48 protein-coding genes and 2 pseudogenes are annotated in these 57,671 nt (G+C 53.1%); 36 read left to right on the top strand and 14 right to left on the bottom strand.

Translation table 11 applies throughout. The features are described 5' to 3' along the window. A pseudogene (locus CJP72_RS12915) lies at positions 1–325 on the bottom strand (hypothetical protein); the annotation flags it as partial. 505 nt (positions 326–830) lie between these two features. On the opposite strand from CJP72_RS12915, the gene yjbE reads away from it, so the two are divergent. The 4 genes from yjbE (at position 831) to CJP72_RS12935 (ending at position 4,605) form a co-directional block, all read left to right on the top strand. Further along, a complete protein-coding gene (yjbE, locus tag CJP72_RS12920; protein ID WP_162381703.1) occupies positions 831–1,073 on the top strand; it encodes an exopolysaccharide production protein YjbE in 243 nt (80 codons plus the stop codon). A 63-nt stretch (positions 1,074–1,136) separates the two neighbouring features. Further along, positions 1,137–1,775, top strand: coding sequence for a YjbF family lipoprotein (locus CJP72_RS12925; RefSeq protein WP_342212306.1), 639 nt, complete (start codon positions 1,137–1,139; stop codon positions 1,773–1,775). Next, positions 1,772–2,509, top strand: a complete 738-nt coding sequence (locus tag CJP72_RS12930; protein ID WP_162381707.1) for a capsule biosynthesis GfcC family protein — start codon at positions 1,772–1,774, stop codon at positions 2,507–2,509. The genes CJP72_RS12925 and CJP72_RS12930 overlap by 4 nt, the downstream gene beginning before the upstream one ends. Next, a complete protein-coding gene (locus CJP72_RS12935; RefSeq protein ID WP_162381709.1) occupies positions 2,509–4,605 on the top strand; it encodes a YjbH domain-containing protein in 2,097 nt (698 codons plus the stop codon). Before CJP72_RS12930 ends, CJP72_RS12935 begins: the two co-directional genes overlap by 1 nt. A gap of 82 nt (positions 4,606–4,687) precedes the next feature. Here the strand turns inward: CJP72_RS12935 and CJP72_RS12940 are convergent, their stop codons facing one another. Further along, the gene (locus CJP72_RS12940) at positions 4,688–5,140 is read right to left on the bottom strand and encodes an acyltransferase (RefSeq protein WP_162381711.1); all 453 of its coding nucleotides are present in this window, start codon (positions 5,138–5,140) and stop codon (positions 4,688–4,690) included. A gap of 141 nt (positions 5,141–5,281) precedes the next feature. On the opposite strand from CJP72_RS12940, the gene psiE reads away from it, so the two are divergent. Further along, positions 5,282–5,692, top strand: coding sequence for a phosphate-starvation-inducible protein PsiE (psiE, locus tag CJP72_RS12945; protein ID WP_162381713.1), 411 nt, complete (start codon positions 5,282–5,284; stop codon positions 5,690–5,692). Between the two features lie 116 nt (positions 5,693–5,808). Here psiE and malG read toward each other — a convergent pair whose 3' ends face one another. The 3 genes from malG to malE all read right to left on the bottom strand — a co-directional run bounded on the left by malG (position 5,809) and on the right by malE (position 9,666). Beyond that, positions 5,809–6,699, bottom strand: a complete 891-nt coding sequence (malG, locus tag CJP72_RS12950; RefSeq protein WP_162381715.1) for a maltose ABC transporter permease MalG — start codon at positions 6,697–6,699, stop codon at positions 5,809–5,811. A gap of 102 nt (positions 6,700–6,801) precedes the next feature. Next, positions 6,802–8,346: a maltose ABC transporter permease MalF gene (gene malF, locus CJP72_RS12955; RefSeq protein ID WP_162381717.1), complete on the bottom strand. Its 1,545-nt coding sequence runs from the start codon at positions 8,344–8,346 to the stop codon at positions 6,802–6,804. Between the two features lie 129 nt (positions 8,347–8,475). Continuing rightward, a complete protein-coding gene (gene malE, locus CJP72_RS12960; RefSeq protein ID WP_162381726.1) occupies positions 8,476–9,666 on the bottom strand; it encodes a maltose/maltodextrin ABC transporter substrate-binding protein MalE in 1,191 nt (396 codons plus the stop codon). A 371-nt stretch (positions 9,667–10,037) separates the two neighbouring features. Between malE and malK the strand changes: the two genes are divergently transcribed. The 5 genes from malK (at position 10,038) to ubiA (ending at position 15,167) form a co-directional block, all read left to right on the top strand. Further along, on the top strand, positions 10,038–11,147 hold the full coding sequence (gene malK, locus CJP72_RS12965) for a maltose/maltodextrin ABC transporter ATP-binding protein MalK (RefSeq protein WP_162381728.1): 1,110 nt from the start codon (positions 10,038–10,040) through the stop codon (positions 11,145–11,147). A 74-nt stretch (positions 11,148–11,221) separates the two neighbouring features. Further along, positions 11,222–12,538, top strand: coding sequence for a maltoporin (locus CJP72_RS12970; RefSeq protein WP_162381730.1), 1,317 nt, complete (start codon positions 11,222–11,224; stop codon positions 12,536–12,538). 113 nt (positions 12,539–12,651) lie between these two features. Beyond that, positions 12,652–13,605, top strand: a complete 954-nt coding sequence (gene malM, locus CJP72_RS12975; RefSeq protein WP_162381732.1) for a maltose operon protein MalM — start codon at positions 12,652–12,654, stop codon at positions 13,603–13,605. A gap of 180 nt (positions 13,606–13,785) precedes the next feature. Next, the gene (gene ubiC / locus CJP72_RS12980; protein ID WP_162381733.1) at positions 13,786–14,283 is read left to right on the top strand and encodes a chorismate lyase; all 498 of its coding nucleotides are present in this window, start codon (positions 13,786–13,788) and stop codon (positions 14,281–14,283) included. A gap of 11 nt (positions 14,284–14,294) precedes the next feature. Further along, complete coding sequence (gene ubiA, locus CJP72_RS12985; protein ID WP_162381735.1) at positions 14,295–15,167, top strand: 4-hydroxybenzoate octaprenyltransferase; 873 nt, start codon at positions 14,295–14,297, stop codon at positions 15,165–15,167. Between the two features lie 245 nt (positions 15,168–15,412). On the opposite strand, the pseudogene CJP72_RS12990 reads toward ubiA, so the two are convergent. Continuing rightward, a pseudogene (locus tag CJP72_RS12990) lies at positions 15,413–15,998 on the bottom strand (transposase domain-containing protein); the annotation flags it as partial. A 107-nt stretch (positions 15,999–16,105) separates the two neighbouring features. Continuing rightward, complete coding sequence (plsB, locus tag CJP72_RS12995) at positions 16,106–18,526, bottom strand: glycerol-3-phosphate 1-O-acyltransferase PlsB (RefSeq protein ID WP_162381745.1); 2,421 nt, start codon at positions 18,524–18,526, stop codon at positions 16,106–16,108. Positions 18,527–18,692: 166 nt separating this feature from the next. On the opposite strand from plsB, the gene CJP72_RS13000 reads away from it, so the two are divergent. From CJP72_RS13000 to CJP72_RS13015, 4 genes are all read left to right on the top strand, one after another. Continuing rightward, on the top strand, positions 18,693–19,061 hold the full coding sequence (locus tag CJP72_RS13000) for a diacylglycerol kinase (RefSeq protein WP_162381747.1): 369 nt from the start codon (positions 18,693–18,695) through the stop codon (positions 19,059–19,061). 109 nt (positions 19,062–19,170) lie between these two features. Continuing rightward, a complete protein-coding gene (gene lexA, locus CJP72_RS13005) occupies positions 19,171–19,779 on the top strand; it encodes a transcriptional repressor LexA (RefSeq protein WP_162381749.1) in 609 nt (202 codons plus the stop codon). Between the two features lie 161 nt (positions 19,780–19,940). Then, positions 19,941–21,266, top strand: coding sequence for an MATE family efflux transporter DinF (gene dinF / locus CJP72_RS13010; RefSeq protein ID WP_162381750.1), 1,326 nt, complete (start codon positions 19,941–19,943; stop codon positions 21,264–21,266). 130 nt (positions 21,267–21,396) lie between these two features. Further along, the gene (locus CJP72_RS13015; RefSeq protein WP_162381884.1) at positions 21,397–21,606 is read left to right on the top strand and encodes a CsbD family protein; all 210 of its coding nucleotides are present in this window, start codon (positions 21,397–21,399) and stop codon (positions 21,604–21,606) included. Between the two features lie 66 nt (positions 21,607–21,672). Here CJP72_RS13015 and zur read toward each other — a convergent pair whose 3' ends face one another. Next, a complete protein-coding gene (zur, locus tag CJP72_RS13020) occupies positions 21,673–22,188 on the bottom strand; it encodes a zinc uptake transcriptional repressor Zur (RefSeq protein WP_162381752.1) in 516 nt (171 codons plus the stop codon). Between the two features lie 114 nt (positions 22,189–22,302). Between zur and CJP72_RS13025 the strand changes: the two genes are divergently transcribed. The 3 genes from CJP72_RS13025 (at position 22,303) to pspG (ending at position 24,314) form a co-directional block, all read left to right on the top strand. Then, positions 22,303–22,791 carry a cupin domain-containing protein gene (locus tag CJP72_RS13025; RefSeq protein ID WP_162381754.1) on the top strand — a complete coding sequence of 163 codons (489 nt, stop codon included), beginning with the start codon at positions 22,303–22,305 and terminating at the stop codon, positions 22,789–22,791. Positions 22,792–22,942: 151 nt separating this feature from the next. Continuing rightward, entirely contained in the window at positions 22,943–23,938 is a 996-nt protein-coding gene (gene dusA, locus CJP72_RS13030) for a tRNA dihydrouridine(20/20a) synthase DusA (protein WP_162381756.1), read from the top strand. A 133-nt stretch (positions 23,939–24,071) separates the two neighbouring features. Then, entirely contained in the window at positions 24,072–24,314 is a 243-nt protein-coding gene (gene pspG / locus CJP72_RS13035; RefSeq protein ID WP_162381757.1) for an envelope stress response protein PspG, read from the top strand. A 174-nt stretch (positions 24,315–24,488) separates the two neighbouring features. Here the strand turns inward: pspG and CJP72_RS13040 are convergent, their stop codons facing one another. Further along, the gene (locus CJP72_RS13040; protein ID WP_162381759.1) at positions 24,489–25,472 is read right to left on the bottom strand and encodes a quinone oxidoreductase; all 984 of its coding nucleotides are present in this window, start codon (positions 25,470–25,472) and stop codon (positions 24,489–24,491) included. 81 nt (positions 25,473–25,553) lie between these two features. Between CJP72_RS13040 and dnaB the strand changes: the two genes are divergently transcribed. The 10 genes from dnaB to CJP72_RS13090 all read left to right on the top strand — a co-directional run bounded on the left by dnaB (position 25,554) and on the right by CJP72_RS13090 (position 40,009). Then, positions 25,554–26,969, top strand: a complete 1,416-nt coding sequence (dnaB, locus tag CJP72_RS13045) for a replicative DNA helicase (protein WP_045438554.1) — start codon at positions 25,554–25,556, stop codon at positions 26,967–26,969. Positions 26,970–27,114: 145 nt separating this feature from the next. Further along, positions 27,115–28,194 carry an alanine racemase gene (gene alr, locus CJP72_RS13050; protein ID WP_162381761.1) on the top strand — a complete coding sequence of 360 codons (1,080 nt, stop codon included), beginning with the start codon at positions 27,115–27,117 and terminating at the stop codon, positions 28,192–28,194. A gap of 182 nt (positions 28,195–28,376) precedes the next feature. After that, on the top strand, positions 28,377–29,570 hold the full coding sequence (gene tyrB, locus CJP72_RS13055) for an aromatic amino acid transaminase (RefSeq protein WP_162381763.1): 1,194 nt from the start codon (positions 28,377–28,379) through the stop codon (positions 29,568–29,570). 200 nt (positions 29,571–29,770) lie between these two features. Continuing rightward, a complete protein-coding gene (locus CJP72_RS13060; protein ID WP_162381765.1) occupies positions 29,771–32,515 on the top strand; it encodes a 2-oxoglutarate dehydrogenase E1 component in 2,745 nt (914 codons plus the stop codon). Positions 32,516–32,538: 23 nt separating this feature from the next. Then, on the top strand, positions 32,539–33,705 hold the full coding sequence (gene odhB, locus CJP72_RS13065) for a 2-oxoglutarate dehydrogenase complex dihydrolipoyllysine-residue succinyltransferase (protein ID WP_193568713.1): 1,167 nt from the start codon (positions 32,539–32,541) through the stop codon (positions 33,703–33,705). A gap of 11 nt (positions 33,706–33,716) precedes the next feature. After that, a complete protein-coding gene (lpdA, locus tag CJP72_RS13070) occupies positions 33,717–35,135 on the top strand; it encodes a dihydrolipoyl dehydrogenase (RefSeq protein ID WP_162381767.1) in 1,419 nt (472 codons plus the stop codon). Positions 35,136–35,159: 24 nt separating this feature from the next. After that, on the top strand, positions 35,160–36,329 hold the full coding sequence (sucC, locus tag CJP72_RS13075) for an ADP-forming succinate--CoA ligase subunit beta (protein ID WP_162381768.1): 1,170 nt from the start codon (positions 35,160–35,162) through the stop codon (positions 36,327–36,329). A 12-nt stretch (positions 36,330–36,341) separates the two neighbouring features. Next, a complete protein-coding gene (sucD, locus tag CJP72_RS13080) occupies positions 36,342–37,214 on the top strand; it encodes a succinate--CoA ligase subunit alpha (protein WP_162381770.1) in 873 nt (290 codons plus the stop codon). Between the two features lie 210 nt (positions 37,215–37,424). Next, on the top strand, positions 37,425–38,924 hold the full coding sequence (locus CJP72_RS13085) for a DASS family sodium-coupled anion symporter (RefSeq protein ID WP_162381779.1): 1,500 nt from the start codon (positions 37,425–37,427) through the stop codon (positions 38,922–38,924). Between the two features lie 11 nt (positions 38,925–38,935). Continuing rightward, positions 38,936–40,009 carry an Ldh family oxidoreductase gene (locus CJP72_RS13090; protein ID WP_162381781.1) on the top strand — a complete coding sequence of 358 codons (1,074 nt, stop codon included), beginning with the start codon at positions 38,936–38,938 and terminating at the stop codon, positions 40,007–40,009. Here the strand turns inward: CJP72_RS13090 and CJP72_RS13095 are convergent. Beyond that, entirely contained in the window at positions 39,998–41,356 is a 1,359-nt protein-coding gene (locus CJP72_RS13095) for a sigma-54-dependent transcriptional regulator (protein ID WP_162381783.1), read from the bottom strand. The two genes, CJP72_RS13090 and CJP72_RS13095, sit on opposite strands and share 12 nt — an antisense overlap. Continuing rightward, positions 41,346–43,094, bottom strand: coding sequence for an ATP-binding protein (locus tag CJP72_RS13100; protein ID WP_446714967.1), 1,749 nt, complete (start codon positions 43,092–43,094; stop codon positions 41,346–41,348). The genes CJP72_RS13095 and CJP72_RS13100 overlap by 11 nt, the downstream gene beginning before the upstream one ends. Positions 43,095–43,488: 394 nt before the next feature. On the opposite strand from CJP72_RS13100, the gene aphA reads away from it, so the two are divergent. Together aphA and CJP72_RS13110 are read left to right on the top strand one after the other, a co-directional pair. Further along, positions 43,489–44,202 (top strand): acid phosphatase AphA, encoded by a 714-nt coding sequence (gene aphA / locus CJP72_RS13105; protein WP_162381787.1) that lies wholly within the window; start codon positions 43,489–43,491, stop codon positions 44,200–44,202. 141 nt (positions 44,203–44,343) lie between these two features. Then, entirely contained in the window at positions 44,344–44,700 is a 357-nt protein-coding gene (locus CJP72_RS13110) for an MmcQ/YjbR family DNA-binding protein (RefSeq protein ID WP_162381789.1), read from the top strand. A gap of 90 nt (positions 44,701–44,790) precedes the next feature. Here the strand turns inward: CJP72_RS13110 and uvrA are convergent, their stop codons facing one another. Then, positions 44,791–47,613, bottom strand: coding sequence for an excinuclease ABC subunit UvrA (uvrA, locus tag CJP72_RS13115; RefSeq protein ID WP_162381791.1), 2,823 nt, complete (start codon positions 47,611–47,613; stop codon positions 44,791–44,793). A gap of 250 nt (positions 47,614–47,863) precedes the next feature. Between uvrA and ssb1 the strand changes: the two genes are divergently transcribed. Further along, entirely contained in the window at positions 47,864–48,385 is a 522-nt protein-coding gene (ssb1, locus tag CJP72_RS13120) for a single-stranded DNA-binding protein SSB1 (protein WP_162381792.1), read from the top strand. A 229-nt stretch (positions 48,386–48,614) separates the two neighbouring features. Here ssb1 and CJP72_RS13125 read toward each other — a convergent pair whose 3' ends face one another. Further along, the gene (locus CJP72_RS13125; protein ID WP_162381794.1) at positions 48,615–48,896 is read right to left on the bottom strand and encodes a YjcB family protein; all 282 of its coding nucleotides are present in this window, start codon (positions 48,894–48,896) and stop codon (positions 48,615–48,617) included. A 742-nt stretch (positions 48,897–49,638) separates the two neighbouring features. Here CJP72_RS13125 and CJP72_RS13130 point away from each other — a divergent pair. Then, a complete protein-coding gene (locus CJP72_RS13130) occupies positions 49,639–51,225 on the top strand; it encodes an EAL domain-containing protein (RefSeq protein WP_162381796.1) in 1,587 nt (528 codons plus the stop codon). 2 nt (positions 51,226–51,227) lie between these two features. Here CJP72_RS13130 and soxS read toward each other — a convergent pair whose 3' ends face one another. Then, positions 51,228–51,551: a superoxide response transcriptional regulator SoxS gene (soxS, locus tag CJP72_RS13135; protein WP_162381798.1), complete on the bottom strand. Its 324-nt coding sequence runs from the start codon at positions 51,549–51,551 to the stop codon at positions 51,228–51,230. Positions 51,552–51,637: 86 nt separating this feature from the next. Between soxS and soxR the strand changes: the two genes are divergently transcribed. The 5 genes from soxR to CJP72_RS13160 all read left to right on the top strand — a co-directional run bounded on the left by soxR (position 51,638) and on the right by CJP72_RS13160 (position 57,361). Beyond that, positions 51,638–52,096 (top strand): redox-sensitive transcriptional activator SoxR, encoded by a 459-nt coding sequence (gene soxR / locus CJP72_RS13140; RefSeq protein ID WP_162381800.1) that lies wholly within the window; start codon positions 51,638–51,640, stop codon positions 52,094–52,096. Positions 52,097–52,452: 356 nt separating this feature from the next. Then, a complete protein-coding gene (locus CJP72_RS13145; RefSeq protein WP_162381802.1) occupies positions 52,453–53,121 on the top strand; it encodes a glutathione S-transferase family protein in 669 nt (222 codons plus the stop codon). Between the two features lie 330 nt (positions 53,122–53,451). After that, the gene (gene ghxP, locus CJP72_RS13150) at positions 53,452–54,801 is read left to right on the top strand and encodes a guanine/hypoxanthine transporter GhxP (RefSeq protein ID WP_162381803.1); all 1,350 of its coding nucleotides are present in this window, start codon (positions 53,452–53,454) and stop codon (positions 54,799–54,801) included. Between the two features lie 151 nt (positions 54,802–54,952). Then, complete coding sequence (locus CJP72_RS13155) at positions 54,953–56,599, top strand: Na+/H+ antiporter (protein WP_162381805.1); 1,647 nt, start codon at positions 54,953–54,955, stop codon at positions 56,597–56,599. A 270-nt stretch (positions 56,600–56,869) separates the two neighbouring features. After that, positions 56,870–57,361, top strand: a complete 492-nt coding sequence (locus CJP72_RS13160; RefSeq protein WP_162381807.1) for an REP-associated tyrosine transposase — start codon at positions 56,870–56,872, stop codon at positions 57,359–57,361. Positions 57,362–57,671: the final 310 nt, after the last annotated feature.

Consider the following 57,671-nt stretch of genomic DNA (forward strand, 5'->3'; position numbering starts at 1 on the left):
TGACAAAGTCATCGGGCATTATCTGAACATAAAACACTATCAATAAGTTGGAGTCATTACCCAGTGGAAGTACCGTTGAACTTAATGCATAGGTGGTAATATAAAGCACGAGCACATCAATATTATTTTCTGTGAATCGTGCGGTGGCTTTCTCCATCGTTATCGCATTATCAATTAAGCCACTATTGATCACTGTAACATTCTCCTGGCTTATTTTTTTATCAACCTGCGCCAGGTACCCTTCCAGCTGTGTTTTTAAACCGCTAAATTGCGGCCAGTACGTCTCCAGTCCAATCCCAAAAAGACCTACCGTTGTTTTTTTCATACCTGACCTCAGAAAATGAAGAGAAGATCTTTGAACGGTACGCGTCGCGCAGGGCAAAAACATTTGTCTGGTTGACAATACCTTAGCGAAAATGGCAATTTCGCCGTCAATGAGACAGCGGAAGTCTCACTTTTTACTTATTGATGTTGTGAATGTGAAAACAGGAAATACACAGACTGGCTGATGCATTGTTGACGTTAAATGTGAGGATAGAACGTGAGCTTTCCTCAGAATTATCTGGTGAGGTTTATCCTAAAAATAATAGCCATGAAAAATAAAGGAAATTATTTTTAAGATTTAACTCATAACGAAATTGTTTTAGTTTATTGTTTTATGAGTATTTTTTATTTTGTTGTTGTATGTTTTCGTTGTATTTTTTCTCATTATCCTAAAGCTGCGTTGCTATTTCCCATCACGTCAGTTCGCTTGTCTTCATTGTGTATACTCGATCCCGCCTGAAATTATTTTGGGTAAATATCCATTCATTCAATGAAGGGAAATAGTTATGAGAAAAGTTCTGTATGGCATTTTTGCCATATCTGCGCTTACGGCAGCCTCCGCCTGGGCCGCTCCCGTTCAGGTGGGAGAAGCGGCAGGTGCGGCAGCAACGTCGGTTTCGGCGGGAAGTTCCTCCGCCACCAGCGTAAGCACCGTAAGTTCTGCGGTGGGTGTCGCACTGGCGGCGACCGGCGGCGGAGATGGTTCTAATACCGGGACCACCACCACCACAACCACCCGTACCCAGTAACACCGGTACGTTTAACTCTAACCACACTTCGGTGTGGTTATTTTGTCCCTCTGGAGAAGAGTCGTGAAGCGACCTGTACTCATTGTCATTTGCCTGCTGCTACAGGCCTGTTCAGCCACGACCAAAGGGCTGGGGAATTCATTGTGGGAAAGTGTGTTTGGCACGCCAGGCGTGCAACTGACGGACGATGATATTCAGAATATGCCCTACGCCAGCCAGTATATGCAGCTTAACGGCGGGCCTCAGCTGTTTGTGGTGCTCGCTTTCGCGGAGAACGGGCAGCAGAAATGGGTGACGCAGGATCAGGCCACCCTGGTGACCCAGCATGGCCGCCTGGTGAAAACGCTGCTCGGCGGCGACAACCTCATTGACGTGAATAACGTGTCCGCTGATCCGTTGGCAAAACCGTTGCAGATGATGGATGGCGCAACGTGGACCCGCACGATGGGCTGGACTGAGTATAAGCAGGTGCGTTACGCCACCGCCCGTTCGGTCTTCACATGGACTGGCACCGACACCCTCACACTCGGCAGTGAAGAGACGCCGGTGCGTGTGCTGGATGAAGCCGTCACGACCAGTCAAACACGCTGGCATAACCGTTACTGGATTGACAGAGAAGGGCAAATTCGCCAGTCAGAGCAATACCTGGGGGCAAACTTCTTCCCGGTGAAAACCACGCTCATTAAGGCGGCGAAACAATGATCAAACAGTCTATTGCGGCGCTGATCCTGAGTCTGAGCGCGTCATCTGTCTTTGCTGCAGGCACTGTGAAGGTGTTCAGCGCAGGCACCACAGATCCGAAAACATTGACCGGTGCGGAACATCTGATTGACCTGGTTGGGCAACCCAGACTGGCGAACAGCTGGTGGCCTTCCGCGGTCATCAGCGAAGAACAGGCGACCGCCACGGCGCAACGTGAACAGCAGTCGCTGCTGGCGCGTCTGGCGGCGTATGGCAGAGAGGATGACGGAGGTGAACCTGCGGCAATCCGTGCGCTGTGTCAGCAAATTCAGGCACTGAAGGTGACTGGCAGGCAATTTATCCCTCTTGATCCCGATACCGTACGCGTCGGTGAGCGGAGTAATCCGCCGTTGCAGGGAAACTACACGCTGTGGGTGGGGCCGCAGCCAACGAGCGTCACGCTGTTTGGTCTGGTGAACCGACCGGGTCGCCAGCCGTTTACCCCCGGTCGCGATGTTGTGAGTTACCTCGAAGGACAACGCCTGATCGATGGAGCCGATCGCAGCTATGCCTGGGTCGTTTATCCCGATGGGCGGACACAAAAAGTGCCGGTGGCGTACTGGAATAAACGCCACGTTGAGCCGATGCCCGGCAGCATTATTTTTGTCGGTCTTTCAGATTCTGTCTGGAGTCAGACCCCCGATGCGCTTAACGCCGACATTCTTCATACCCTGACGCAGCGGATACCCGAATAATGAAAAAAACACATCTGCTCAGCATCCTGGCGCTGGGCGTCAGCGTGGCTTGTCATGGCGAAACATTTCCCGCCCCGATTGGGCCGTCACAGTCTGATTTTGGCGGCGTGGGGCTTTTGCAAACGCCCACGGCGCGAATGGCGCGGGAAGGCGAGATGAGCCTGAACTATCGCGATAACGATCAGTACCGTTACTACTCTGCTTCCGTGCAGCTTTTCCCGTGGCTGGAAACCACACTGCGCTACACCGACGTCCGAACCAAACAGTACAGCAGCGTGGAGTCGTTTTCCGGCGATCAGACTTACAAAGATAAAGCCTTCGACGTGAAAGTTCGTTTGTGGGAAGAGAGCTACTGGATGCCGCAGGTGGCGGTCGGTGCGCGCGATATTGGCGGGACTGGCCTGTTTGATGCGGAATATATCGTCGCTAACAAAGCCTGGGGACCGTTTGATTTCTCGCTGGGTCTCGGCTGGGGCTATCTGGGCACCAGTGGCAATGTGAGCAACCCCTTTTGTTCCGTCAGCGACACATATTGCGATCGTGATAACAGCTATAAACAGGCGGGTTCTGTTGATGGCAGCGAGATGTTCAAGGGCCCGGCCTCGCTGTTTGGCGGCGTGGAATACCAGACCCCCTGGCAACCGCTGCGCCTGAAACTGGAGTACGAAGGCAATAACTATCAACAGGATTTTGCGGGCAAACTGGAACAGAAAAGCAAGTTTAACGTCGGCGCCATTTATCGCGTTACCGATTGGGCCGACGTTAACCTCAGCTATGAGCGCGGCAACACGGTCATGTTTGGGGTTACGCTACGCACCAACTTCAACGATCTGCGACCCAGCTACAACGATAACGCCCGGCCGAAATACCAGCCCGAGCCGCAGGACGCCGTGCTCCAGCACTCGGTGGTGGCCAATCAATTGACGTTGCTGAAATACAATGCCGGGCTGACGGATCCGAAAATTCAGGTGAAAGGCGACACGCTGTACGTCACCGGCGAGCAGGTGAAATACCGCGACTCCCGTGAAGGGATCGAACGCGCTAACCGGATCATCATGAACGATCTACCGGACGGGATCCGCATGATCCGGGTGACGGAAAATCGGCTCAATATGCCGCAGGTGACGACCGAAACTGACGTTGCCAGCCTGAAGCGTCATCTGGAAGGCGAACCTCTGGGTCACGAAACGCCACTGGCGCAAAAACGCGTGGAGCCGGTGGTGCCGCAGACGACTGAACAGGGTTGGTATATCGATAAATCACGCTTTGATTTCCACATCGATCCGGTGTTGAACCAATCCATCGGTGGCCCGGAAAACTTCTATATGTATCAGCTGGGCGTAATGGGGACGGCAGATCTGTGGCTGACAGATCATCTGCTCACCACCGGCAGCCTGTTCGCAAATATCGCCAACAACTACGACAAGTTTAACTACACCAATCCACCCAACGACTCCCAGCTGCCGCGTGTGCGTACCCACGTGCGCGAATACGTCGAGAATGACATTTACGTCAATAATCTCCAGGCCAACTACTTCCAGTACCTGGGGAATGGTTTCTATGGGCAGGTCTACGGCGGTTATCTGGAAACGATGTTCGGCGGCGCAGGGGCAGAAGTGCTGTACCGTCCGGTAGATAGCAACTGGGCAGTGGGTCTGGATGCCAACTATGTGAAACAGCGTGACTGGCGTAGCGCGCAGGACATGATGACGTTTACCGACTACAGCGTGAAAACCGGGCATTTAACGGCTTACTGGACGCCGTCGTTTGCCCAGGATGTGCTGGTGAAGGCGAGCGTCGGTCAGTATCTGGCGGGCGATAAAGGCGGTACGCTGGAAATAGCCAAACGCTTTGACAGCGGTGTGGTGGTGGGCGGTTACGCGACCATCACCGATGTCTCGCCGGATGAGTATGGGGAAGGGGACTTCACCAAAGGCGTCTATATCTCCGTACCGTTGGATCTGTTCTCTTCCGGACCGACCCGCAGCCGTGCGGCAATCGGCTGGACGCCGTTAACGCGTGATGGTGGTCAGCAACTGGGTCGTAAGTTCCAGCTGTACAATATGACCAGCGATCGCAGCGTGAATTTCCGCTGATGGGGTAGCCGGATAAGGCTTTTAGGCAGCCATCAGGCATTTGCGCGGTGCCTGATGGCGACACTGATTCGTCTTATCAGGCTTACAGTCTGCGCAAGAGCCAGGCCGGATTCCCCGCGTACACCCCTTTCTCGGTAATGGATTTTGTCACCACGCTGCCTGCGCCAATCACGGTGCCATCGCAGATGCTAACGGCCAGAATCGTCGCGCCGCTGCCGATGGAAATCTCATTGCCAAGGGTAATTCGCCCCCAGCTGTTACGGTCGGCATTGGGTTTTCCTTCCCGAAACATATCGTTGGCGAACATCACGCCGTGCCCGATAAAGCACCGGCTTCCGACAGTGACATATTCGCAGATAAAGGTGTGCGACTGGATTTTGGTGTCCGCGCCAATCTGCGTGTTGGCCTGGATCTCAACGAAAGGGCCGACAAAGACGTTGTCACCAAGCGTGCAGTCATAGAGGTTGGCGGGTTCATAAATCACCACATTTTCGCCACAGATAACGTTACGGACAGCAGACTGTTTTAACTGCATTTTTCATTTTCCGTTGAAATCGGTTGAAACAATGATGTTCGCCTGTTGACGCGACATGAACAAAATATAAACAAAAAATGTAGATCTCTGTCACATTTTTGCGTTATACAGGAATCTCGCCACTGAGAATGAGGTGCTGTTATGACGTCGCTATCTCGTCCGCGTGTTGAGTTTATCTCCACAATCTTACAGACCGTGCTGAATCTTGGGCTACTGAGCCTGGGTCTGATCCTGGTTGTCTTTCTTGGCAAAGAGACCCTGCATCTGATGGATGTGCTGTTCGCCCCTGAGCAAACCAGTAAGTATGAGATGGTGGAAGGGCTGGTGGTCTATTTTCTCTATTTTGAGTTTATCGCGCTGATTGTGAAGTATTTTCAGTCAGGCTTTCACTTTCCGCTGCGTTACTTTGTCTATATCGGGATCACGGCCATTGTGCGGTTGATCATCGTCGATCATAAATCCCCGCTGGATGTCCTGATCTACTCGGCAGCAATCCTGCTGCTGGTGATCACCTTATGGCTGTGTAATTCGAAACGGCTAAAACGGGAATAAAAAAAGGGCGCTCCGTAGAGCGCCAAATCACAGTCACAAGTAGGGATAACGTAAGTTGAGGGTTGCAGTGGCTTGCCCGTTGCCGGGCGGGTCTATCACAGGGACTTCGATGAAACTTAGCCTTTCACACCGCCTGCCGTCAGGCCGTTGACCAGCCAGCGCTGCGCCAGCAGGAACACGAGGGTGATTGGAATCGCAGACAGCACCGCGGCGGCGGCAAAGTCGCCCCACAGATAGTTTTGTGGGTTGAGATATTGCTGCATACCAACGGCCAGGGTGTAGCTATTCACATCTCGCAGCAGCAGCGAGGCGACTGGCACTTCGGTGATGGCGGCAATAAACGACAGAATAAATACCACGGCCAGAATCGGTACGGAGAGTGGCAACAACACCAGGCGGAAGGCCTGCCACGGGGTTGCGCCATCCAGCGCCGCTGCTTCTTCCAGCGAGCCGTCGATCGTTTCGAAATAGCCTTTAATGGTCCACACATGCAGTGCAATACCGCCCAGATAGGCGAAGATCACCCCGCCGTGGGTATTCAGACCGATAAACGGAATGTACTGGCCAAGACGGTCAAACAACGCGTACAACGCCACCAGAGACAGCACCGCCGGGAACATCTGGAAAATCAGCATCCCTTTCAGCAGGGTCGCTTTGCCCGGGAAACGCATACGGGCAAAGGCGTAAGCGCAGGTCGTGGAGAGCGTGACGATACCTATCGCGGTGATGCCCGCAATTTTCACCGAGTTCCACAACCACAGCAGAACCGGGAAGGGGGGCGGCGTGACGCGGCCATCCGCGTGTTCAACGCTAAAGCCTAACGCCAGCCGCCAGTGCTCCCAGGAGATGTTTTCCGGGATCAGGCTCCCGGTGGCGAAGTTACCTTCGCGCAGTGAAATAGCGATAACCATCAGCAGCGGAAACATGATGGCTGCGATGAAGATAAGCAGTAACAGGTGCGTCGTGAAGAGACGCAGCTTTTGAGATTTCGGTTGTACCATTGCCATAGTGTTCTTTACTCCTTAGCATCGCTCCAGGCGATTTCACTTGCCATTCTGAACGCTGGCAGCAGCCAGACTGGCTGCGCCAATTACGCCTGGTGATTCTGATTAATCAAACTTCATACGCGTGGCTTTCAGGTTCACAATCGCCAGCGCACCGACCAGCAGGAAGATCAGCGTGGCAATCGCCGCCGCCAGACCAAAGTCCTGGCCGCCGCCGCCTTCGAAGGCGATGCGGTAGGTGTAGCTAACGAGCAGGTCGGTATACCCGGCTGGCGTGGTCGTGCCGAGTCGGTCCGGCCCCCCGTTGGTCAACAACTGAATCAGTACGAAGTTGTTAAAGTTAAAGGCGAAGCTGGCGATCATCAGCGGCGTCAGCGGCTTAATCAGCAGCGGCAGCGTAATTTTAAAGAAGTTCTGGAACGGGCCTGCGCCATCCATTGCCGAGGCTTCATACAGGTCGTCCGGAATCGCTTTCAACAGCCCCATGCACAGGATCATCATGTACGGATAACCGAGCCAGGTGTTAACGATGATAATCATCGAGCGGGCCGTGGTCGGATCACTGAACCAGGCCGGTTTGACGCCAAACAGCGCGCTCAGCATCATGTTGATTTCACCAAAGCTCTGGTTGAACAAGCCTTTGAAAATCAGAATCGAGATAAATGACGGAACGGCGTAAGGCAGAATCAGCAGCACGCGATAAATCGCTTTCCCTTTCAGCGCTTCCCACTGCACCAGGCACGCCAGTACCATGCCCACCGCCACGGTCAAAAGCACGGTGAGAACGGAGAACACCACCGTCCAGACGAAGATAGCGAAGAACGGTTTCTGGATCCCTTCATCGGTAAAGACGCGGGCGAAGTTCTTCCAGCCAATGGTCACGGTATAACCCGGACTCAGTTTCTGATTATCCCAGCCACCGTCAGCATTGATGGACTGGTAATAGCCAATGTCGTTATTGGCGCGGTATTTCACGCCGCTCTGGTTGTTGGTGAGCGTACCGTCGTCAGCCAGTGAATAGAGCGGTTGTGTGCCGGAAAACTGGCGCAGTGAGCTCATGACCACCTTGCTTTCATCAGGCAGAATGGCGGTTAACTGGGTCAGCGCCTGGCGATTTTGGGTGATAACACGCAGATTCGCGCGTTCCCCGGCAGGCAGGGCGTCGGCCTCTTTCAGTTGCAGCGTCTGCTCGCCGCCAAATTTAAACGCGTCGGAGAGATAATTTTTACCGCTTTCACCGTCGGTGAGGGCCAGTTGCCACTCGTCACCCGCCGGATACAGTCCAAAATTGAAGGTTTTCCCCGCCTGATAAGAACGATCCATCAGGACTTGTTGCGCGCGTTCGAAGGAAAGCTGGTTGGTGCTACTGTAGTTGGTAAAGGCGATGGCGATGGTACAAATCAGCGGGAACAGAACAAACAGTCCCATACCGGCCATACCCGGATAAACATAGCGCCATGCGTAGGCCTTACGATTGGCGAAAATATACAGGCCAGCTGAGCTTAAAATCAGCGTCATGATGGCGAACAGATATTCCCCTTGTGCATACATTAAAACGACAAGGTAACCCACCAGCAAGCCCAGCAGACCAATCACTGACCATTTCAGCGTGTCGCTTTGCCACCAATGTTTCTTTTTAATGACATCCATGGGGATCTTCCTCTACAGCATTGAAATCTTGTGGCAAATGCGCCGGAGGGCGCTGCGCTTATTAGGCCTACGGTTTTCTGTAGGCCGGATAAGGCATTTATGCCGCCATCCGGCACATGCACTGCGGTATTACTTGGTGATACGGCCCTGTGCATCTTTCAGCGCAGCGTCAACAGTCTGACGGCCGCTGGCGGCGTTGATGACGGCAGTACGGGTGGCGTACCAGAATGCGGCCATCTGCGGGATGTTCGGCATGATTTCGCCTTTCTGGGCGTTATCCATGGTCGCGGCGATGCGTGGGTCTTTCGCTAACTGATCCTGGAAGGATTTCAGCGCAACAGCGCCCAGCGGTTTGTCCTTGTTCACGACATCCAGACCCTGATCGGTCAGCAGGTAGTTTTCGAGGAACTCTTTCGCCAGTTCTTTGTTCGGGCTGGCGGCGTTAATACCGGCGCTCAGAACCCCAACGAACGGTTTAGACGGCTTGCCTTTGAAGGTTGGCAGCAGCGTTACGCCGTAGTTCACTTTGCTCTTGTCGATGTTCGACCACGCCCACGGACCGTTGATGGTCATCGCGGTGTCGCCTTTGTTAAAGGCCGCTTCCGCGATGGAGTAATCGGTGTCCGCGTTCATGTGTTTGTTCTTGATAAGATCAACCAGGAATGTCAGGCCCGCTTTCGCGCCAGCGCTATCGACACCCACGTCTTTCACGTCGTATTTGCCGTTTTCAAACTTGAACGCATAACCGCCGTCGGCGGCAATCAGCGGCCACGTGAAGTACGGTTCTTGCAGGTTGAACATCAGGGCGCTCTTACCTTTCGCCTTCAGCTCTTTATCCAGTGCGGGGATCTCTTCCCAGGTTTTCGGCGGGTTTGGCACGAGGTCTTTGTTGTAAATCAGAGACAGCGCTTCAACCGCGATGGGGTAAGCGATCAGCTTGCCGTTGTAACGTACGGCATCCCAGGTGAACGGATAGAGTTTGTCCTGGAACGCTTTGTCCGGGGTAATTTCTGCCAGCAGACCAGACTGCGCGTAGCCGCCGAAACGGTCATGCGCCCAGAAGATGATGTCCGGACCGTCACCGGTTGCGGCAACCTGCGGGAATTTTTCTTCCAGCTTGTCAGGATGCTCGATGGTGACTTTGATACCGGTGTCTTTCTCGAATTTTTTGCCCACTTCAGCAAGGCCGTTGTAACCTTTATCGCCGTTAATCCAGATAACCAGCTTACCTTCTTCAATCTTGGCGAAAGCCGAGGCGGAAAACATCATCGTCGTCAGTGCGGACAATGCGAGGATGCGTGCGCCAGTCTTGATTTTCATATTCCCCATCCTTTTTGGTGAAGTGCTCGTGGATACTCAGAGGTGGCTTAACGCTTCTTAGTTTCTTTATACGACAACCTCTTTCCATCCTCCTTGTCACTACGCCCCACCCCCGCTTTATGTGACTTGTGTTGCATAAATGTGAGTAATGCGTGTTGGCGCACATAAAGACACACTGTTTTTTGCGGACTACGTCACGAAATTCTCTCGCTGTGTGCGACCCATGTCTCAGAGCTTGCTTTCTCATCCTCCCGCCTCCTCCCCCATAAAAAAGCCGGGGGGTGGAGGATTTACGCAGCCAGGCGATGACGCATAGTCGGGGCATGATGAATGTTGCTGTCGATGACAGGTTGTAACGAAGGGAGAAGGGCATGGCGAGCGTACAGATGCGAAATGTAACGAAAGCCTGGGGTGACGTGGTGGTATCGAAAGATATCAATCTCGACATTCACGAAGGGGAATTCGTGGTGTTTGTGGGACCGTCAGGCTGCGGTAAATCGACATTGCTGCGTATGATCGCCGGGCTTGAAACCATCACCAGTGGGGACCTGTACATCGGTGAAAACCGGATGAACGACATCCCGCCCGCCGAGCGTGGCGTTGGCATGGTATTCCAGTCTTATGCGCTCTATCCCCATCTTTCTGTTGCCGAAAATATGTCCTTTGGTCTCAAGCTGGCGGGCGCCAAAAAAGAGGTGATGAACCAACGCGTCAATCAGGTGGCGGAAGTATTGCAGCTGGCGCACCTGCTGGAACGCAAACCAAAAGCGCTCTCTGGCGGACAACGTCAGCGTGTGGCGATTGGTCGTACGCTGGTGGCTGAACCGCGCGTATTCCTGCTCGATGAACCCCTTTCCAACCTTGATGCCGCGCTGCGTGTGCAGATGCGTATCGAAATCTCCCGCCTGCATAAACGGCTGGGTCGCACGATGATTTACGTCACCCACGATCAGGTCGAAGCGATGACGCTGGCTGACAAGATTGTCGTGCTGGACGCCGGGCGCGTCGCGCAGGTCGGTAAACCGCTGGAGTTGTATCACTATCCGGCAGACCGCTTCGTGGCGGGTTTTATCGGTTCTCCGAAGATGAACTTCCTGCCAGTGAAAGTCACCGCGACGGCGATTGATCAGGTTCAGGTGGAGTTGCCGAATCGCCAACACGTCTGGCTACCGGTTGAAAGCCGCGATGTTCAGGTCGGCGCAAATATGTCTTTAGGTATTCGCCCGGAGCATCTGCTGCCCAGTGATATCGCCGATGTCACCCTGGAAGGCGAGGTTCAGGTCGTCGAACAACTTGGTCACGAAACACAAATTCATATCCAGATCCCCGCCATCCGTCAAAACCTGGTGTACCGCCAGAATGACGTGGTGTTGGTAGAAGAGGGTGCCACATTCGCTATCGGCCTGCCGCCAGAGCGTTGCCATTTGTTCCGTGAGGATGGCACTGCATGTCGTCGGCTGCATCAAGAGCCGGGCGTTTAAGCACCCCCATTAAATATGCGAAGTCTGCAAAAGACGATGTGTAAAAAAGAAAAGCAATGATCTCAGGAGATAGAATGATGGTTACTCTGCGCAAACTCCCTCTGGCAGTTGCCGTTGCAGCAGGCGTTATGTCTGCTCAGGCAATGGCCGTTGATTTCCATGGTTATGCTCGTTCCGGTATTGGCTGGACGGGTAGTGGCGGCGAACAACAATGTTTTCAGGCAACCGGTGCTCAAAGTAAATACCGTCTCGGTAACGAATGTGAAACCTATGCGGAATTGAAATTGGGTCAGGAAGTGTGGAAAGAAGGCGATAAGAGCTTCTACTTCGACACTAACGTTGCCTACTCCGTAGCACAGCAAAACGACTGGGAAGCGACGAGTCCCGCCTTCCGTGAAGCGAACGTGCAGGGTAAAAACCTGATCGACTGGCTGCCAGGCTCTACCATTTGGGCCGGTAAGCGCTTCTACCAACGTCACGACGTTCATATGATCGACTTCTACTACTGGGATATCTCTGGTCCTGGTGCTGGTATCGAAAACATCGATCTGGGCTTCGGTAAACTCTCTCTGGCAGCGACCCGTTCTCAGGAAGCGGGCGGTTCTTATGCTTTCAGCAGCGACGAAATTTATGATGCCACGAAAGACACCGCGAACGATGTGTTCGACGTGCGTCTGGCGGGTATGGAAATTAACCCAGGCGGTACGCTGGAATTAGGCGTTGACTACGGCAGCGCTAACACGACTGATGGTTACGACCTCGCAGATGGCGCCACCAAAGACGGTTGGATGTTCACTGCTGAACATACCCAGAGCATGCTCAAAGGCTACAACAAGTTTGTTGTGCAGTACGCCACTGACGCGATGACCTCTCAGGGTAAAGGTATTCCGCAGGGTAGCCGCAGCCAGGATATCTTCGGTAATTTCGATAACGATCAGGACTTCCTCAACAACAACGGTAGCCTGACCCGTATTCTCGACCACGGTGCCATCTCTCTGGGCGATCGCTGGGATCTGATGTATGTGGCGATGTACCAGAATATCGACTGGGATAACGACAACGGTACAGAATGGTACACCGTCGGTGTTCGTCCGATGTTCAAGTGGACGCCAATCATGAGCACCCTGCTGGAAGTGGGTTACGACAGCGTCAAATCTCAGAAAACCGACGATACCAACGACCAGTTCAAAATCACCCTGGCGCAACAGTGGCAGGCTGGCGACAGCATCTGGTCTCGTCCGGCTATCCGTGTCTTCGCAACCTATGCGAAGTGGGATGAGAAATGGGGCTACGATAATGGCGTTGCCGTTAGCGACACCAGCACCACAACTTACAGCCGTGGCGACGACGATGAAGTCACCTTTGGCGCCCAGATGGAAATCTGGTGGTAATACGTAGCTAATCTGACGTAATGACCTAAAGAGGGGCGCGAGCCCCTCTGTTCTGGAGTTTAGCGCGCTATTGCCTGGCCACCGCTGAACCCAAGCTATCTGAGGTGATAACAATGAAAATGAAGAAAAGTCTCGTTGCCCTTTGTTTCTCTGCAGGGTTATTCGCAAGTGCACCGGGTGTGACGCTGGCGGAAGTGAACTATGTTCCGCAAGACACCAGCGCAGCGCCTGCGATTCCGACCGCTGCGTTACAACAATTAACCTGGACGCCTGTCGATCAGAGCAAAACGCAGTCCACACAACTTGCCACTGGCGGTCAACGCCTTGATGTCGCGGGTATTAGCGGTCCGGTTGCCGCCTATAGCATACCGGCAAACATTGGTGAGCTGACCCTGACGCTGACCAGCGAAGTGAACAAACAAACCAGCGTATTTGCGCCAAACGTTATTATTCTTGATCAGAACATGACGCCTTCTGCCTTCTTCCCCAGCAGTTATTTTACCTACCAGGAGCCGGGCGTGATGAGCGCGGATCGCCTGGAAGGGGTGATGCGTCTTACGCCTGCCCTGGGCCAGCAGAAGCTCTATGTTCTGGTGTTTACCACCGAAAAAGATCTCCAGCAGACCACGACGTTGCTTGATCCCGCGAAGGCCTATGCAAAAGGCGTCGGTAACTCGGTTCCGGATATCCCTGATCCCATCGCGCGTCATACCACCGATGGTCTGTTGAAACTGAAAGTGAAAACCAACAGCAGCTCCAGTGTGCTGGTGGGGCCGCTGTTCGGCTCTTCCGCTCCGGGTCCGGTCACCGTAGGCAACACGGCGGCACCTGCGCCGACTTATGCTGCTCCAGCGGCAGTCGCTGCCACTCCAGTCGCCGCGCCAGCGCCGGTGAAGAAAAGTGAGCCAATGCTGAACGACACCGAGAGCTACTTCAACAAAGCCATCAAAGATGCCGTCGCCTCAGGTGACGTGGATAAAGCGCTGAAACTGCTTGATGAAGCTGAACGCCTGGGGTCCACATCTGCCCGTTCCACCTTTATCAGCAGTGTAAAAGGCAAGGGGTAACCGTCTCCCCGCATTGCTGATTTTGCAACAACTGGTGCGTCTCCTGGCGCACCTTTTTTTATCATTCCATGCGAATTGTTACATTCCTGTTGCGCAACAGTTCACTTAATTATGTTTACGCCTCCCGTAATCTCTTTTCTGCGATACAATGCCTTCACGTTATGAATTGGAGAGTAAGGCATGCCACACCCTGCGTTAACGCAACTGCGTGCGCTGCGCTATTTTGACGCGATCCCTGCACTGGACTCCCAACAACTGGACTGGTTGTTACTGGAAGATTCCATGACCAAACGTTTTGAGCAGCAGGGAAAACAGGTGAGTGTGACGTTGATACGGGAAGGATTTGTGGGTCAACATGAAGTGGCGGAAGAACTGCCGCTATTGCCGACGGAATCCCGTTACTGGTTACGTGAAATTCTGTTATGCGCGGACGGTGAGCCCTGGCTTGCCGGGCGCACCGTGGTGCCTGAGTCAACGTTGTGCGGCCCTGAGTTGGCTTTGCAAAATATGGGAAAAACCCCGCTAGGGCGTTACCTGTTTACATCGTCAACGTTGACCCGAGATTTTATTGAGATTGGTCGCGATGCAGCGCTGTGGGGACGTCGTTCCCGTTTGCGGTTGAGCGGAAAACCGTTCCTGCTGACAGAACTGTTTTTGCCTGCATCGCCGTTGTACTGAGAGGAAATGATATGGAGTGGAGTCTGACGCAGAATAAGCTACTGGCGTTTCACCGCTTGATGCGTACGGATAAGCCAATCGGCGCTTTACTGCTGCTCTGGCCAACACTGTGGGCGCTGTGGGTGGCGACACCCGGGATGCCGCAATTATGGATATTGTTGGTGTTTGTGGCGGGTGTCTGGTTGATGCGCGCGGCGGGGTGTGTGGTGAACGACTACGCCGATCGCAAATTTGACGGGCACGTCAAACGCACGGCGAACCGACCGTTGCCCAGCGGCGCCGTCACCGAGAAAGAAGCGCGGGCGCTTTTTGTGGTTTTGGTGCTCCTCGCTTTCTTGCTGGTGTTGACGCTGAATACGATGACGATTCTGCTGTCAGTCGCTGCGCTGGCCCTGGCGTGGGTTTATCCGTTTATGAAACGGTACACGCACTTACCGCAGGTGGTGCTGGGGGCGGCGTTTGGCTGGTCGATACCGATGGCGTTTGCCGCTGTCAGTGAGTCAGTGCCGCTGAGCTGCTGGTTAATGTTCCTCGCCAATATTCTTTGGGCAGTGGCTTACGATACGCAATATGCGATGGTGGATCGGGATGATGATCTGAAAATCGGCATTAAATCGACAGCTATTCTGTTCGGTCAGTATGACAAGTTGATCATTGGCATCCTGCAGGTGGGGGTGTTGGCTCTGATGGCGCTGATTGGCTGGATGAACGGGCTGGGACTGGGATATTACTGGTCGCTGCTGGTGGCTGGCGCACTGTTTGTCTATCAACAAAAACTGATTGCGCACCGTGAACGCGAAGCCTGTTTTAAAGCGTTTATGAATAACAACTATGTCGGCCTGGTGCTGTTTTTGGGGCTGGCGATGAGTTACTGGCACCTCTGAATTTGCACTCGTTGCCGGATGGCGATGCTGACGCATCTTATCCGGCCTACAAATGCAGCGTGTAGGCCTGATAAGCGTAGCGCCATCAGGCATAAAGGTGGAGTGAGTCCCTAATGCTGGTCACTTAAGGTGACCAGTTGCTTTTCTTTCAGGATATTTTTGGCTCCTGGCCCTGATGACCCTCGGATAACTTCGTTCTCTTCTCCCCGGCAGTACCCGCCATTTTGCCTGCTCATACAACGTTTGATGCTGTTATCCGGTGTTTTCTCCGTCAGATGAGCTGCCAGCCGCATTTCACTGATATTTTCACTGTCGAAGGCGCTGGCGTTTATCAGATGGCTGCTCAGTTCCATCAGACAGACCATCCTGGCCTGCGGATAACCACTTTCGCCGTGCGGACCCGCATGGCGGCTGAAGGCAGCACTGTTTTCTGGCGTATCTGCTGTACGCCAAACGACGCCATCCACGGCAAACAGATTCAGGCCGTGCCATTCCGGATGATTTGCCTGCTGGTTCCAGTGACGCTGAGTGATATCGAACAACTCCCGGACAGCGCCTTCCCCGGGCGTTTTCCGACGCTGGAGAACGGAACTTCTGGCCGTGCCATTCCGGTCAGTGATATCCATCAGGTTGACGAATTCAGCCATGGGCAGACATGCCCGTGACAAGCCAAATCATGGATTCGGGCGGGAGTTTGCGTTTATGCAGTGTGACGGTATCTGTAAGTGTCAGAGCCTGCGGGATAAACTCAGAGGGAATGAGGTCAGAAAGGCTGCGGGCGTGCTCAGCGGAAGTGGCATTGATAATGCCGGGGGCCTGTGAAAGCTCCATTTAAAAAGGGTCCATAATGAACATGGACCCTTTTTACACCAGCCACCGGATCGGTCAACCGATCCTTAAACAATCGGCATTGGTCATATTTGACCGGCTTTTTAACATCACTCGTCCTGCGTTGCGCTTTCTATGGTTAAACGCACATCTGAGGTGATCAGATTCGCCAACATCTGATAGACCTTCATCGTCTCTTCAGGCTCCGCATCACCGGTATCGCTGATGTACTTCTCATCACGCAGGGTCAACACCAAAGAGCTGAATACCGCTTTGTCGAAGAACTCCGGCGCGTTGATTCCGTGCAGCACAGAAAGACGCTGAGCCACGGTACGGCTCTCTTTTTCCAGCGTGCCGCGGTTGATCGACGGATTCGCACTCAGCAGCCAGAAGGTGATGGCATAACGTTGCAGGGTTTCACGCGCGCCTGCCGCCAACAGCTGTAGCGTACGGGAATGTGCCGGGTTGATTATCAGCTCTTCATTCTGAACGGTAATCAGTCCCTGACGCTGCATTTCGCTTATCAGCGCGTCGATGACGCCAGCCAGTTCATCCCGCTCCCAGCGCAGGAACAATTCTGCTTTCAGCATCGGGTAGAGAATTTCAACATGCTCAAGCAGCGCGTCGCGGGAGATGCGGCGATGCTGAGTCACGATGGCCGCCATCAGAGAAGGCAGAACCAGCATATGCGTAATGTTGTTGCGATAGTAAGTCATCAGTACCGCCTGTTCGCGCGGAAGAATGATGATATCGCCGATGGTATCTTTCTCGACCTCGAACTTGTTCATTTGCAGCGCGTGGTCAATCAGCGCGTTGGCGCTGACTGCCGGAACCGTGGAGTCGGTGGAATACGGAACATTACGCATCAGATCCAGATAACACTCGAGCTGCTCTGTCAGTTGCTCGCGCGTTAACGAACGCTGACGGGACGCCAGTAATGCGGTGCAACACAGGTTCATGGCATTTGCCGCGCCTGCATTGTTAATACGAACCATCAACTCCGCGGCGATACCATTGACCGTTGGCGTCAGCCAGGCGGGACGCACGGCTTCGATTGGGTCAATAGATTCACGCCACTCAGGAACATGCTGATTCAGGTACGTCATCAACGGCATTGGTTCGCCAAAGTTAACGTAGCCCTGACCGAGATTACGCAGTTTGCTCAAGCCACGCAGCATTTGCGGCAGGCTCTCTTTTTCTTTTGTCGCGCCACGCAATTCCTTGGCGTAAGTCCCCACTTCCATCACGTGCTCGTAACCGATGTAAATGGGCACCAGGGTGATTGGACGCGTACCGCCGCGCAGCATCGCCTGGATAGTCATCGACAAGGTGCCGGTTTTCGGATCCAGCAGACGGCCAGTACGTGAACGCCCACCTTCCACAAAATATTCAACAGAATAACCACGGCTAAACAGCTCGCCGAGATATTCGCGAAAGACGGTAGAGTAGAGTTTGTTGCCCTTAAAAGTGCGACGAATAAAGAATGCGCCCAGGCGACGGAAGATCGGGCCAGCTGGCCAGAAGTTCAGGTTGATACCGGCAGCGATATGCGGCGGCACCAGCCCCTGATGATAGAGGACGTACGAGAGCAACAGATAGTCCATATGGCTGCGGTGGCAGGGCACATAGACGATTTCATGCCCGTCGTGCGCCAACTGGCGTACACGCTCCGCGTTGTGGACATTGATCCCCTGATACAGCCGGTTCCAGGTAAAGCCCAGAATGCGGTCGGTCAGACGAATCATCTCGTAGGAGAAGTTGGCGGCAATCTCTTCCATCAGCGCAATCGCATTTTGCTGCGCTTTTTCATGGGAGATTTTTTTGCTGCGCGCTTCGTCTTCTACCGCGCGAGCAATGGCTTTTGACGCCAGCAACTTGTTGAACAGATCCTGTCGGGCAGGCAGACGTGGGCCGACCGCCGCCAGACGCTGACGTGCGAAATGCATTCGCGCCACACGCGCCAGTTTTTGGGCAATAATTTTGTCGGTTCCGTGCTCGTCAGCCATCCGTCGTAAGGACACGGACGGCGAGAAACGGACAAAACTGTCGCGCCCCAGCCATGAAACGGCAAAGAATTTTTGTACGCCGTTCAGCATGCGCAGGGGGGGATTGACCTCGCCCTTTTCACGCCCCGGAGAGCGACCAAACATCACCGATACCGGCACCATCTGTACATCCAGATCTGGATTACTGCGGTGAAGGTCGAGGTAATTGTGAAACAGTTTGATCGACTCTTCTTTCGGCGTGTAGTAGGTGAATACGCGCGGGCCGCCGTGAATAAACACATAACGCGGCAGTAGCGTACCGTCTATCTCCAGCGGCTCTAACGGGTCGGGGAGATCGTGCGCCAGGCATTGGGCGCGCAGCGTCAGCAAGTCCGCTTTTGAGTTGTACGGTAAAACGTACATAATAGGACGAGATGTATCGAGCCCCAGTTCCGGAGCAGGTTCTGCCGGAATAGACTTGCTTTTTACCAATACGGTTAATGGTAAATTCAGTAACTTGTAGTAAATTCGTGGCCAGCCAGACATAAACGATGTAAAGCCTCTGGTTAATAATGCAAATGCGCTGCAAGGATATCAGAAAGTCTAGCGAATTTCTGGTGTATCCCGTCATACTTCAGCGCTGCTGTAACCCGGATTTCATGGGTTAACGATACAATGTCATTGACGCTGATAATGCAAAAAGGTTCTTTTGATGGCTAATAATACCACTGGATTTACCCGAATTATTAAAGCTGCTGGTTATTCCTGGAAAGGTTTTCGTGCTGCATGGATTAATGAAGCGGCATTTCGTCAGGAAAGTGTTGCTGCGCTAATCGCTGTGGCGATTGCCTGTTGGCTGGATGTGGACGCCATCACGCGTGTTTTGTTGATTGGTTCTGTCATGCTGGTGATGGTCGTTGAAATCCTCAATAGCGCTATTGAGGCGGTGGTTGACCGCGTTGGCTCTGAATACCATGAACTTTCCGGGCGGGCGAAAGATATGGGGTCGGCGGCGGTATTGCTTTCGATCTTTATCGCGATGATCACCTGGGGAATCCTGCTGTGGCCGCATTTTCGATAAGGGTTCCATAATCCGATAAATCTCTTGTTTTTTGTGCCGTTTGTGGTTCCAAAATCACCTTTAACTGTATATACTCACAGCATAACTGTATATACACCCAGGGGGCGGAATGAAAGCGTTAACGGCCAGGCAGCAAGAGGTGTTCGATCTCATTCGGGATCACATCAGCCAGACAGGTATGCCACCGACGCGTGCGGAGATCGCGCAGCGTTTGGGGTTCCGTTCCCCAAATGCGGCTGAAGAACACCTGAAAGCGCTGGCGCGTAAAGGGGTCATTGAGATTGTCTCTGGTGCTTCTCGCGGTATCCGCCTGCTGGTGGAAGAAGAAGAGGGGCTGCCTTTAGTCGGGCGCGTGGCGGCAGGGGAACCCCTTCTGGCGCAGCAGCATATTGAAGGCCACTATCAGGTCGACCCGTCACTGTTTAAACCTAATGCCGATTTTCTGCTGCGTGTCAGCGGTATGTCGATGAAAGATATTGGGATTATGGACGGCGATTTGCTGGCAGTACACAAAACCCAGGACGTGCGTAACGGCCAGGTCGTGGTGGCGCGTATTGACGATGAAGTGACGGTTAAACGACTGAAAAAGCAGGGTAATAAAATAGAACTTCTGCCAGAAAACAGTGAATTCAAACCGATTGTGGTTGACCTGCGCGAGCAAAACTTCACGATTGAAGGGCTGGCGGTCGGCGTTATCCGTAACGGTGAGTGGTTGTAATTCTCTCCAGGCCGGATCAGGCGTTTACGCCGCCATCCGGCGACACGCCCGGTGGCGCTACGCTTACCGGGTGTACAAAAAAGCCAGGGTAAGGCATTTATGCCGTACCCTGGCAATCTAATCTAACGTCTTTTTTATAACTCCTTCTCAGGCTTTCCCGTATGCCTTTCTTTACCTCTGCCGACAAAGCGCTATGGCGTCTCGCATTACCGATGATCTTTTCCAACATCACCGTTCCTTTACTGGGGCTGGTGGATACTGCGGTCATTGGGCATCTGGACAGCCCTGTGTATCTGGGCGGTGTTGCCGTGGGCGCAACGGCAACCAGTTTTCTCTTCATGTTGTTGCTCTTTTTACGTATGAGCACCACCGGGCTGACGGCTCAGGCGTTTGGTGCCAAAAATCCCCAGGCACTGGCGCGCGCGCTGGTACAGCCATTGATTCTGGCGTTAGGGGCGGGAGCCTTAATCGCGTTGTTTCGTACGCCGGTCATCGACCTTGCATTGCATATTGTCGGTGGAAATGAAGCGGTACTGATACAGGCGCGACGTTTTCTGGAGATCCGCTGGCTGAGCGCCCCGGCATCACTGGCGAATTTGGTTCTGCTTGGCTGGCTGTTGGGCGTTCAGTATGCACGCGCGCCGGTGATCCTGCTGGTTGTCGGCAACCTTCTCAATATTGCCCTCGATCTGTGGCTGGTCATGGGCTTGCATATGAACGTGCAGGGGGCCGCGCTGGCGACGGTGATTGCAGAGTATGCCACGTTGTTGCTTGGGCTGATGATGGTACGCAAAGTGCTTACATTGCGCGGCGTGTCATCCGTAATGCTGAAACACGCCTGGCGGGGGAATTTCCGCCGTTTGCTGGCGCTTAACCGGGATATCATGCTGCGTTCGTTGCTGTTGCAATTGTGCTTTGGCGCGATCACGGTTTTCGGCGCGCGGTTGGGCAGCGACATCATTGCGGTGAATGCGGTTCTGATGACCCTGTTGACCTTTACCGCCTATGCCCTTGATGGGTTCGCTTATGCTGTCGAAGCGCATTCCGGACAGGCGTATGGCGCACGTGACGGCAGTCAGCTACTGGATGTCTGGCGCGCGGCATGCCGGCAGTCAGGGATAGTGGCGCTGCTCTTTGCCCTCGTTTATGCCCTTGCGGGCGAGCACATCATCGCGTTGCTGACGTCGTTGCCGCAAATTCAACTTTTGGCCGATCGCTATCTTGTCTGGCAGGTGGTGTTGCCGTTAATCGGTGTCTGGTGTTATTTGCTGGATGGCATGTTTATTGGGGCGACGCGTGCGGCGGAAATGCGCAACAGTATGGCCGTTGCGGCGCTGGGATTTGCACTCACACTGTGTACGTTGCCGTGGCTTGGCAATCATGGCTTGTGGCTGGCGTTAAGCGTTTTTCTGGCGCTCCGTGGACTCTCGTTGGCCTGGATCTGGCGGCGCCACTGGCGACACGGAACCTGGTTTGCACAAGCGTAATGGTTAAAAATTCTGAATATCAAAATGAACATGGGATCACTGACTACAATTAATCTCACGTCCAGCAGAAAATGTAGTGTATTTGGGCGAAGCAATATCGCTAATCACCACTAATCATGAGGACTCGATGATGAATAAAGACGAAGTCAGCGGTAACTGGAAACAGTTCAAAGGGAAAGTGAAAGAGCAATGGGGCAAATTGACCGATGATGATATGACGGTCATTGAAGGTAAGCGCGACCAGTTAGTCGGTAAGGTCCAGGAACGTTACGGTTACGCCAGAGACAAGGCCGAAAAGGAAGTGAGCGACTGGGAGTCGCGTAATAAATATCGCTGGTAATCAGCCGTTATTCCCCGAAAGTACAAGGATGTACTGTCCATTGGGCGGTTTTGCCGCCCAACCCACTTAACGCGGTTTTTTCTTCACCAGGATCGAATGATCGTGCTGGCACTCATTAGGGTGGCGACACGCTTCAACTTCGACACACGCCGGGCATAATCCGTGCGCTTCAATCACGTTATGACGCAGGGCAAAACCCATTTTTGCCGCCAGCGTATGCATAATATCTTCCACACCCTCGGCGCTTTCTTCTTTCACCACGCCACACCGGTCACATATGAACATGGCTGAACTGTGGGTCGGCTGATCGAACAGATGGCAGAGCACATAGCTATTGGTGGATTCGACCTTGTGAACAAAGCCTTGCTCGAGCAAAAAATCGAGCGCACGGTACACCGTAGGCGGTTTGGCCTGCGGCTCTGTTTCACGTAGCAGATCCAACAGGTCATAGGCGCTGATGGCTCCTTGTTGCAGGCTCATCAAACGCAACACTTCGAGGCGCTGAGGAGTGAGTCGCACATTGCGCTGCGCACAGAGTTTCTCAGCTTGCGCCAATAGGTCTTGTGTTGTGGTCTTTTCCATTTGGCACCCCGGAGTACGTGAAACGTTAATCCCTTACTTTATCATGTTCTTCTTAAAACACCGAGATCCCCCGCGGTGTGCTATACCTGACCCATTGCACACTGGAAAACCAACATGAAAAGACCTGATTGCATTCGTCACTGGCGCGACGCAGAAGGCGCTGATGACGCTACTTATCCTGATAGCGATGAGCTATTTTCCATCGGTGCGCCGCTGGCGCGAACGCTCGGATTACGTCGGCTTGGTATTCACCATGAACGCCTCCCTCCGGGTCGCCGTACCTCATATCCGCATGCGGAAAGCGACGAAGAAGAGTTCATTTATGTGCTGGAAGGCTATCCCGAAGTCTGGATAAACGGTTATCTGTGGAAATTAGAACCTGGAGACAGCGTTGGCTTTCCGGCGGGAACAGGGGTGTGTCACACTTTTATCAACAACACCAGCGCAGAGGTGCGTCTGCTTGTCGTTGGGGAGGCGAATAAAAAACACAATCGCATCTACTACCCGATTAATCCGGTGTATGCCGCCACACGAGAAGATCGCTGGGTTGACCATCCGCCGCAGTTTTTTGGCCCGCACGACGGAAAACCAGGGCGTAAATAATGCGGTTTTATACTGTTGACCCTCGGGCTGGGACGGTCTGTGCCGTTGGCCCGGCTCGCACTCAATGCAGCCATCTGCATGCGGTCTTGCCTCACGGGTTTTGCTTTATGCTATAGTAGCGCCCCTTTTTCAGAATGCTTAATTAATCGCCATGCCAGAATCTTCGTCCACTGTTTTTCCTGCCCATCGTTTTTCTATTGCGCCGATGCTCGACTGGACGGACAGACACTGCCGCTATTTCCTGCGCTTGCTTTCCCGCCAGACGCTGCTCTATACCGAAATGGTCACGACTGGTGCGATCATTCATGGCAAGGGCGATTACCTGGCGTACAGCGAAGAAGAGCATCCGATCGCGCTGCAACTGGGCGGTAGCGACCCTGCCGCGCTGGCGCAGTGTGCGAAGCTGGCACAAGAGCGCGGTTATGATGAAATCAATCTCAACGTGGGTTGCCCTTCTGACCGTGTACAAAACGGCATGTTCGGCGCCTGCCTGATGGGCAATGCGCAACTGGTGGCGGATTGCGTGAAGGCGATGCGTGATGTGGTGTCGATTCCGGTAACGGTCAAAACCCGTATCGGCATTGACGATCAGGACAGTTACGAATTTCTCTGCGATTTCATCAATACGGTTGCCGGTAAAGGTGAATGCGAGATGTTTATTATCCATGCGCGCAAAGCCTGGCTTTCCGGTCTTAGCCCGAAAGAAAACCGGGAGATCCCGCCGCTGGATTACCCGCGTGTATACCAATTGAAGCGTGATTTTCCGCATCTGACGATGGCGATCAACGGCGGCATTAAATCGCTGATTGAGGCGAAAGCCCATTTGCAGCATATGGACGGTGTGATGGTTGGGCGCGAAGCCTATCAAAACCCCGGCATTCTGGCCTCTGTCGACCGTGAGATTTTTGGCGCGACGACGGCCGATGCTGATCCGGTGGCGGTGGTGCGTGCGATGTACCCGTACATTGAACGTGAACTCAGTAACGGTACTTATCTGGGCCATATTACCCGCCATATGCTGGGTCTGTTCCAGGGCATTCCGGGAGCTCGTCAGTGGCGTCGCTACCTGAGCGAAAATGCCCATAAAGCCGGTGCTGATATCAACGTGCTGGAACACGCATTGAAGCTGGTGGCGGATAAGCGTTAATTTTTCGCTAAAACCTGGTCAAATTCACCACGCCCTGCACAGTGTTGCGGGGCGTTTTATTTTAAAATCAATACGTTACTTTTTGGCATGTTTCTTGTAATGGTCTGTGCAGATTTCATTAGGGGAGAGCATCATGCTGGAACTACTTTTTGTCATTGGGTTTTTCATCATGTTGATGGCGACGGGGGTTTCCCTGTTGGGCGTTCTGGCTGCGTTAGTCGTGGCGACGGTGGTGATGTTTTTGGGGGGACTGTTTGCGTTGATGTTTAAACTGCTGCCCTGGCTGTTACTGGCCATCGCGGTGGTGTGGGCCATTAAGGCGATAAAAGCACCGAAAATCCCACAATATCAGCGCAATAACCGTTGGCGTTACTAAAGATGTGAGGGATGTGTCACAACCTGAAACTTTGCTCTTAGAACCCATTAGGAATTGATTATCGGATCTGTCAATATTGCGCGTCTAACGAATTCATCGAGCTGTACCCTACATACAGCCGAACTAAAAAAAGAAAGGGCTTCCCATGTGGAAGCCCAATTTCTTTCTACGCGATTACGGAATTAACAGGCTCGAACCCTGCGTCGTTCTGCTCTCCAGCGCCTGATGCGCGCGCTGTGCATCTTTCAGCGCATACTTCTGATTCTCCGCCACATCGACCTTGATAACGCCGCTGGCAATCAGCGAGAACAGTTCATTACTGGCCTCGGTGAGTTCGTCACGATTGGTGATATACCCTTGCAGCGAAGGGCGGGTCGTATACAGCGAGCCTTTTTGGTTCAGGATACCTAAGTTGACGCCAGTGACCGGCCCAGACGCATTGCCAAAACTGACCATCAGGCCACGACGTTGCAGGCAATCCAGGGAGGCTTCCCAGGTATCTTTGCCAACGGAGTCGTAAACCACCTGCACTTTTTTACCGCCGGTGATCTCTTTGACCCGGTCAACGATATTTTCTTCACGATAGTTGATCACCTGCCAGGCTCCCGCCTGCAAAGCGCGTTGTGCTTTTTGCGCGCTGCCAACCGTACCGATCAATTTAGCGCCCAGCGCTTTCGCCCACTGACAGGCAATCAGCCCTACGCCGCCTGCGGCAGCATGGAATAAAAAGGGTTCATCGGGTTTGATTTCATACGTTTTGCGCAGCAGATAAAAGACGGTTAAGCCTTTCAGGAAAGAGGCCGCCGCCTGCTCGAAAGAGATAGCGTTAGGTAAAAGGGCGGCTTTATCGGCAGGGACATTATGCACAGAACTGTATGCTCCGAGCGCTGACTGGGCGTAAACGACGCGATCGCCGGCTTTGAGATGTTTGACGTTGCTGCCGACTTTACTGACAATCCCCGCCGCTTCTGTGCCTAATCCACTGGGTAAAGAGGGAGGTGGGTACAGACCACTGCGAATATAGGTATCAATGTAGTTAATGCCAATGGCTTTATTCTCAACCTGGATTTCGTTCTCCGCCGGGTCTGCGGGCATAAAGTCCACCACTTTTAGTACGTCAGGGCCACCATGCTTGTGAAATTCAATTCGTGTTGCCATGCTTCCTCCAGAACGTATCGTTAGGGTCTACTTATATGGTAATCTTTCGACCCACTCTTTATCTCGGTAACTCCATTCACTATGGCAGGAAATAAACCCTTCAACAAACAACAGACTGATGCTCGTGACCGCGATCCGCAGGTTGCCGGGCTGAAAGTGCCGCCGCACTCGATTGAAGCGGAGCAGTCGGTGTTGGGCGGTTTAATGCTGGATAACGAACGCTGGGATGATGTGGCTGAACGCGTCGTGGCGGAAGACTTTTACACCCGTCCGCATCGTCACATTTTTACCGAAATGCACCGCTTGCAGGAGATGGGCAAGCCTATCGACCTGATCACCCTGGCAGAATCGCTGGAAGTACAAGGGCAACTGGACAGCGTCGGCGGGTTTGCGTATCTGGCGGAGCTTTCCAAAAATACGCCAAGTGCGGCGAACATCAGCGCATACGCCGATATCGTCCGCGAACGTGCCGTCGTTCGCGATATGATTTCTGTCGCCCATGAAATTGCCGATGCTGGTTTCGATCCGCAAGGGCGCTCCAGTGAAGATCTGCTCGATCTGGCGGAATCACGCGTCTTTAAAATCGCTGAAAGCCGCGCCAATAAAGACGAAGGCCCGAAAAACATTGCCGATGTGCTGGATGCCACCGTTGCGCGTATCGAACAATTGTTCCAGCAGCCGCACGATGGTGTCACCGGTGTGAATACCGGGTATGACGATCTCAATAAAAAGACGGCGGGTTTGCAGCCGTCGGATCTGATCATCGTTGCCGCGCGTCCGTCGATGGGTAAAACGACATTTGCGATGAACCTCGTCGAAAATGCGGCGATGTTGCAGGATAAGCCGGTGCTTATCTTTTCTCTTGAGATGCCCTCAGAACAGATTATGATGCGTTCTCTGGCGTCGCTTTCGCGCGTAGATCAGACCAAAATTCGTACCGGGCAACTGGACGATGAAGACTGGGCGCGGATCTCCGGCACCATGGGTATTTTGCTGGAGAAGCGCAATATTTATATTGATGATTCCTCCGGCCTGACGCCGACGGAAGTGCGCTCCCGCGCGCGCCGTATCGCCCGCGAACATGGCGGCATCGGGCTTATCATGATCGACTACCTTCAGCTGATGCGCGTGCCGTCGCTTTCCGACAACCGTACACTGGAGATCGCCGAAATCTCCCGATCGCTCAAAGCGTTAGCGAAAGAGCTTCATGTTCCGGTCGTGGCGCTGTCACAGCTTAACCGTTCACTGGAACAACGCGCCGATAAACGCCCGGTTAACTCCGATTTGCGTGAATCTGGCTCCATTGAGCAGGATGCGGATTTGATCATGTTTATCTACCGCGACGAGGTTTATCACGAGAACAGCGACTTAAAAGGCATCGCAGAAATTATTATTGGTAAACAACGTAACGGCCCCATTGGTACGGTACGTCTGACATTTAACGGTCAGTGGTCGCGTTTTGATAATTATGCGGGGCCGCAGTACGACGACGAATAAATCTCCGTCATCCTTCACGCCGCAGATGCATTGACTGCGCCCGAGAGTCCCCGGTCACTGAGTTATTTAAGCTCCCGGGAATGCTCGGGCTTGTCGGCTTCCTGCCACGCGAAAGATTGAGGTGATTCTTTTATAAGGATTTGAAATGCAAGCGGCAACTGTTGTGATTAACCGCCGCGCTCTGCGACACAACCTGCAACGACTGCGTGAACTGGCTCCTGCCAGCAAACTGGTTGCGGTCGTGAAAGCGAACGCTTACGGACACGGTCTGTTAGAGACTGCGCGGACGCTCCCCGACGCCGACGCCTTTGGCGTCGCACGTCTCGAAGAGGCCCTGCGACTGCGTGCAGGCGGGATCACGCAACCTATCCTGTTACTCGAGGGCTTTTTTGACGCCGCCGATCTGCCGACCATTGCCGCGCAGCATCTGCATACCGCCGTGCATAATCAGGAACAGCTCGTTGCATTAGAGTCAGCCACGCTGGATGAACCGGTGACTGTGTGGATGAAACTCGATACCGGTATGCACCGTCTGGGTGTCCTTCCCGAACAGGCCGACGCCTTTTATCAGCGCCTGACGCAGTGTAAAAACGTGCGCCAGCCGGTAAACATCGTCAGCCATTTTGCCCGCGCAGACGAACCGGAATGCGGTGCGACCGAGCAGCAGCTCGATATTTTTAACACCTTCTGTGAAGGTAAGCCGGGTCAGCGTTCCATTGCGGCCTCTGGCGGTATTCTGTTGTGGCCGCAGTCTCACTTTGACTGGGCGCGTCCAGGGATCATCCTCTACGGCGTTTCGCCGCTGGAGAACCAGTCCACGGGTGCCGATTTTGGTTGCCAGCCGGTGATGTCGCTGACTTCCAGCCTGATCGCCGTACGCGAGCACAAAGCGGGCGAGCCGGTCGGTTACGGCGGAACCTGGCGAAGTGAACGCGACACGCGTTTGGGCGTGGTGGCGATGGGGTACGGTGATGGCTACCCGCGTGCCGCGCCTTCCGGAACGCCGGTACTGGTAAACGGTCGTGAAGTCCCGATTGTCGGCCGTGTGGCGATGGATATGATCTGCGTTGACCTGGGGCCGCAGGCACAGGATAAAGCGGGAGATCCGGTCATTTTATGGGGTGACGGACTGCCAGTTGAACGCATCGCTGAAATGACAAAAGTAAGTGCTTACGAACTTATCACGCGCCTGACTTCAAGGGTGGCGATGAAGTATATCGACTAAGCGCACGGTGAGCCGGAGGGCGCTGACGCTTATCCGGCCTACCCATTTGTACTGACCACCGGTCGGATAAGGCGCGAAAGCGCCGCCATCCGGCACTTCTTCGCTAAACATCCTCTCGATCTTCTCTCGCTTCCGGTTTATTGTGTCTTTACCCCCTGCCTGTAAACCTGGAGAACCTTCGCGTGTTTCAAAAAGTTGACGCCTACGCAGGCGACCCGATTCTTTCGCTCATGGAGCGTTTCAAAGAAGATACACGTCGTGACAAAGTGAATCTCAGTATCGGTCTGTACTACAACGAAGATGGGATTATCCCGCAACTGAAAGCGGTAGCCGAAGCGGAAGCCCGTCTTAATGCCCAGCCGCATGGCGCTTCGTTGTATCTGCCGATGGAAGGTCTGAACTCCTACCGTCACACCATTGCACCGCTGTTGTTTGGCGCGGATCATCCTGTGCTTTCGCAGCAGCGTGTTGCGACCATTCAGACGCTGGGAGGGTCAGGCGCGCTGAAAGTGGGCGCTGATTTCCTGAAACGTTATTTTCCGGACTCCGCCGTGTGGGTCAGCGATCCGACGTGGGAAAACCACATTGCGATCTTTGAAGGTGCTGGGTTCGAAGTAAGTACTTACCCCTGGTATGATGAGGCAACCAACGGGGTGCGTTTCAACGACCTGCTGGCGACGCTTGATGCCTTACCGGCGCGCAGCATTGTATTGCTGCATCCGTGCTGCCATAACCCAACCGGCGCAGATTTAACCCACGCGCAGTGGGACGCGGTCATTGAGATACTGAAAGCCCGCGATCTGATCCCCTTCCTCGACATCGCCTACCAGGGCTTTGGCGCAGGCATGGACGATGATGCGTACGCCATTCGCGCGATCGCCAGCGCCGGGCTGCCAGCGCTGGTCAGCAACTCTTTCTCGAAGATTTTCTCTCTGTATGGCGAGCGTGTTGGCGGTCTTTCCGTGGTGTGTGAAGACGCTGACGCGGCAACCCGCGTGCTGGGTCAGCTTAAAGCCACGGTACGGCGCAATTACTCCAGCCCGCCGAATTTTGGCGCGCAGGTGGTTGCTGCCGTGCTGGGGGATGATGCGCTGAAAGCCAGCTGGCTGGCGGAAGTGGAAGCGATGCGAACCCGCATTCTTGCGATGCGTCAGGCGCTGGTGAAGGTCCTGAGTACCGAGATCCCGGGGCGTAACTTTGACTATCTACTGCAACAGCGCGGGATGTTCAGCTATACCGGCCTGAGTGCGGCACAGGTTGATCGTCTGCGTGATGAGTTTGGCGTCTACCTCATCGCCAGCGGCCGTATGTGCGTTGCCGGTCTTAATTCCAATAACGTTCAGCGTGTTGCGAAGGCGTTTGCCGCCGTCATGTAATCTCCTGCCTGTGAGGCTGGCGTCTGGCCAGCCTCTTTTTCTCCCGGTGTCTCTAACTCCAGCCATCCCGTGCATTACTGTTCCTGTTTCCACTCACCTTTTTGCTCTGTTTTGTTTCTAATGTATTGATTAATAACATTTCTCTTTGTTGGTACGAATACTGCAATACAGCAGCAGTCTACGACCATCAGGAGAACAACATGGAGAACATGACTTCGCCCGGAACGCTGCTCAATGGAGACAATGCGACCTGGCTTGAAGAGTATTACCAGACCTGGTTGCACTCGCCCGAACAGCTCCCCGAGGACTGGCGGCGTTTTTTTATTTCTCAGGAATTGTCTTCCACTGAAAGCTGTTCAGCGGTAATGGCGTCTGGTCCGGCATTAAAAAAACAGGCTGCGGTAACACAGTTGATTCATGCCTGGCGACATTTCGGACACCTCAGAGCGAAGCTGGATCCGCTGTCATTGGTGGAACTCCCCGACGTGCCGCAACTGACGCCTGCGTTTTGGGGCTTAACGGAGGACGATTTACGCCAGGAATTTAACGTCACCCTTGGCGAACACAGCACCCAGATGCCGCTTAAGCAGATTATCTCCATGCAGGAGCAGGCATGGGCGGGAAGTCGCGCATATGAACTGGCGCATCTGGATAACCGTGACGAAATCAGCTGGCTGTTGGCGCGTATTGAGCGCAGTCATGCGCCACAGGCGGATGCGCAAACCTGTCTGGATCGATTCGAAAACCTGGTGGCCGCAGAAACGCTGGAGCGCTATCTGCATACCCGTTACGTCGGACAAAAACGATTCTCGCTGGAAGGTGGAGAAAGCGCGATCCCGGCGTTAAATACGCTGGCGAAACGCGTACGTGAGCAGGGCGTCGATGAGCTTGTTATCGGTATGGCGCATCGCGGGCGTCTGAATGTACTGGTCAATTTACTGGGTAAAGATCCGGCGCAACTTTTTGCGGAATTCGAAGGAAAACAGACGATTGGCGCCGGTTCTGGCGATGTGAAATACCATATGGGGTATTCCACCAATATGCAGACGTCAGCAGGGTTGCTGCATATTGCGCTGGCCTATAACCCGTCGCACCTGGAAATTGTCAACCCGGTGGTGCTTGGGCAAGTACGGGCACGGCAGAATCGGCGTGGTGAAAATGGCAAGTCTTGCGTCATGGGCGTGTTGATTCATGGCGATTCCGCGCTCGGCGGGTTGGGCGTCAATCAGACCACTTTTAACCTGTCGCAAACCACAGGCTACGGCACCGGTGGCACCGTTCATCTGGTTATCAACAATCAGGTCGGGTTTACCACCGCCCGTTTACAGGACATGCGTTCCTCACGCTACTGCACGGATATCGCCAAAATGGTGGCGGCGCCGGTGATCCACGTTAATAGCGATGATGTCGATGCTGTTTGCCAGGCGATTGAGCTGGCCTGCGACTGGCGAAATACCTTCCACCGCGACATCGTCCTCGATCTGGTCTGTTTCCGTAAGCACGGGCATAACGAAAGTGATGAACCTCGTCTGACGCAACCGCAGATGTATCAAGCGGTAGACAACCATCCGGGAACGCGAACCCGCTACGGCGAGATGCTAATTCGCCGCGGTGTTCTGACACCTGAGCAGCAGGATGAAAAAGTCAGCGCGTATCGTGACTGGCTGGATGCCTGCCAGAAGCGCGATCCGCTGCCGGTGCCGGATGCCACGCATCCGTTCAGCGCAAACTGGGATGGCTTCAGCAACCCGCAGTGGAGTGCGCAGCCGGAAACTGCCCTCTCAGCGGAAGAACTGGCCCGTTACGGCGAACGCCTCACCACACTTCCGCAAGACGTTGTCGCCCATCCCACCATCAAGCGCCAGCTTGCCTTGCGCAAAGAGATGGCGGCAGGTGCCCAGCCGGTGGACTGGGGGATGGCGGAAACGCTGGCTTACGCCTCGCTGGTCGATCAAGGCATCGGCGTGCGTTTGTCCGGCGAAGACTCTGGACGCGGTACGTTCAGTCATCGCCATGCCGTTGTCCATCACCAGACGCAAGCGGAACGCTACCTGCCGTTACAACATATTCGCGAGGGGCAGGCGTCTTTCGAGGTCTTTGACTCCGTATTGAACGAAGAAGCGCTGCTGGCCTGGGAATACGGTTACTCCACCTCTGCGCCGCAACAACTGGTGATTTGGGAAGCGCAGTTTGGCGATTTCGCCAATGGCGCGCAGGTCGCCATCGACCAGTTTATCTGTTCAGGCGAAACCAAATGGGGACGCTACAGCGGGTTAACCATTCTGTTGCCGCACGGCTACGACGGTCAGGGCCCGGAGCACTCTTCGGGGCGTCCTGAGCGCTGGCTACAACTCTGCGCAGAACAAAACATGCATGTGGTGATGCCAGGGGATTCAGCGCAAATGTTCCACCTGCTGCGCGGGCAAGCGTTACGCCCAATGCGCAAACCGCTGGTGGTATTTATGAGTAAGCGCTTACTTCGATTTAAAGGCGCGATGAGCGAGCTTTCCGCGTTGAGTTCAGGGCGTTTCCAGCCGGTCATTACCGATACCTTCCCACGCTCCCCGGCGCAGGTTAAGCAGGTCATTTTGTGCAGTGGTCAGGTCTATTACGACGCCCTGGAAGCCCGTAAACAGTGCGGTCTTGATGAGTGTGTGGCCATTGTACGCGTAGAGCAGCTCTATCCGTTCCCGACCGACGAACTCAATGCCGTGCTGGCGCAATGGCCGCAGTGTTCACGCTGGGTCTGGCTACAGGAAGAACCGGAGAACCAGGGCGCGTGGCGGCAAATTCACCATGAACTGACGGCGTTGACGCTGGATAAACCGTTCTGGCAGTACGCGGGGCGCCCGGCCGCCGCTGCACCGGCAACAGGCTATGGCCGCGTTCATAAGCAACAAATTGACGATTTTCTTGCGGATGCGTTCGCGCACATCCAGCCATAAAAAAATAACAAGGAACATATCTGATGATTGACATTACTGTCCCTCAATTACCGGAGTCTGTAACGGAAGGCACGTTGACGACGTGGTGTAAAAAAGAAGGCGATTTCGTGCGCCGTGATGAAGTGGTAGCGGAGCTGGAAACGGACAAAGTGATCCTCGAAATCCCTGCGCCGCAGGATGGCATTTTAACGCGCATTTTGGTCGAAGAAGGCAATGAAGTGGCGTCTTCTCAACTGCTGGCGCATCTGGAGCCGCAGGCCGCCGCTGCCGAAGCGGTCATCGCAGAGGTTGAACCGACTGCCATGCCAGCTGCGCGTCTTGAAGCCCAGCGCAGCAATGTGGATCTGGCACAGGTTGCAGGGAGCGGACGTCAGGGACGCATCCTGAAAGAAGATGTGCTGCAGCATGCGCAGCCTGCCGCTCCTGCACCCGCTCCAGCAGCACCGACGATGGCACCGGCTACCCCGCGCCCTGTCGCCCCCGTCGGTTCTCGCGAGGAACGTCGCGAACCCATGTCACGTCTGCGCGCCCGTATCGCCGAACGTCTGCTGGCCTCGCAACGGGATAACGCCATTCTGACCACCTTCAACGAAGTGAATATGCAGAATGTGATGGACCTGCGCGCCCGCTGGAAAGACCGCTTTGCCGAAAAACACGGTGTGAAGCTGGGCTTTATGTCGTTCTTCGTGAAAGCCGTCACCCGCGCGCTTGAGCGTTTTCCCATCGTGAATGCCAGCGTTGAGGGCAATGACATTATCTGGCGCGACTACTGCGACATCGGTATTGCGGTCAGCAGTAACCGTGGGCTGGTGGTGCCTGTGCTGCGCAATGCGCAAACCCTTTCTGTTGTTGAAATCGAACGGCAAATCGCTGATTACGCCGCGCTGGCGCGCGCCGGAAAACTGCCGCTGGAAGCGTTGCAGGGCGGTTCGTTCTCTATCACCAACGGCGGCACGTTTGGTTCCATGATGTCCACGCCCATTATCAACCCGCCGCAGTCGGCCATTCTCGGTATGCACGCCATTACCCCGCGTCCGGTTGCCGAAAACGGCCAGGTCGTGATTCGCCCGATGATGTATCTCGCTCTCAGCTATGACCATCGCATTATCGATGGACAAGAAGCGGTGCAAACGCTGGTGGCGATCCGCGAACTGCTGGAAGCGCCAGAACAACTGTTGCTGGATCTGTAAGGAGAAGAGTGATGAGTTCAATTTTTGACGTCGCGGTCATCGGTGGCGGCCCCGGCGGATATGTGGCGGCGTTACGGGCGGCGCAGCGCGGGCTAAATGTGGTGTGTATTGATGATGGGGTCAACGCGCAAGGCGAACCGTCTCCGGGCGGCACCTGCCTGAACGTCGGCTGCATACCGTCAAAATCGTTACTGCAATCGTCCGAACTGTTTGCCCAGATCCAGCATGAAGCGGCGATTCACGGCGTGAAGGTCAAGGAGGTGTCGTTTGACGTTCCTTCGATGATCCAACGTAAAGACGCCATTGTGCGCCGTCTGACGCAGGGGATTCGCCTGCTGTTTGAAAAGAATAAGGTGACGCATATTTCCGGCCAGGCAACGCTGCGGGAACCGCAGGACGGACTCTGGCAGTTGCAGGTCAATGAACAGACGGTGAGCGCCAAAAATGTGGTGATCGCGACCGGTTCGCAGCCGCGCCAGCTTGCAGACGTGGCGACGGACAACACGCACATTCTGGATAATCGCGGCGCGTTGTCATTAACCGAATGCCCGGCGCGTCTGGGGGTGATCGGCGCGGGGGTGATCGGTCTGGAGCTGGGCTCTGTCTGGAATCGCGTGGGCGCAAAGGTCACGCTGCTGGAAATGGCGGAAACCTTCCTGCCCGCGCTGGAACCGAGAATGGCGAACGATGTGCGTAAAGCGATGGTTGCCAGCGGTCTGGAGATGCAGTTCGGCGTCAGTATTGATGCGGTCGAACGCCAGGGTGACGAGGTCGTGATCCGTTGGCGACAGGGCGAAAACGTGCAGGAGACGCGCGTCGACAAGCTGATTGTCGCCATTGGCCGCGAGCCACGTCTGTCCGGAATTGATCTGGCGGCGCTGGGACTGGCGTCGAATGGTCGCGGCGGTATTGAGGTTGATGCGCTGTGCCGCACGGGCAAACCCGGTTTGTGGGCGATTGGCGATGTTGTGCGTGGGCCGATGCTGGCGCATAAAGCGATGGAAGAGGGCCTGAATGTCGCCGATCAAATAGCAGGACTGCCCGTTGAGCCGGTCAACTTCTCGCTGGTCCCTTCAGTGATTTATACCCAGCCGGAAGTGGCGTGGGTGGGTGAAAGCGAATCGACGCTGAAAGCCTCCGGCATCGACTTCACCAAAGGTCATTCACTGTTTGCGGGCAACGGTCGTGCGCTGGCGCTGGGGCAGGATAGCGGGCGCTGTACGCTCTATGCCGATAAACGCACCGATCGCGTACTGGGCGGGGCGATTGTCGGCCCGCAGGCGTCTGAACTGATTAACGAAATTGGGTTGGCGATGACGTTTAGCGCCTCGGGCGAAGATATCGCCTGCGCGGTACATGCGCATCCCACCTTGAGTGAAGTTATACATGAAGCGGCAATGGCGCTGAATAAACAGGCGCTCCACGGATAACGTTCAATACCACCGAGAGACATTATGAATTTACATGAGTATCAGGCCAAATCCTTACTGGCCGGCATGGGAATGCCATGCCCGAAAGAAGTTGCTATTCAACATATTACGGAGTTACCCGACGCGTGGAACCGCATTGCCAGCGAAAACAAAGGCGCGGTGCTGAAAGCGCAGGTCCACGCCGGAGGGCGAGGTAAAGCGGGCGGCGTGAAGGTGTTGACGCAATTCCAGCAGGCTGAAGCCTTTGCTGAGCACATGCTCGGTTCGCAACTGGTCACCTATCAGACCGGGCCAGAAGGCCAGTATGTCAGCAGCATTTTGGTGTGTGAAAACATCTATCCGGTACGCCAGGAACTTTACTTTGGCATGGTGGTGGATCGCGAAAGTCAGTGTGTGACGTTTATTGTCAGCCCGGAAGGTGGGGTCGAGATTGAAAAAGTCGCTCATGAGACGCCTGAGAAAATCGGCAGCGTCAGCGTGGATCCGCTGACGGGCATTCAACCCTGCCATATTCGGGAGATGTTCACGGTTTTGAACCTTGAAAATACCCTGTTCCCGGCGTTCAGTCGTTTAGCAAATCAGGCATGGAAGGCCTTTAACGAACTGGATTTCGCCCTGCTGGAAATTAACCCGCTGGTGCTGCGTGAAGACGGTGGATTTATGTGCGCTGACGCGAAAGTGTCGTTGGATGACAACGCACTGTATCGCCACCCGGAATTACAGGCGATGCGCGATGAAACGCAAGAAGATCCTCGCGAAAGCCAGGCGGCAAAACTCGATCTTAACTACGTCTCGCTGGACGGCAATATCGGTTGCATGGTCAATGGCGCTGGGCTGGCGATGGCGACCATGGACATCATTAAACTCTATGGCGAGCAACCGGCTAACTTCCTTGATGTGGGCGGCGGCGCGACGCAGGAACGCGTCAGCGAAGCGTTCAGGTTGATTGTCTCTGACGACAAAGTGCAGGCCATTCTGGTCAACATTTTCGGTGGGATTGTGCGTTGCGACATGATCGCCCGCGCCATCATTCACTCCCTGCGGGAAACGGAAATTACCTTACCGGTCGTGGTACGTCTGTCTGGCAATAATGCGGCTGAAGGGCAACGTTTGCTGGCGGAAAGCGGCCTCGCGGTGGAAGCCGTTGGCTCTCTGGATGATGCCGCTAAGCGCATTATCGCATTACTGAATTAACTGGAGGTTAGCGTGAGCGTTTTGATTGATAAGCATACCCGGGTTCTGGTGCAGGGCATTACCGGTAAAAATGGGACGTTTCATACCGAACAGGCGATCGCCTATGGCACAAACATCGTCGGTGGCATCACGCCAGGGAAAGGTGGGCAATTGCACCTGGATCGCCCCGTGTTCAATTCGATGAAAGAGGCGATGAAACAGACAGAAGCGGATGCCAGCGTGATTTATGTGCCTGCGCCGTTTGTTCTGGATTCGGTTGTTGAGGCCGTTGAGGCTGGTGTGAAATTGATTGTGGTGATTACCGAAGGCGTTCCAACGCTGGATATGGTGAAAGTACGCCGTCTGCTGGATTGTCACCCGGATGTCCGTTTAATCGGCCCGAACTGCCCGGGCATTATTACGCCAGGGGCGTGTAAAATCGGTATTATGCCGGGCGATATTCATCGTCCAGGGCGCATCGGCATTATTTCCCGCTCAGGGACATTAACCTATGAGGCCGTTGCACAGACCACGGCGCTGGGATTAGGCCAGTCGACCTGTATTGGTATTGGCGGCGATCCGGTTCCCGGAACCAACTTTATTGATGCGCTGCGTTTATTTGCTGATGATCCGCAAACCGATGCGGTCATTATGATTGGCGAAATTGGCGGAAATGCAGAAGAACGCGCCGCAGAGTTTATTCGTCATGAAATGAACAAGCCGGTCATTGGTTATATTGCAGGTGTCACTGCGCCGAAAGGAAAACGAATGGGACACGCCGGTGCCATTATTTCTGGCGGTAGCGGCAGTGCCGAGGATAAATTCCGTGCCTTTGATCAAGCCGGAATGGCATGGACACGAAACCCAGCATTAATCGGCGAGACGTTGTGGAATGCCATTAAGTAATTAACGGCAGTGTAACAGGGGGCGATAAGCCCCCTTTTTTATGTGTGCGGTTTTATATTCACCTTTTTTCACCTGTGCGGAAATTCACGCATTATATTGATGTTTTTTTTATAAAAATCTTTTAATAACAGTCTGTTAGTTTATTTTTTAAAGGTGGCATAACACCTGCATTAGAGAAACAGGTCTTTTCTCTTTTACGTTGAGGTGATTATGTCATCAGTCCCGAATAATGTTGCGAAAAAGCGTAGCATCATCCCTAACCCCGGTTTGTTTCTCGCCATTATTGCCGGTCTTATTATTATGTTCCTGCCGCTAGGCGACTCATTACCGGTCGCCGGGCAGCATATGATTGCGATTTTAGTTTTTGCGATCATTGTCTGGATAAGCGAAGCGATGGATTATACCGCCAGCGCGATTGTGATTTCGGCATTGATTATTTTCATGGTTGGCTTTGCGCCGGATATGAACCATCCGGACACGATTTTGGGGACAGAGAAAGCCCTAAAAATGACGCTCTCAGGGTTCTCGAACTCTGCGCTCGCTCTGGTCGCTGCGGCGATGTTTATTGCGGCGGCGATGACAATAACCGGTCTGGATAAGCGAATAGCGTTATTTACCATGTCAAAAATAGGCGCCAGTAGCCGGAGCATTATTATTGGCGCGATTGTCGTGACCATCGTATTGAGTCTGGTGGTTCCCAGCGCCACGGCCCGTACTGCCTGCGTAGTGCCGATTATGATGGGGGTTATTGCAGCATTTAAGGTCGATAAACACTCCCGCCTTGCGGCATCCATGATGATTGTTATCGCTCAGGCAACCAGTATCTGGAACGTGGGTATCCAGACTTCCGCCGCGCAGAACCTGCTTTCCATCGGCTTTATCAATAAAACCTTTGGTGCCGGCCATTCGATCAGTTGGCTCGACTGGTTGTTAGCGGGTGCTCCCTGGAGCCTGGCGATGTCGGTGATCCTCTACTTCCTGGCCCGAAAACTGCTGCCACCGGAAACGGAAGCGGTTGAAGGCGGCAGTGATGCGATTAAAAAATCACTGGCGGAATTGGGGCCCACAACGGGGAAAGAAAAACGCCTGATTGCTATCTCGTTGTTGTTGCTGGTGTTCTGGTCTACTGGCGGAAAACTGCACAGCATTGACACGACCTCTGTGACGCTGGCGGGTCTGGCCGTCATGCTGATGCCGGGCATTGGTGTTATGCAGTGGAAAGACGTTGAGAAGCGCGTGCAGTGGGGAACGTTGCTGATGTTTGGTATCGGGATAAGCCTCGGTTCTACGCTGCTTGATACCCAGGCGGCATCCTGGATGGCGAATTATGTCGTGCAAGGTTTTGGTCTGGACGCGTTACCCCCGCTGGCGATCTTCGCCATCCTCGCCGCATTCCTGATTGTCATTCACCTTGGATTTGCCAGCGCCACCGCGTTAACCGCGGCATTGCTGCCGATTCTGATCAGCCTGTTGAGCAGTCTGCCGCCAGAGTTGGGCGTTAATCCGATCGGTATGACCGTTCTGTTGGCCTTTAGCGTCAGTTTTGGTTTTATTTTGCCGATTAACGCACCGCAAAACATGGTGTGCCTGGGGACCGATACCTTCTCGCCGCGTCAGTTTACCCGCGTGGGGATTTGGCTCACGGTGATTGGCTATTTGTTACTGCTGTTTTTTGCCGCCACCTGGTGGAAAGTTCTGGGTCTGATGTAAGGAGATACGCCATGTCACTGCAAATTGCACTGGAAAAAGTCCGTTGGTTAACGACCGGATTACTGGCGTTGAATGGTTGCGATTCGGATATCGCCCAGGATGTTGCTGAACACATGATTGAGGCCGAACGGTATGGTTTTCCCAGCCACGGCGTCACTCTTTTACCGAAATATCTTGAGAACATCGCCAGAGGCGATGTGACACCGAATGCCCGGCCAGAAGCGCTGGTCAGCGAAGGCCATCTGCTGCGTTACCATGCTCATAATGGTTTTGGTCAGCACGCGGCAAAAGTGGCGATGAATGCCGCCATTGAGCGAGCAAAAAAGCATGGATTTTGTCTGCTCACTTTGTGTCACGCGCACCATTTAGGGCGTATGGGACATTTTGGTCAGATGGCGAGCGATAAAGGGCTGGCGATGCTGGCGATGAGCAATGTCACCGGAAGACCGGCGCTGGTCGCTCCCTGGGGGGGAGCGCAGGCTCGCATGACGACCAATCCGTTCTGTTTTGCCTGGCCGTTTAGCGATGGCAGACCGCCGATGCTGGTTGATTTTGCGACCAGCAGTATGGCGTTGAACAAAGCGCGGGTAATGTCTGTCGAGGGTAAGCAGACCGCGCCAGGGCAGGTGATTGATGCGCAGGGTAATCCCAGCACCGATCCGGGGGTGCTGTTTACCTCGCCATCGGGCGCGCTGTTACCGTTTGGCGAACATAAAGGCTTTGGTTTGGCGTTGATGATTGAAATGATGGCGGGGATCTTATCCGGTGGCGATACGATCGCCGAAGATCATCAGGCGGATGGATCCGCGCATAACCATCTGTTTGCCCTGGTCATTGATCCCGCAAAATTCAGCGATCAGGCGGAGGCGAAGGGGCAGTTTTTTGCCGACTACCTGCTGGCGACCCGGCCGCAGCCGGGGGGCAGGCCGGTTATTTACCCTGGGATGCCGGAGGCCGAAACACGGGAACGCAACAGCAAAACCATCACGATCCCGGCCGCGTTCTGGTCATGGGTTGTGGAACACTACGCCCGCAAAGGCATTGATTTGGGTCTGCACCCCCAGACACCGGCGCTAGCTGGTTGATTCCAGCCGATAGAGTTGAGGCTGGATCTGGTGCTTATTCAGTTTGTCATATAACGTCTTGCGCGGCAGTTGCAGTAGCCGCGCAGTCAAACTGACCTGGCCTTCTGTTTGTCGCAACATATCTTCAATGAGCTTTTTCTCGAACGCATCAATACAAGCGGTCAGACCCCTTTCTTCTTGCTGGGTCATCGGTACTGACTGGTGCTGGGTTAATAATCCTAATACAAAGCGCTCGGCATTGTGTTTAAGTTCCCGCACATTGCCAGGCCAACTTTGTGATTGCAGCCAGGCAAGAAGCATCGGCGAAATATCGGGAAGAGGGCGATTGTATTTTTGCGCGGCCTGACTGGCGAACCAGTAAAAAAGCTCCGGAATATCTTCTCGTCGCTGACGCAGAGGAGGAATACTCAGGCTCACCACATTCAGGCGGTAATAAAGGTCGGCGCGGAAATTATTTTCTTCACTCTGGCGCAGCAGATCTTCTTTCGTCGCGGCAATAACGCGGCAGTTCACTGGAATTAACTGGTTGGCGCCGAGTCGTTCAATGGTGCGTTCTTGCAGTACACGTAAAAGTTTCACCTGCATGCCTGGCGGCATACCTTCAATTTCATCCAGAAAAAGTGTACCGCCGTTCGCGTGTTCTATTTTCCCAATCCGTTTTTTCAGCGCGCCGGTAAAAGCGCCTGGCTCATGACCGAAAATTTCACTTTCAAAGAGAGTTTCAGGTAATCCTGCACAGTTTAATGCGACAAACTGACCTTTATGGCGGGTGCTCCAGTGGTGCAACATGCGGGCGACCACTTCTTTGCCACAACCCGTTTCGCCGTAAATAAGCACATCGGCATCCGTATCCGCGACATTCATGATCATTTTTCGCAATTGCTGCATTTGTGGGCTACGGCCTATCAGTATCGGCCCGTTTTCTTGTTGCAGGCGGGTGAGTAATTGCTTGTTCTCTAAGACCAGTCGGCGTTTTTCCACTGCCTTTGCAATAATGCTGAGCAATTTATCGGAGCTACAGGGCTTTTCGATAAAATCGCAGGCGCCATTACGCATGGCTTCAACGGCCATTTCAACATCGCCATGACCCGTGATTAAAATAACGGGGATTTTGGCATCGATTTCAATAATCCGGCTTAATAGCTCTAAACCAGATATACCGGGAAGTCTGACATCGGTGAGTACAATTATATTCGTTTGACTCTCAATCACAGGTAAACTCTGTTCAGCATGAGAACAAGAAATAACTCGATAACCTGCGAGGGTCAGCGTTTGCTCGCAGGCAAAACGCACATCATCGCTGTCCTCAATATAAATAATGGTAATATCGCTGGCATTATTTACCATTGTCTTCTCTCCATTCTGGCCATGATAAAGTAATCATCGCACCACCTTCCGGATGATTACTGGCGTGGATTGTCCCATTTGAGTTTCTGACTATTTCGCTGACAATCGCGAGACCGAGTCCAATACCTCGACGTTTGGTGGTGAAAAACGCTTCAAATATTCGCTCAATAATTTGGGGTGAAAATCCGCAGCCATTGTCTTTCAGTGTGATGATAACGTTATGATCTGTCTTATAAATTGAAATATCCAGACGTTTACTTTGCTGATCTTCCATGGCGTCCAATGCATTGGTTATCAAATTACTAAAGATCTGCTCAAGACCCAATTCATCACAACCGACGAAGAGGGGACTGGACGGCGTTTTAATCCGGCGTTCAAGATTATTTTTTTCCATGCTGTGGTTTAGCAATGCGACCGCGCTGTACATCACTTTAATGACATCCGCAGAACCTTTTGGCACCCGATGGCGGGAGGCGAAGGTTTTTAGCTCCGACATTAATTGGGTCATTCGTTCGACAACGGAAATGATGTATTTGAGATTCTGGTCTGTCTGCGAATACATCTTTTTCGCCAGCATCGTGCGGGCATTGTCTGTCAGGGCATGGATCGCAGCCAACGGTTGGTTTTGCTCATGGGCGATTTCAGTCGCCATCTGTCCTAAGGCGGCAAGCTTGTTGGACTCCGCCAGTTCGCTGCGCGTTAACTGAATAATGTGCTCTGCCTGGCTGCGTTCTTTCATCTCCTGAAGCAGTTTTTGATTCATTGACTCAAGAGCATAAGTCCGTTCTTTAACCTGCATCTCAAGCGTTTCATTTGCCTGGGTTAATAACTGTTGAGCATGCGAGCGCATGCGCCAATATTTGATAATAACCAGTACCAGTAAATACAATATAAGGGTGATTACCAGTGAAATTGCCAATGTCCAGTAGAGATTATCTAATGGCACAATGATCGTCATCTTCCAGTTAAATTCTGGTATGGGAATTTGCTGAGTGTAAAAACGGGGTAATAAACAAAATTGATTTGATTTCTCTTTTAAAAAAATGAAATCATTGAATTTAAAACAGGGGTAATAGTCGGCAGGTAAAAGATTATTTAAACTGTATTGCCGGGTTAACTGTAGTTTCTCTTTTATTTGAGAAGGTAATGGTTCTAAGGTTCTCATCCGCCATTGCGACTTTGAACTTAAAAATATAATGCTGTGTTCATCACTTACGATGATATTTTCAGGGCCTTCTGCCCAAACGTTTTCAATGTCATTAAGACTAATTTTAACAACAACGACGCCGACAATTTTGCCTTCGTGTCTGATACCAGTAGACAGAAAGAATCCCGGGGTATTCGTTGTGCTGCCGATACCGTAGAATCTACCGTTCAGTCCCATCATTGCTTGTTTATAGTAGGGACGATAGCTATAGTCTTGCCCCACATAACTTCCGGGTTCTTTCCAGTTACTGGAAGCGATTGTTTTTCCTTGCGCATTAAGAATAAATATTGCTGCTGTTTTTAATTGTGTGTTGAAATATTCAACATGCTTATTGAGTCTCTCCGAGACATTATCATTCGATGGGTCCATAGATTGTTTTATTATGTTATCCATCGATAACATATAAGGTAAAATATAATATTGATCTATTGTTGAATATAATGTTGACTTGTACATTTCTAAACGCATTTTATCAGTGCCGACTAATGTCATAAAACGCATGTGTAAAAATAATACAGAGACAGTCAGCATTAATAGCAGGAGAAAAATACTTGTAATGTGAAAGCGCCACCTATTTTTTATAATAAAAGAGCATGGTGTTCTCATTAAGTATCCATGGACGTGTAATGATAAATGCGACGAGTATATTCCTTACGCAGTGATGATGAGAAATGAAATAGTACCATTGTGTGAGTAAGTGAGCAGAATACATCGGGTACTGTGTGGTTTATCGCACAGGTAGTTATATCGATGAATATTACATTCCGTAACATAAATTAAGGTTCAGATGTGATCATGCTCTTTTTCTATAACAAAACCGGAGATAATTCTTCCATTAACCCCCCTGGGGGGTTATGGTCGGAGGGTTTTGTTGAGTACTGTCTCAATTTTATAATCATAACTAGATGACTATTTAGGGAAAAATATGCGCAAGATAACGTTGGCATTGAGCGCCGTTTGCTTATTGTTCACACTAAACGGTCCCGCTGAAGCACTGACCTCTTCTCCTTCTTCGTTAAACCCCGGAACCAATGTCGCTAAACTCGCAGAGCAAGCTCCCATTCACTGGGTTTCGGTGGCACAGATTGAAAATAGCCTGACAGGGCGTCCCCCGATGGCGGTCGGATTTGATATTGATGACACCGTGTTGTTTTCCAGTCCGGGCTTCTGGCGCGGTAAGAAAACCTGGTCGCCGGACAGTGAGGATTACCTGAAGAATCCGGCGTTCTGGGAGAAAATGAATAATGGTTGGGATGAGTTCAGCATTCCGAAAGAGGTTGCGCGTCAGTTGATTGACATGCACGTTCGTCGCGGCGACAGCATCTTCTTTGTTACCGGACGCAGTCAGACGAAAACAGAAACCGTCTCCAAAACGCTGGCTGATAACTTCCATATTCCGGCAACGGCGATGAATCCGGTGATTTTCGCGGGTGATAAAGCAGGCCAGAACACCAAAACACAGTGGTTACAGAGTAAAAATATCCTGATGTTCTACGGCGACTCGGATAACGATATTACCGCCGCTCGTGATGTGGGGATTCGGGGCGTTCGTATTCTGCGTGCGTCTAACTCAACCTACAAACCGTTGCCGCAGGCGGGTGCGTTTGGTGAAGAAGTGATCGTCAACTCAGAATATTAAGGCAGTGGAGGGGGGCTTGCGCTTGCCTTTTTGCTGTTTTTTTAAACAAAGTTGAGCTGTTCACTTTTACCTTTCGCTGACTTGCTGCACACTGAATAAATGATGTTCTCAGTGGGCGGCATGCTGGTAAGGGGAATAACGATGACCAATTCGGAGTTACTGCAATATTGCATGGCAAAAACCGGCGCAGAGCAGAGCGTGCACAGCGACTGGAAAGCCACACAAATTAAAGTGGAAGATGTCCTCTTCGCGATGGTGAAAGAGGTGGAAGAACGTCCTGCCGTTTCTCTGAAAACCAGCCCGGAACTGGCAGAGCTATTGCGCCAGCAACACAGCGACGTGCGTCCCAGTCGACATCTGAACAAAGCGCACTGGAGCACGGTATATCTGGACGGCTCACTGCCAGATTCGCAGATCTATTACCTTGTTGACGCCTCATATCAACAGGCAGTGAACGCGCTGCCTGAAGATAAACGCCGGATACTGGCGCAACCCTGAGCCGTTTTGCCGGATGGCGTCGCCAGCGACTTATCCGGCCTACAGGATATGTGTCCGTAGGCCTGATAAGCGCAGCGCCATCGGGCATGATTACAGCATCGGTTTGAGGAAACGGGCAGTGTGTGAGGCCTCACACTCCGCAACGGTTTCTGGCGTACCGGAAACGAGGATTTCCCCGCCGCCGCTGCCACCTTCCGGGCCTAAATCGACAATCCAGTCCGCCGTCTTAATCACGTCCAGATTGTGCTCAATCACCACAATGGTGTTGCCCTGGTCGCGCAACTGATGCAGCACGTCCAGTAATTGCTGAATATCCGCAAAGTGCAGGCCGGTTGTGGGTTCATCCAGAATATAGAGCGTCTGTCCGGTGCCGCGTTTGGATAACTCGCGCGCCAGTTTCACGCGCTGCGCTTCACCGCCGGAGAGTGTCGTCGCCGACTGACCGAGACGAATATACGTCAGGCCAACGTCCATCAGCGTTTGCAGTTTACGCGCCAGCGCCGGAACGGCATCAAAAAACTCACGTGCTTCTTCGATGGTCATATCCAGCACTTCGTGGATGGTCTTGCCTTTGTACTTAATCTCCAGCGTTTCGCGGTTGTAGCGTTTGCCTTTGCATTGGTCGCACGGCACATAGATATCCGGCAGAAAGTGCATTTCAACTTTGATCACGCCATCGCCCTGACAGGCTTCGCAGCGCCCGCCACGCACGTTAAAACTAAAGCGTCCTGGTGTATAACCACGCGAGCGTGATTCCGGGACACCGGCAAACAGTTCACGTACGGGGGTGAATACGCCGGTATAAGTCGCCGGGTTGGAACGCGGTGTACGGCCAATCGGACTTTGGTCGATGTCGATGACCTTATCAAAATGTTCAAGGCCCTGAATATCGCGATACGGCGCGGGTTCAGCCAGCGTTGCGCCATTCAATTGCGTTTGCGCAATTGGGAACAACGTGTCGTTAATCAATGTGGATTTACCGGAACCGGAAACGCCGGTAATACAGGTAAACAGGCCCACGGGCAGCGTCAGCGTCACGTCTTTCAGGTTGTTGCCTCGCGCACCCGTCAGTCGCAGCACTTTCTCCGGGTTGGCCGCCACTCGCTGTTTCGGCACTTCAATCTTGCGTTTGCCGCTCATGTACTGGCCGGTGAGGGATTCCGGAACCGCCATAATATCGTTGAGAGTGCCTTCTGCGACCACCTGACCGCCATGGACACCCGCGCCTGGACCGATATCGATCACATGGTCAGCAGCGCGAATCGCATCTTCGTCGTGTTCGACGACGATAACGGTGTTACCAAGATTGCGTAGATGGATAAGCGTTCCCAGCAGACGTTCGTTGTCGCGCTGATGCAAACCAATCGACGGTTCATCCAGTACGTACATCACGCCGACTAACCCTGCGCCAATCTGGCTGGCCAAACGGATACGCTGTGCTTCGCCGCCGGAAAGCGTCTCCGCAGAACGGGAAAGTGTCAGGTAATTCAGACCGACGTTGACGAGGAACTTGAGGCGATCGCCGATCTCTTTAAGGATTTTCTCTGCGATCTTCGCCCGCTGACCGGCGAGTTTGAGGTTGTTAAAGAAATCCATCGCATGACCGATGCTCATGTCGGAAATCGCCGGCAGCGGCGTGTTTTCCACAAACACATGGCGTGCTTCACGACGCAGGCGCGTACCTTCACAACTGGCGCATGGGCGGTTGCTGATGAACTTCGCCAACTCTTCGCGTACCGCACTGGATTCCGTCTCTTTATAACGTCGTTCCATATTGTGCAGCACGCCTTCGAACGGATGGCGACGGACTGAAGTATCGCCGCGATCGTTCATGTACTTAAATTCAATGTTCTCTTTACCCGAACCGTAGAGCACGACTTTGTGAACATTTGCGCTCAGGCTGGCCCACGGCGCATCCACGTCGAACTTATAGTGCTCTGCCAGCGATTTCAGCATCTGGAAGTAATAGAAGTTACGACGATCCCAGCCGCGAATAGCGCCACCTGCCAGCGACAACTCAGGATTCTGGATAACCCTGTCGGGGTCGAAATATTGTTGTACGCCCAGGCCGTCGCAAGTCGGGCAGGCGCCCGCCGGGTTGTTGAATGAAAACAACCGGGGTTCCAGTTCGCGCATACTGTAGCCGCAAATCGGACAGGCAAAGTTGGCGGAGAAGAGCAGCTCTTCCGCTTTTGGATCGTCCATGTCGGCCACCACCGCCGTACCGCCGGAAAGCTCCAGCGCCGTTTCAAACGATTCGGCCAGCCGTTGGGACAGATCGTCGCGTACTTTGAAGCGGTCAATCACCACTTCAATGGTGTGTTTCTTTTGCAGTTCCAGTTTCGGTGGGTCGGAAAGATCGCACACTTCGCCGTCAATACGGGCGCGGATATAACCCTGGCTCGCCAGATTCTCCAGCGTTTTGGTGTGTTCGCCTTTACGCTCTTTGATCACCGGCGCCAGCAGCATCAGGCGCTTTCCTTCTGGCTGCGACAGTACGTTATCCACCATCTGGCTGACGGTTTGAGCCGCCAGCGGAACATCGTGGTCCGGACAGCGCGGCTCGCCGACGCGGGCGAACAGCAGACGCAGGTAGTCGTGGATTTCGGTAATTGTCCCTACCGTGGAGCGCGGGTTGTGGGATGTCGATTTCTGCTCAATGGAGATGGCAGGCGACAGCCCCTCAATATGGTCGACGTCCGGCTTTTCCATTAGCGACAGAAACTGACGCGCATACGCGGACAGGGATTCAACGTAACGACGCTGCCCCTCGGCATACAAGGTGTCGAAAGCGAGCGAGGATTTGCCAGAACCCGAAAGCCCAGTCACGACAATGAGTTTGTCGCGGGGGATGACGAGGTTGATGTTTTTGAGATTATGGGTGCGGGCGCCCCGAACTTCGATCTTATCCATTCACCTTTCCCGGATTAAACGCTTTTTGCCCGGTCGCATGGAGCCACCGGTGACTACAAACGGTTAATTATGACACAATAAAACCTGAATGGATATCCAGTATTGGAATGCAAAACGCAGGTGCCTGTGCAACAATGCATGGCTGAGGTTGTTGACTGGAATCGACCTCGCAACGTAGTAAAAGCGCTATTGGAAATGCTACAATCCCGCGCTTACACTTATTAAGAAACGTTTTTCAGGAGACACGATCATGGCCAGCAGAGGCGTAAACAAGGTGATTCTCGTCGGTAATCTGGGCCAGGACCCGGAAGTACGCTATATGCCGAATGGTGGCGCAGTTGCCAACATTACGCTGGCTACTTCCGAATCCTGGCGTGATAAAGCGACCGGAGAGATGAAAGAGCAGACCGAATGGCACCGTGTTGTGCTGTTTGGCAAACTGGCGGAAGTGGCCAGCGAATATCTGCGTAAAGGTTCTCAGGTCTATATTGAAGGCCAGCTGCGCACCCGTAAATGGACCGATCAGTCCGGCGTAGAAAAATACACGACGGAAGTGGTGGTTAACGTGGGCGGCACCATGCAGATGCTGGGTGGCCGTCAGGGCGGCGGCGCTCCGGCAGGCGGTGGTCAGCAGCAGGGTGGTTGGGGTCAGCCTCAACAGCCGCAGGGCGGCAATCAGTTCAGCGGCGGCGCGCAGTCTCGTCCGCAGCAGTCTGCACCAGCACCGTCTAACGAACCGCCGATGGATTTCGATGACGACATCCCGTTCTGATATTAATGCGTTAATACGGTAACGTGTTTTCTGAAACCCCCTGTCTCAACAGGGGGTTTTTTATTGCCGACTAAAAAGCCTTCGCGGGGCATAACACGGTTAGTTAAAGACCGGGATATCCGGGGCGATCACCGGGTTTGGCGTCCCTCCGGGAAGCAAATCCCGGTGTTTCCCCTCATTTATTGGCTTAAGTGAACAGTGTTACCTACAGGGGAGACTCTTCTCTACGTCAGACTAACACCATCGGCCACTCGGGGGGCGTATGGCTCATCACTTCGACCATCACCGATTCGATATTGCTCCAGATGGTCGAGATATCCACCAGAGTAATTCCGAGCAGACCGGTAGCGAACCAACAGGCGGAGGCCACGCCCAGCGCGCTACTGATGACCGCCAGCCCAATAGCGTCTGATTTACGAAACTGAATATTAAGCGTGCTGGCTAAAAACATGAGCACGGCGCTCAGCAATTGCCAGCGGAGAAGAACCACGCCAGTGGTGATGGTAGCCATGAAACATTTCCTCTGAAAATAGCAACTGCCCTGGACAGCACGGCGTTGTTCACGGGAGACGTGGTGCACTCTGGCTATCGGCGGGCTTTGAGAAAGAGACTTAATGAAACGCTGTTTCTGTTTCATTTGTTTTGTGAACTATATCACGTTTGTGGATTTGTTCGCCAGCGCGTGATGCCCTTTTTTTGTCTGCTTTATAACCACAGTAATTATGTGGTAAATAAGGAAGGAAGAAGCTTTTTAGTGGTTATGTTTCAGGTTGAATGCGCCGTTACTCAAATTATTTAGCGCCGGGCGTTGGAAAATAAAGATGTATCTTTATTACTCGTTTATATTTTCAGTAAAATTAACCATTCAGAAAAATTAACGAAATTTTTTAAAATACACATGCCATTTTTCTAAGAAAAATCCGAATCCTTGCCGGGGCGCCTATTCCTTAATAAAAATAAGCCTAACTTCAAGTTTGCCTTACGGGAAAATATTATCATCATCCGTCAATATCAGACTTTTACCAAGAAAAGTCTGTTGCTAATGTTGATAGATTCATGCAATTTAATCACCTGTTTGTTATAGACTCGACGTGCTTCAAGTTGCATGTGCTACGGCTGAATTCGTTTAGTCCAGTCACGGCGTTTCGTTAGTGCCTGGTGCCGCAGCCCGTTGTCCTGCAACTCGAAATATTGAGCCAGAACATCCAGCCTGATGATTACAGTCACACAAACTGCAGGGAAATAGGGCTGAAATGAATCGTAGTGCGCGCAGCAAAATGCTGAAGTTCCTCGGAACGATCATGGTGGCATTGCTCCCCGTGATGCTGGCGCTATGGTTCGCTCACAACCGCGCGGTATCTGAAACACATAACCAGCTTCACTCTTTTGCACAACTGGCGTTAGATAAAACAGAACTGGTGATCTTGCAGGCCGATTTAGCACGTGACGCCGCAGAACAGTATCAAGGAAAAGCATGCACTTCTGCGCATCAGCAACGTATGCTGAATATTATTCGTGGTCGCTTGTATATTAGCGAGCTAATTTATGCTCAGGGCGATCATTTTTTGTGTTCGACCGTTATGACGCCCGCCAGCCCTTATATTATTCCCTCTGCCGATTATCACCGAAAACCAGACACCGCTATTTATTACTATCGCGATACCCCTTTTTTTGCAGGCTATAAAATGACGTATATGCAAAGGGGAAACTATGTGGCTGTAATCAATCCGTTATCTTACAGCGAAGTGATGTCTGACGATCAGAGCCTGGCATGGGGGGTGTATGATACGGTCACTGAATCATTTTTCTCTGTCAGCGAGTGGGCCAATGTTGCGCAATTACTACCGCTGATACGTCGCGATACATTAATTTTTCAGGAGGACAATCGTTTCTACACTATTGTGCATTCTGAAAAACGCCCCATTGCGGTTATTGTTTCAACGTCAAGCGATCGTTTTTACCAGAACCTGTATCACCAGGCTACCCTGACACTGCCGTTAGGCATTATCTGTAGCATTCTTCTGTTATTGATGGGGTGGCGTACCCGCCGGGAATATCACTCTCCCCGCCGTTTGCTACAGCGTGCGATTGATAAACGTCAGCTCTGTGTGCATTACCAGCCGATCATTGATGTCAAAAATGAAAAATGTGTCGGTGCGGAGGCACTGTTACGCTGGCCGGGATGTGAAGGGCAGGTCATGAGCCCCACGGAGTTTATCCAACTGGCAGAAAAAGAGGGCATGATTGAACAGCTTACAGATTATGTTGTGGAGGGCGTGTTCAATGATTTGGGCCATTTTCTGGCTCGGCATCCCTCTTTGTATATTTCGATCAACCTCTCGGCTTCCGACTTTCACTCCTCACGCCTGATCGCGTTAATTGCTGACAAAACGCGCCAGCATTCGGTGCTTGCGCAACAAATTAAAGTGGAAGTGACGGAGCGCGGATTTATTGATGTACCCAAAATGACGCCAGTGATTCAGGCGTTTCGTCAGGCGGGATACGAAGTCGCCATTGATGATTTCGGCACTGGGTATTCGAACTTGCACAATCTGTATTCGTTGAATGTCGACATTCTGAAGATCGACAAATCGTTTGTCGATACGTTGACTACCAACAGTACCAGCCATCTTATCGCGGAACATATTATTGAGATGGCGCAAAGCCTGCGCCTGAAGACCATTGCGGAAGGTGTGGAGACGGCGGAGCAGGTCAGCTGGTTGCTTAAGCGCGGCGTCCATTTTTGTCAGGGATGGCACTTTGCGAAGGCGCTACCGCCGCAAGAGTTCATGCAATGGTTACAACGACCGCCCGCGAGCATGATGCAGCACGAGCAGTAACGTTACAGACTATGGCGGTAGTCGCTGGGGGTACGATCAAACTCGCGGCGGAAGACGCGCGAAAAGGTTTGTTGCGACACATATCCCAGATCCATCGCAATATCAAAAATCGGACGCTCGGTCGTTCTTAGTTCCACTGCGGCCAGCAGGAGTCGACGCTGGCGAATATAGTCGCCCAACGTCTGGCGCATCACCGTTCGGAACATTCGCTGCAAGTACCACTTCGAATAACCTGATTTTTTTGCGACCACATCAATGTTCAGCGGTTGGTCGATATGTTCATCAATCCATTCAATAAGGGTTTGAATAATCTGCTGATGGGACATATTGCTGCCTCTTTCTCAGTGTTCAATTCGTCGTTTTGTCTGCGGGCGAGTATAATTCCTCAAGTTAACTTGAGGTAAAGCGATTTATGGAAAAGAAATTACCCCGCATTAAAGCCCTTTTGACACCGGGTGAGGTGGCGAAGCGTAGCGGCGTGGCGGTATCCGCTTTGCACTTTTACGAAAGCAAAGGGTTGATCAGCAGTGTTCGCAACAGCGGCAACCAGCGACGATATAAACGCGATGTGTTGCGTTATGTGGCGATCATTAAAATTGCCCAACGAATTGGCATTCCCCTGGCGACCATTGGCGAGGCGCTGGGCGTGCTGCCAGAAGGTCATACGTTGAGTGCAAAAGAGTGGCGGCAGCTTTCATCACAGTGGCGTGAGGAACTGGACAGGCGCATCCACACGTTGGTGGCATTGCGTGATGAACTGGACGGTTGTATTGGCTGCGGTTGTCTTTCACGGAGTGACTGCCCATTGCGTAACCCAGGCGATCAGTTGGGCGAGCAAGGGACGGGCGCGCGATTACTGGAAGATGATTAAAAGATTCGTTTTTACCTGGCGGCGCGATGCTTATCCGGGTTGTCATTGGCGCGCTTTTGCCGGACGGAAAACGCGCGCTCCAGCGATAAAAGGACAAAACTAAAGCGCCACAGAGGGCGCTTTAGTTTGTTTCCGGTCTTTGTCTTTCACTCTATCCCGCTGGTTCACGGGAGGGTTTCCCCCGACATCAACACCCCTCAGTCGAGCACGTGGTGGAGGTTCCGGTCTGTGTTGATACTGTAATTGTATGCCACGACCGCAGGTTTGCCACTGTTATGCCGAATTTTTAGCCGAAATTTTTACGCCATCTTCGACAATTTTCTATAGTTAATTGGAATGAAAAACAGGAGGCAAACATGCTGACAGTACATCACTTGAATCAGTCCCGATCCCAGCGCGTACTGTGGGCATTAGAGGAGTTATCGCTGCCGTACCAGATTGTTCGTTATCAGCGTGAAAAGACGATGCTGGCACCGCAGGCGCTGAAAAAGATCCACCCGCTTGGCAAATCCCCGGTGATTGAAGACAACGGCGCCATCCTCGCCGAATCCGGGGCAATACTAGAGTATTTGCAGGAAACCTATGACAACGCAGGACACTTTAAACCGATTGATAGCGAACAGAAACGGCAGTACCGATTCTGGCTTCATTATGCTGAAGGTTCGCTGATGCCGTTGCTGCTGCTGAAGTTGGTTTTCGTGAGTCTCGGTAAACCTCCCGTCCCCTTTGGCTTGCGTACGTTGGGGGGTGTGCTGGGTCAAGGGGTGCAGAAAGCCTGGCTTAATCCGCAACTGGAAACGCACGCCCGCTATATTGATGCGCATCTGGCGGGACGCCCCTGGTTTGCCGGAGAGCAGATCAGCATGGCGGACATTCAAATGAGCTTCCCGTTGTTTGCGCTGCTTGCCAGAAGCGGGATCGATGACCTGACGCACATCAGCGCCTGGAAAACACGGGTGGAGACGCGACCCGCCTGGCAACGCGCGATTGCTCAGGGGGGCGCATTTGAGATCCCCGGAGGGTAAAAAGTTATCGGGTTGTTTTTTAATCAGTCGGGAAAAAATTGTTATCAGATTGCGCATTGACGATAACGTTTGCGCATCGATTGTCTGTTTCTTCACCATTCTAAAAAGAAATGCATAAAAAGGGACAAAGTTCAGTTGAAAACCCCCGTAGAATCGCTGGATAATCGTTTGCTTTTTTTTACTACCCGTTTTGTATGCGCGGAGCTAAACGTTTGCTTTTTTGCGACACCCCTATCGTCGCAAACGTAGCACAAGGAGATGACGTTTCGCTGGCAGTGGATTGTCCACCACGCATATCGACGAAAAATAAACTCTCAGGGGATGTTTTCTATGTCTACGCCTTCAGCGCGTACCGGCGGTTCACTTGACGCCTGGTTTAAAATTTCACACCGCGGAAGTACCGTCCGTCAGGAAGTGGTTGCCGGATTAACGACGTTTCTGGCGATGGTCTACTCGGTGATCGTCGTTCCGGGGATGCTGGGTAAAGCAGGATTCCCGCCAGCCGCCGTATTTGTGGCGACTTGTCTGGTGGCGGGTATTGGCTCGATTGTGATGGGGCTGTGGGCGAATCTGCCGCTGGCCATTGGTTGTGCGATTTCATTGACCGCCTTCACCGCGTTTAGTCTGGTGCTGGGCCAGCACATCAGCGTACCGGTCGCGCTTGGCGCGGTGTTCCTGATGGGCGTGCTGTTTACGGTTATCTCCGCAACGGGTATCCGTAGTTGGATCCTGCGAAACCTGCCGCAAGGTGTCGCGCACGGGACTGGTATTGGTATCGGCCTGTTCCTGCTGCTGATTGCCGCAAACGGCGTGGGTCTGGTCATTAAGAACCCGCTGGACGGTCTGCCGGTTGCGCTGGGTCAATTTGACTCCTTCCCGGTGATCATGTCGCTGATTGGCCTGGCGGTGATTGTCGGTCTGGAAAAACTGAAAGTGCCAGGCGGCATTCTGCTCACCATCATCGGTATTTCCGTTGTAGGTCTGATCTTCGACCCGAACGTGCATTTCTCCGGTATTTTCGCCATGCCTTCGCTGAGCGATGAAAACGGCAACTCGCTGATTGGCAGCCTGGACATTATGGGCGCGCTGAACCCTGTTGTGCTGCCGAGTGTACTGGCCTTGGTGATGACGGCGGTGTTTGATGCCACAGGCACGATCCGTGCGGTTGCCGGTCAGGCGAACCTGCTGGATAAAGACGGGCAGATTATCGACGGCGGCAAAGCGCTGACCACGGACTCCCTGAGCAGCGTCTTCTCCGGGCTGGTCGGTGCGGCTCCGGCGGCGGTGTACATTGAATCAGCAGCCGGTACGGCGGCAGGCGGAAAAACCGGCCTGACAGCCATTACCGTTGGCGTGTTGTTCCTGTTTATTCTGTTCCTTTCTCCGCTCTCCTATCTGGTGCCGGTCTATGCAACCGCGCCAGCGCTGATGTATGTCGGCCTGCTGATGCTGAGCAACGTGGGCAAAATCGACTTTACTGATTTTGTTGATGCGATGGCAGGACTGGTCACGGCGGTGTTTATCGTCCTGACCTGCAACATCGTGACCGGCATTATGATCGGTTTTGCGACGCTGGTGATCGGTCGTCTGGTCTCGGGTGAATGGCGTAAGCTGAACATCGGTACGGTAGTGATCGCGGTGGCGCTGGTTGTATTTTATGCAGGCGGCTGGGCTATCTAATCCTGTCGACCCCTCTAAAAACGGGTGGCTTTTGCCGCCCGTTTTTATTTTCGGAGCACTCCCGTTGTCTTTTGCGTTACCCTGAGGAAGATAGAATGAGGCACGACGCCTCTCAGTCCTTATCATAAGAAACATCGCAAACAGGGATCGCATGGAAATTTTCTTCACGATACTCATTATGACCCTCGTGGTCTCGCTGTCCGGGGTAGTGACGCGCGTATTACCCTTTCAACTTCCTCTCCCCCTCATGCAAATCGCCGTTGGCGCGTTGCTGGCGTGGCCGACGTTTGGTTTGCATGTGGAATTTGACCCTGAACTGTTTCTGGTTCTGTTTATACCGCCACTGCTGTTTGCCGATGGCTGGAAGACGCCGACCCGCGAATTCCTTGAACACGGGCGAGAGATTTTGGGGCTGGCGCTGGCGTTAGTGATCGTCACGGTGGTCGGGATTGGTTTTATGATCTACTGGCTGGTGCCTGGTATTCCGCTGATTCCGGCCTTTGCGCTGGCGGCGGTCCTGTCACCGACCGATGCGGTGGCACTCTCCGGGATTGTGGGTGAAGGGCGTATTCCGAAAAAAATTATGGGCATCCTGCAAGGTGAAGCGTTGATGAATGACGCCTCCGGCCTGGTGTCGTTGAAGTTTGCGGTGGCCGTGGCGATGGGCACGATGGTGTTTACCGTCGGCGGCGCAACGGTAGAGTTCTTTAAAGTGGCGGCTGGCGGGATTCTGGCGGGGTTTGTGGTCAGTTGGCTCTATGGTCGCTCTTTGCGTTTCCTGAGCCGCTGGGGCGGCGATGAACCGGCAACGCAGATCGTTCTGCTGTTCCTGCTGCCGTTTGCTTCCTATCTGATTGCGGAACATATTGGCGTGTCCGGGATTTTGGCGGCGGTCGCGGCCGGGATGACCATCACCCGTTCCGGTGTTATGCGTCGTGCGCCGCTGGCGATGCGTCTGCGTGCTAACAGTACCTGGGCGATGCTGGAGTTTGTGTTTAACGGCATGGTCTTTCTGCTGTTGGGGCTGCAATTGCCGGGCATTCTGGAATCTTCGCTGGTGGCGGCAGAAGCCGATCCGAATGTCGAAATGTGGATGCTGTTTACCGATATTGTGTTGATTTATGTGGCGCTGATGTTGGTACGATTTGGCTGGTTGTGGACGATGAAAAATTTCAGCCAGCGCTTCCTGAAGAAAAAACCGATGGAGTTTGGCTCCTGGACGACGCGTGAGATTTTGATCGCCTCTTTCGCCGGGGTTCGCGGGGCAATCACTCTGGCCGGTGTCCTTTCCATCCCGCTGCTGCTGCCTGATGGCAGCGTCTTTCCCGCGCGCTACGAACTCATCTTTTTGGCCGCAGGCGTGATTTTATTCTCGCTGTTTGTTGGTGTGGTGATGCTGCCGATTCTGCTGCAACATCTGGAAGTGGCCGACCACTCTCAGCAACAGAAAGAGATACGGATTGCGCGGGCAGCGACGGCAGAGGTGGCGATTGTCGCCATCCAGAAAATGGAAGAGCGTCTGGCGGCGGATAGCGAAGAGAACATCGATAACCAGTTGCTGACGGAGGTCAGTTCCCGCGTGATTGGTAATCTGCGCCGTCGTGCCGATGGGCGTAATGATGTCGAAAGTTCAATGCAGGAAGAAAACCTTGAACGGCGATTCCGTCTGGCGGCATTACGCTCCGAGCGTGCCGAGTTGTATCACCTGCGCGCCACGCGCGAGATCAGCAATGAGACGTTGCAGAAACTGTTGCACGATCTTGATTTGCTGGAAGCGCTGCTGATCGAAAATCAGTAAACGTCGGTATTGCCCACTGGATATGCGCATTCGGCAACGATGCGCAGGTGAACGTGCCTGATGGCGCTACGCTTATCAGGCCTACAAACCCTGCCTGTGCACCCGGTGGCGCTTATCAGGCCTACAACATCAGGGCATGCTTCTTCGTAGGCCGGATAAGGCGTGAGTGCCGCCATCCGGCACCCCACTTTGCGAGCCGCATTCCTGAATGAATCAGGCTATCTTGCTGCTTCCCTCTGATCCTCCTATGTTGCGAAAAAAGGAGGGAATATGTCTGACTATCGACGCAACTATATTAACGGTGGGACATGGTTTTTCACGGTTAACCTGCGCAATCGCAGGAGTCATCTTTTGACAACGCAAATCACTGCGCTTCGCGATGCCATTTGGGTGGTTAAAAGAAATAAGCCATTTCACATCAATGCCTGGGTCGTCTTGCCTGAGCATATGCACTGTATCTGGACGTTGCCCGACAACGAATATGACTTTTCTTGCCGCTGGCGGGAGATTAAAAAACGATTCAGTAAGACACTGCGCTTAAACCAGATCTGGCAACCACGATTCTGGGAACACACTCTCCGGGATGAGCGTGATTACCATCACCACATTGATTATATTTATCTCAATCCCATTAAGCATGGATGGGTTAAGCAGGTGAACGAATGGCCTTTTTCCACGTTTCATCGTGATGTGAGTCTGGGTTTGTATCCAGAAAACTGGGCCGGTGAAGTGACAGACTTATGCGCAGGTGAACGTGCCTGATGGCGCTGCGCTTATCAGGCCTACAAACCCGGTCTGTGCGCCCGGTGGCGTTTCGCTTACCGTGCCTGATGGCACTGCGCTTATCAGGCCTACAAATCCTGTCTGTGCGCCCGGTGGTGTTTCGATTACCGTGCCTGATGGCGCTGCGCTTATCAGGCCTACAAACCCTGTCTGTGCACCCGGTGGCGTTTCGCTTACTGTGCCTGATGGCGCTGCGCTTATCAGGCCTACAAATCCTGTCTGTGCGCCCGGTGGCGTTTCGCTTACTGTGCCTGATGGCGCTGCGCTTATCAGGCCTACAAATCCTGCT

This window comes from Citrobacter sp. NCU1 (assembly GCF_010231475.1).
In the GTDB taxonomy this organism is placed as follows: Bacteria; Pseudomonadota; Gammaproteobacteria; order Enterobacterales; family Enterobacteriaceae; genus Citrobacter_D.

Coding starts and splice junctions, on each gene's coding strand:
- zur (WP_162381752.1), bottom strand. CDS start 22,188: ATGGAAAAGACCACAACACAAGACCTATTGGCGCAAGCTGAGAAACTC.
- lexA (WP_162381749.1), top strand. CDS start 19,171: ATGAAAGCGTTAACGGCCAGGCAGCAAGAGGTGTTCGATCTCATTCGG.
- dusA (WP_162381756.1), top strand. CDS start 22,943: ATGCCAGAATCTTCGTCCACTGTTTTTCCTGCCCATCGTTTTTCTATT.
- CJP72_RS12940 (WP_162381711.1), bottom strand. CDS start 5,140: ATGCAGTTAAAACAGTCTGCTGTCCGTAACGTTATCTGTGGCGAAAAT.
- ghxP (WP_162381803.1), top strand. CDS start 53,452: ATGTCTACGCCTTCAGCGCGTACCGGCGGTTCACTTGACGCCTGGTTT.
- CJP72_RS13040 (WP_162381759.1), bottom strand. CDS start 25,472: ATGGCAACACGAATTGAATTTCACAAGCATGGTGGCCCTGACGTACTA.
- CJP72_RS13060 (WP_162381765.1), top strand. CDS start 29,771: ATGGAGAACATGACTTCGCCCGGAACGCTGCTCAATGGAGACAATGCG.
- soxR (WP_162381800.1), top strand. CDS start 51,638: ATGGAAAAGAAATTACCCCGCATTAAAGCCCTTTTGACACCGGGTGAG.
- dinF (WP_162381750.1), top strand. CDS start 19,941: ATGCCTTTCTTTACCTCTGCCGACAAAGCGCTATGGCGTCTCGCATTA.
- CJP72_RS13015 (WP_162381884.1), top strand. CDS start 21,397: ATGAATAAAGACGAAGTCAGCGGTAACTGGAAACAGTTCAAAGGGAAA.
- psiE (WP_162381713.1), top strand. CDS start 5,282: ATGACGTCGCTATCTCGTCCGCGTGTTGAGTTTATCTCCACAATCTTA.
- CJP72_RS13025 (WP_162381754.1), top strand. CDS start 22,303: ATGAAAAGACCTGATTGCATTCGTCACTGGCGCGACGCAGAAGGCGCT.
- CJP72_RS13110 (WP_162381789.1), top strand. CDS start 44,344: ATGACCAATTCGGAGTTACTGCAATATTGCATGGCAAAAACCGGCGCA.
- uvrA (WP_162381791.1), bottom strand. CDS start 47,613: ATGGATAAGATCGAAGTTCGGGGCGCCCGCACCCATAATCTCAAAAAC.
- ubiA (WP_162381735.1), top strand. CDS start 14,295: ATGGAGTGGAGTCTGACGCAGAATAAGCTACTGGCGTTTCACCGCTTG.
- ubiC (WP_162381733.1), top strand. CDS start 13,786: ATGCCACACCCTGCGTTAACGCAACTGCGTGCGCTGCGCTATTTTGAC.
- plsB (WP_162381745.1), bottom strand. CDS start 18,526: ATGTCTGGCTGGCCACGAATTTACTACAAGTTACTGAATTTACCATTA.
- CJP72_RS13130 (WP_162381796.1), top strand. CDS start 49,639: ATGAATCGTAGTGCGCGCAGCAAAATGCTGAAGTTCCTCGGAACGATC.
- malE (WP_162381726.1), bottom strand. CDS start 9,666: ATGAAAATCAAGACTGGCGCACGCATCCTCGCATTGTCCGCACTGACG.
- sucC (WP_162381768.1), top strand. CDS start 35,160: ATGAATTTACATGAGTATCAGGCCAAATCCTTACTGGCCGGCATGGGA.
- malG (WP_162381715.1), bottom strand. CDS start 6,699: ATGGCAATGGTACAACCGAAATCTCAAAAGCTGCGTCTCTTCACGACG.
- pspG (WP_162381757.1), top strand. CDS start 24,072: ATGCTGGAACTACTTTTTGTCATTGGGTTTTTCATCATGTTGATGGCG.
- CJP72_RS13145 (WP_162381802.1), top strand. CDS start 52,453: ATGCTGACAGTACATCACTTGAATCAGTCCCGATCCCAGCGCGTACTG.
- CJP72_RS13095 (WP_162381783.1), bottom strand. CDS start 41,356: ATGGTAAATAATGCCAGCGATATTACCATTATTTATATTGAGGACAGC.
- CJP72_RS13090 (WP_162381781.1), top strand. CDS start 38,936: ATGTCACTGCAAATTGCACTGGAAAAAGTCCGTTGGTTAACGACCGGA.
- CJP72_RS13000 (WP_162381747.1), top strand. CDS start 18,693: ATGGCTAATAATACCACTGGATTTACCCGAATTATTAAAGCTGCTGGT.
- malK (WP_162381728.1), top strand. CDS start 10,038: ATGGCGAGCGTACAGATGCGAAATGTAACGAAAGCCTGGGGTGACGTG.
- CJP72_RS13125 (WP_162381794.1), bottom strand. CDS start 48,896: ATGGCTACCATCACCACTGGCGTGGTTCTTCTCCGCTGGCAATTGCTG.
- CJP72_RS13160 (WP_162381807.1), top strand. CDS start 56,870: ATGTCTGACTATCGACGCAACTATATTAACGGTGGGACATGGTTTTTC.
- malM (WP_162381732.1), top strand. CDS start 12,652: ATGAAAATGAAGAAAAGTCTCGTTGCCCTTTGTTTCTCTGCAGGGTTA.
- CJP72_RS13155 (WP_162381805.1), top strand. CDS start 54,953: ATGGAAATTTTCTTCACGATACTCATTATGACCCTCGTGGTCTCGCTG.
- CJP72_RS12970 (WP_162381730.1), top strand. CDS start 11,222: ATGATGGTTACTCTGCGCAAACTCCCTCTGGCAGTTGCCGTTGCAGCA.
- aphA (WP_162381787.1), top strand. CDS start 43,489: ATGCGCAAGATAACGTTGGCATTGAGCGCCGTTTGCTTATTGTTCACA.
- CJP72_RS12935 (WP_162381709.1), top strand. CDS start 2,509: ATGAAAAAAACACATCTGCTCAGCATCCTGGCGCTGGGCGTCAGCGTG.
- malF (WP_162381717.1), bottom strand. CDS start 8,346: ATGGATGTCATTAAAAAGAAACATTGGTGGCAAAGCGACACGCTGAAA.
- yjbE (WP_162381703.1), top strand. CDS start 831: ATGAGAAAAGTTCTGTATGGCATTTTTGCCATATCTGCGCTTACGGCA.
- ssb1 (WP_162381792.1), top strand. CDS start 47,864: ATGGCCAGCAGAGGCGTAAACAAGGTGATTCTCGTCGGTAATCTGGGC.
- soxS (WP_162381798.1), bottom strand. CDS start 51,551: ATGTCCCATCAGCAGATTATTCAAACCCTTATTGAATGGATTGATGAA.
- dnaB (WP_045438554.1), top strand. CDS start 25,554: ATGGCAGGAAATAAACCCTTCAACAAACAACAGACTGATGCTCGTGAC.
- odhB (WP_193568713.1), top strand. CDS start 32,539: ATGATTGACATTACTGTCCCTCAATTACCGGAGTCTGTAACGGAAGGC.
- CJP72_RS12930 (WP_162381707.1), top strand. CDS start 1,772: ATGATCAAACAGTCTATTGCGGCGCTGATCCTGAGTCTGAGCGCGTCA.
- alr (WP_162381761.1), top strand. CDS start 27,115: ATGCAAGCGGCAACTGTTGTGATTAACCGCCGCGCTCTGCGACACAAC.
- lpdA (WP_162381767.1), top strand. CDS start 33,717: ATGAGTTCAATTTTTGACGTCGCGGTCATCGGTGGCGGCCCCGGCGGA.
- CJP72_RS13085 (WP_162381779.1), top strand. CDS start 37,425: ATGTCATCAGTCCCGAATAATGTTGCGAAAAAGCGTAGCATCATCCCT.
- CJP72_RS13100 (WP_446714967.1), bottom strand. CDS start 43,094: ATGCTGACTGTCTCTGTATTATTTTTACACATGCGTTTTATGACATTA.